This window comes from Streptosporangium sp. NPDC049046 (assembly GCF_040649155.1).
In the GTDB taxonomy this organism is placed as follows: Bacteria; Actinomycetota; Actinomycetes; order Streptosporangiales; family Streptosporangiaceae; genus Streptosporangium.
On the sequence record NZ_JBEZEZ010000046.1, the window covers coordinates 1 to 51297 of the forward strand.

Consider the following 51297-nt stretch of genomic DNA (forward strand, 5'->3'; position numbering starts at 1 on the left):
TCGCGTGTACGTCAGCCGGTAGACGTTCCTCGGCCATGGGACGCCAACGGTCACAGACGGTCTTGATCCGGAGGAGTCGAGATGTTGGGCTTGCCTGGGACGTGGCAGACGGGAAGAGCCGGCCCCACCTCAGCCAACCACGACTCTGCGATCGGCAGTCTCGATCATCCCGGAGCGGAGTCCCCCGCCGGAGGCGTCAGCTTCGAAAGAGCCGGATAAGCGCGATGGCTATCACCACGGGGATGACAACCGCCGCTACGAGTACAAGAAGAATGAAGATCCCGAACGGAGAGTAGATCACGGCCTGCTCCTGTCGACAGGCTGATCATATGCATGCCCAGGAAGCAGGGCGGCGGCGGGCCGGTGGGCAGCAGAGCGACGCGCGGCCATCCCCACGCAGCCGCCGCGTCCTTCTTCCCTCTCTCTGCCTGCCGGGATCTTCTTTGCCGCCGTACGAATGAGGTCGGGTCGACTCCCGGTTTCATATCGGCCGGGTGGACACAGGACCCTTTGGCTTCCCACTGGCTGCCCTGTGAACGGGCACGACATGCTGTAAGCGACGATCAGTCGCACCAGACCACTTGGATGATCTCTACCAGGCGTCGGTACTCGACAATCAGATATGTGATCATCCCGGCTCCGCCTTCACCGAAGGTACGTGTCCTCACCGGGGCGTCGGGCCGTTCCCTCATGAAAGGGTTACCGTTCCAGGGAGCGACCTGTAGAAACACGGTTGCCTCGTGGAACGCGACGAGCGCCTCGGCTGGAAGGGCCATGATCTGCTCGTCGACCTGCTTGTCCTTGCCGACCGTGTATATCTACACGTCCAGCTTCACGCCGAGTTCGGCGGCCCGCTCGGCCAAGACGTCATGCAGCGGCCGATCCGAGACGTACTCACCGCTCTCGATCTGCTCCTGGACGCGAACGGCCTGCTCAAGAACCTCTTCGTACTCCCCGGTCGCCTTCATCCTGGCCATATGCCACCAGTGAGCGAGTAGATCGTTGACGGGGGAGAGGTCCAGTTCCTCGGTGGCCTTTGTCATGGCCTGGCGGTAGTCCCTGTCGAAGTAGCCGCGATCCTCAGGAGGTAGGCAGGTACGGATGTTGCGGGGGCTCCGGTCTGCTTTCAGGGACTCCACGATCTGCTCGGGGGTGCGTGTGGTGACCAGCTCGTTCATGCTGCCACCTCCTTGGGCTGAAAGCGCTCCAGCCACTGGGGCAACCGGGCGCGATGCGTGTCTTCGAGCTTAGCCGCGCATCAGCCTCTGGTCGGGGTGAAGTGCGGTGATCCAGGCGGTGACCTTGGGGCGGCTTCCGGCCCGGAGGCGAATCGGTGGACAGCCCGAAGTTTGATCTTTGAATTCGGTGATTCGTCGGCATTGTCCAACGCGCAGCCGCTCCGGCCCCGTCGGGCCGGACCTCCATGGTGCGAGGGGTGATCGGCCTCGGCGGTTACCGGAGAACGGCTAAGGCCCCGGTCCGGATCCATGTCCTGACGAGGGCGTTGAAGAGTGGAGCGGGTGACGGGAATCGAACCCGCGCTGCCAGCTTAGGAAGTCTTTCAACATCATGCGGTTTGAGCCGGGGAAACGGTGACCTGGGCGTATATGTGTCGAGTGACCGTGAGTCCCTGCAGGTTGCTGACCGTACGGGCGTGCGAGCCCTCTCGCGGTCTCGCCGGCCACTCGTTAGGATACGACTGTATCCATTCGAGAGATGGGGTCACCATGCGCATTCCTGACCGGCCGTCCGCCTTCACCAGCGCCTCTGCCCGTGACAAGTACTACGCCGTCTACGACCGGTTGCTCGGCGAGCTGTGGCCGGTGCCGGTAGACGCCATCGACGTGGAGACCCGCGCCGGCACTGTGCGGACCTACCGGGCCGGGCCCGCCGAGGGGGACCCCGTGGTCCTCTTGGCTGGTGCCGGTGCGAACGCGTTGGCCTGGTACCGCTACATTGAGCCGCTGGCGCGCACGCGCCCGGTCCTTGCCGTCGACCCTCTGGGCGAGCCAGGCCGCTCGGTTCAGAGGCGACTGCTCGCGACCGGTGCCGACGTCGGTGGCTGGGTCACCGACGTACTGGCCGCGGTCGGAGCCGAGCGCGCACACGTGGCGGGCTTCTCTGCCGGCGGCTGGGCCGCAGTGGAACAGCAACTCGGCGGGGGCGGCCGGGTCGCGGCGCTGACGCTGGTGGACCCGGGCGGCTTCGCGCCGTTGCCCAGGCGGTTCATCCGCTGGGCCCTTGCCGGGGCCCTTGCCTCCATCCTTCCTCGCACGTTGCGACACCGCATGGCCGGCGTGGTGGACAACGGGGTGCTGCGCGAGGATGGGCTGGTGGAGTTGATGCGGGCCGGCTGGTCCTTCCGCCGGCGCGTGCTTATCCCGCCCGCCTACACCGACGAGCAGATACGCGAGGTGTCCGTACCCGTGCAGGTGTTGCTGGGCGCCCGCAGCGCGCTGCTCGACGCGCAGGCGCTGGCTGCGCGGCTGGCCGATATCGCGCCGTCCTGGCGCGTGGAGATCGTGCCCGGCACCGGACATTCGCTGCCCGTCGAAGCTCCGGACCTGGTCGCCGAGCGGATCCTCACCTTTCCCGGCCAGGCGCGGCCCGAGACCGCAACGCCGAAGCGCAGCACGAACAGGTAGGAAACGGGCATGCCTCGACAAGTGGATCATGACGAGCGGCGGCGCCAGTTGACCGAGGCGCTGCTGCGCATCGCCAGCACCCGCGGCCTGCAGGCAGTATCGATGCGTGAGATCGCCGCCGAGGCCGGGGTCTCGCTGCGCGTCGTCCAGTACTACTTCAACAACAAGCAGGCCCTGCTCGAGTCCGGCCTCACCGAGTTGGGCGCCCGCATGGACCGCCGGGTCAAGCAGCGGGCCGCCGCTGCCGCGGGCGAGCTGACACCGCGAGGCGTTTTCGCCGCCGTCCTCGGCGTGATCGTGCCCTTCGACGAGCAGAGCCGCCTGGATTCCATGGCCTGGACCGCCTACTACACCGCCGCCCTCACTGACCCGGCGCTCGCCGCGGTCGGGCTCACTCTGCCCAACGCACTGGAGAACTTTCTCACCGTACGGTTGACCGCCGCGCAGCAGGCCGGGGACATTGCCCCCGATCGTGACCCGCGTACCGAAGTCGCGGGCCTTCTGGCGCTCGCCAACGGCTTGACCTCGAGTGTCCTCAGCGGGCAGCGCAGCCACGAGGCCGCCACCAAGGTCATCGACTACTGTCTGGACCGCCTGTTCGGGCCGGGCCTTGCTCCTCGGAGCCTGGCCCACGAGATTCGGGCAGGTGCAGACGCGGCCACGAGCCGCAGCGACGATTGACTGGGTTCCGAACGACAGGTTCGCACCTTGCCTACTAAGCGGCGGCGGGTCGGCGACAGAGGTGCAAGCCCGGAATGATGTATTCCTGTCTATCTACACATGCCGCCAAGGACAGAGATCGTGCGATCGCCGACGCCATGGGCGCGATCGTCAAGCAAGGGCTCGGCACGTTTCCGGGCGCTGGTGCTCCTGGCGACGTTCGGCAGTCTGCGGTGGGGTGAGCTCGCGGCGCTCCGGCGCAAGAACCTCGACCTGGACGCCTGGACGGTCCGGGTGGTGGCCTCCACCACCGAACTCAAGGACGGATCGGTGACCGTCGGCCTTCCCAAGTCCGTTGCCGGTATGCGGACGGTCGCTCTTCCCGAGGTGGTCGTCTCGGAGCTCCGCGTACACCGAGGAGCATGACGAGGCGTTCGTCTTCCTCGGTGCGAAGGGTGCGATGCTGCGGCGGCCGGCCTTCAGCCGGATCTGGGCCAAGACTCTGAAGGAGGCGAACCTTTCCGGCGTCCACTTCCACGACCTTCGCCATACGGGCAACACGTTCGCCTCGCAGTCGGGCGCGACGCTGCGGGAGCTGATGAACCGGATGGGGCACTCGACCACCCGGGCCGCGCTGATTTATCTGCACACCGAGAACGGGCGGGATCAGATGATCGCCGACGGCATGGGGAAGCTCGCCGAAGCGGCCCTCAGGAAAGAGGATCCACCGGGATCGGGCACGTAACGGGCACGGAAGATCGAAGAGGCTCGGAAAACAACTAAGGCCCCGGTTCGGATTTGCATCCTGACCTGGGCCTTCAGTCTTGGAGCGGGTGACGGGAATCGAACCCGCGCTGTCAGCTTGGGAAGCTGATGTTCTGCCATTGAACTACACCCGCGTGCGGCGTACCGCGCGTCACCACTCTAGCGGAAAGTTGGGCGGCTCTCGCCCCTGAAGGGGAGCAAGATTCGCAGGACGGGCTTCACGGCTCCGGCGTCGGTGGGTTCCGAGTTGGTAGGTTCCAACACGTGCTGCTTTCCGATCGTGACATCACCGCTGAGATCAAGGCCGGGAGGGTGAGGATCGATCCCTTCCAGTCTGAGATGATCCAGCCGTCCAGCGTCGACGTGCGCCTGGACCGCTACTTCCGGGTCTTCGAGAACCATCGATACCCGCATATCGATCCGGCGGTCGAGCAGCCCGATCTGACGCGGATGGTCGAGCCGGACAAGGACGAGCCGTTCATCCTGCATCCGGGGGAGTTCGTGCTGGCGAGTACGTACGAGGTCGTCACGCTGCCGGACGACATCGCCTCGCGGCTGGAGGGCAAGAGCTCGCTGGGCAGGCTCGGGCTGCTGACACACTCGACGGCCGGGTTCATCGACCCGGGGTTCAGCGGGCACGTCACGCTGGAACTCTCCAATGTCGCGACACTGCCGATCAAGCTCTGGCCCGGTATGAAGATCGGTCAGCTCTGCATGTTCAGGCTCAGCTCTCCGGCCGAGTATCCCTACGGGTCGGAGAAGTACGGATCCCGCTACCAGGGTCAGCGGGGCCCGACTCCGAGCCGTTCCTACCTCAACTTCCACCGGACACCGATCTGAGGCCTCGGGACGGACTCCCGACAAAGATGAACTAACAGTGAATTCAAAATGAACTTTCCTGTAGGTCCGGGCTGCCCTGACGGGGTGAACCTGTCGGGAGGTGGACAGCCCCGGGGCTCGCGACGGCGAGAGGCCGAGGGGGCGGACACACGAGCGAGATTGCCGTGACCAGCGACGACGCGGTTCGTCGGGGGGCCGTGACGGAAATCACTCCGGGGTTTCTCGACGGGGCGACGGCCTCTGGTGATCTCGGTGAACCGCCCGGGAAGTACGTCAGAAGCGGAGGTTTCCGACGTGAACCTGGGGAAGATGCCAGATGGCGTTCAGAGGCGGAGAAGTCCCATACTTGGCCTGTCTTCGTCATACTGTGGCCGAAAACCAGTAAAAACGGTCATCGGAAAGATGCCCTCAAGGCTGCCTCAAGCCGCGTGTCGCTGGGTAGCGACATCGGGAAGAGTGCATGTCTAGCGGGTGAAGTTCGTATTTCCGCTGGTAACCCTTACCCTTCTCTGCGGACCATCCCCGCACATCTGGAGAACGACGTGCGTCTGCGTCTCACACCTAGTGAGGACAGCTACTACGACTTGTTCGCCGACTCGGCGAACAACCTCGTCACAGCGTCCCGCCTGCTGGTAGAGATCATCAGTGACGGATCGGACAGGGAAGCCCTGGCTGAGAAGATGCGCGCATGTGAGCACGCCGGCGACGAGCGTACTCACGCGATCATGAATCGACTCAACGAGAGCTTCATCACCCCCTTCGACCGCGAGGACATCTATCGCCTCGCCTCGAACCTCGACGACGTCATGGACTACATGGAGGCGGCCGCCGACCTCATCGTCCTGTACCAGATCGACCACCTCCCCAAGGAGGTCGTCCGGCAGGTCGAGGTGCTGGAGCGCGCCGCGGAGCTCACCGCCGAGGCGATGCCGCGGCTGCGTTCGATGAAGAACCTCAACGAGTACTGGATCGAGATCAACCGGCTGGAGAACCAGGCCGACCAGGTCTACCGCCGTCTTCTCGCCAAGCTCTTCGGCGGGGAGTACGACGCGTTGACCGTCCTCAAGATGAAGGAGGTCATCGATCAGCTCGAGATGGCCGCCGACGCCTTCGAGCACGTGGCCAACACGATCGAGTCGATCGCGGTCAAGGAAAGCTAAGTGGATCTCACGCTCGCACTCGTCATCAGCGTGGTGGTCGTGGCGTTGGTGTTCGACTACACCAACGGCTTTCACGACGCCGCGAACGCGATCGCGACCTCCGTCTCGACGCGTGCGCTGACGCCGAGGGCCGCGCTGTTCATGGCCGCGGCGATGAACTTCCTGGGTGCGCATCTCGGTACGCAGGTGGCCGCGACCGTCGGCAAGGGCATCATCGACGCCCCACAGGGGAGCCACGGTCTCGTCATCGTCGGTTCCGGTCTGATCGGCGCGATCACCTGGAACATGGTCACGTGGTACTTCGGCCTTCCCTCCTCGAGCAGTCACGCGCTGATCGGCGGTCTCGTCGGTGCCGCGCTCGCCTCGGCGAGCGTCGTCCACTGGGACGGGGTGGTGGAGAAGGTCGTCATTCCGATGATCCTGTCTCCGCTGGTCGGCTTCAGCCTCGCCGGGCTGATCATGATCGGGATTCTGTGGGGGTTCCGGCGTGCCCAGCCCACGAAGGCGAACCGGGGCTTCCGGCACGCGCAGACCGTGTCCGCGGCGGCGATGGCGCTGGGCCACGGCCTCCAGGACGCACAGAAGACCATGGGGGTCATCTTCCTCGCCCTCGTGGTCGGCGGCTACCAGAACGACGGTGACCCGATCCCCCAGTGGGTCATCCTCGCCGCCGCCACGGCCATCTCGCTCGGCACGTACGCGGGCGGCTGGCGGATCATGCGGACGCTGGGGCGCCGGATCATCGCGCTCGACCCGCCGCAGGGGTTCGCCGCGGAGGCGGCCGCCGCGACCGTGCTCTACACGGCGGCCATCGGCTTCGGCGCCCCGATCTCGACCACCCACACGATCACCAGCGCGATCATGGGCGTCGGCGCCACCAAGCGCCTGTCGGCCGTGCGCTGGGGCGTCGCCGGCAACATCGTGACCGCCTGGGTCCTCACGATCCCGGCCGCCGCGTTCGTCGCCGCGCTGTCCTACTTCGTGCTCCACTGGATGATCGAGTAGTTCTCGGGCGACCGCGCCGGACCGGGGTGCCCCCGGTCCGGCGCGTCCTGCCTCCGGGGTCACCCCTCAGCCACAGGGCTTCCGAGGTCACCCTCAGGTACAGGGTCTCCGAGGTCACCCTCAGCCACAGGGCCTCCGGGGTCACTCTCAGGTACCCGGGGGATGTCTCCGTCCCCCGGGGGTCACGCGAGGGATGTCCCTACTTCCGGTACATCACGTCGACGTCCCAGCGGGTGAAGCCCAGCCCTTCGTACAGGCGGATCGCCGCGGGGTTGCTCTCGTCCACGTACAGCATCACCTGGCTCAGGCCCCGCGACCGCAGGTAGGCCAGGCCCGCGACGGTGAGCGATCTGCCCAGGCCGCCTCCCCGCTCCGCGGGGTCGACGCCGACGACGTACACCTCGCCGAGCGGGTCGTGCGCGTGGTCGCCATCGCCGTGGACCTTGGTCCAGTGAAAGCCCACCAGCCGGTCGCCGTCGCCGGTCGGACGTACGGCGAGGAAGAATCCGGCCGGGTCGAACCAGGGTTCCCGCTCGCGCCGCTCCAGATCCTCGATCGTCCACGCTCCCTGCTCGGGGTGCTGGGCGAACGCCCTGGCGTTGAGCGCCACCCACGCCTCCCGGTCGGAGGTGCCGGGCTCGAACGTGCGCAGCCGCACCCCCTCGGGAAGCTCGAAGCCGGGGATGTCGGAGGACAGGGAGCGGCGCATCCGCCACAGGGACCTGATCCTGTCGAAACCCGCCGACCGGGCGAGGGCCTCGGCGGCCGGATGCCCGCCGTGCGCCCACAGACGCAGGTGCCCGCCGGTGTGGTCGAGCACGGACTCCAGCAGCCGGCGCCCGTATCCCCTCCCGCGGAACGCCGGGTGGACGACCAGCTCCCCGCTGGGTCCCTCCACGGGGTCGGTCGGGTCGACGTGGGCATAGCCCGCGAGGTCGTCCCCGACGTACAGCAGCACGGCTCCGGCCCGCTCGTCGCCGCCGTAGCGCAGGTGCAGCATGACATGTTCGTTGAGCGGTCTGACCTTGTCGGCCTCGGTGGCCGCCTCCACCATCGCGAGAACGTCGGACACCTCCTGGTCGCCGAGCGCTCCCCGGTACTCCACACGCACGTTCATGCTGTGGACTCTAAGCGGGCAGGTCCCTCCCGAGCTCACCGGGGACTGGCAAAAGGCGCCATGCGCTCGCCGGGTGAATCGTTACCTCTAGGCCATTCCTTGCACAGATAGTCCCTTTAGTGTCGTGGTCCATGACGTCTCGTTCCTTCCAGCGGTTGGTCATGGCGGGTGTGCTCGCCGGGACCAGTCTCGTGCTCGCGATTGGACCGGCAGAGGCGGGCAACAAGCCCGCCAAGCCCGCCAAGACGGTGCCGGTCCGCCTGCTCTCCCTCAACGACTTCCACGGCAACCTTGAGCCACCGACCGGTTCATCCGGCCGCATGGTCGACGAGACCGGTGCGACGGTCGACGCGGGTGGTGCCGCGTACGTCGCCACCCACCTCAAGCAGCTCTCCGACAAGAACACGCTGAAGGTCGCCCAGGGCGACCTGATCGGCGCCACCCCCCTGATCTCCGCGGCCTATCACGACGAGCCTTCCGTGGAGTTCCTCGGCAAGGTCGGCGTCACCGCCTCCGCGGTGGGCAACCACGAGTTCGACGAGGGGTACGCCGAGCTCAAGCGCATCATGAACGGTGGCTGCCACCCGGTGGACGGCTGTTCGCCCGCCGGTAGGTGGAAGGGCGCGAAGTACAGCTACATCGGTGCGAACGTCATCTTCAAGCGGCCGGAGAAGGGCGCGGAGAAGCAGGCGCTGGAGGCGCTCGGCGGGACGAACAGCGCCTCGCTGCGCAACCTCCTCAAGGACTACGGCATCCCCGCGCTGCCCCCGGTCGCGATCCGCTGGATGAACGGCGTGCCGATCGGCTTCATCGGCCTCGTCACCAAGACCACCCCGGACATCGTCACCTCCGAGGGCATCAAGGATCTTGAGTTCATCGACGAGGTGAAGGCCGCGAACGTCGCGTCCAAGCTTCTCCAGATCGTCGGCATCAAGGCCCAGGTCGTGCTCGTGCACGAGGGCGACCAGGTCACCGCGGGCCAGTCGCCCGACGCGTGCAGCGCCCAGCCCGGCTCGGGCAACCGGATCGCCACGCAGATCGACGCCGAGATCGACATGATCCTCAGCGGTCACTCCCACCAGGCGTACCTGTGCAATGTGACCGACCCCAAGGGCGGCACCCGTCTCTACAGCCAGGGCGGCTCCTTCGGCCGGGTCATCACCAAGGTCGACTTCCAGGTGGACGTCAAGACCCGCGACGTCGTGCGCTCCACGGTCGTGGCCGACAACCAGGTCGTGACCAGGACCGTCACCCCCGACCCGGAGATCGCCACGTTCGTCCAGACGTGGAAGGACCGCGTCGCGACGGTGGCGAACAGGCCGATCGGCAGGATCACCGCGGACATCACCAACACCGCCGTGGCGTCGGGGGAGTCCTCCCTCGGCAACCTCATCGCGGACGCCCAGCTCGTCTCGACCAGGACCGGCGGCAACGCCGAGATCGCGCTGATGAACCCGGGCGGCGTGCGGGCCAGCCTCAACTACGCGGGCTCGCCCGCGGGTGAGGGAGACGGCGTGGTGACGTACGGCGAGGCGTTCACCGTCCAGCCGTTCAACAATCTCATGCAGGTGGTCACGCTCACCGGCGCGCAGCTCAAGACCGTTCTGGAGCAGCAGTTCGTCGGCGGTCCCAACGCCCAGGCGTTCACCAAGATCCTGCAGCCGTCGTCGAACTTCACCTACACCTACAGCGCGAGCGCGCCGTGGGGTTCGAAGGTCTCCGACATGAAGATCGACGGTGTCGCGGTGACGGACACCCAGACGATCAGGGTCGCGGCCAACAACTTCCTCGTCGGCGGCGGTGACGCGTTCCTCGCCTTCAGGGACGGCACCGACCTGTGGAGCGGCCCGCTGGACATCGACGCCTTCGCCGCCTACTTCGCGGCGAACCCGTCGATCACGCCCCCGGTGCCCAACCACATCACGGTCGTTCCCTGACGCGGGTGCGAACCGTAACGCGGGTGAAAGGCGCGCCGCGCCGCGGAGGTCGCGGTACGTCGTGACGCGTGACGCATCCGCGAGGGTGTGACGCGCGGGAGAGGCCCACCGGACGCGTCCGGTGGGCCTCTCGTTCGAGGTGCACGACTCGTTCGGGGCTACCCGCGACGTCCCGTGTACCCGACTCGTTCGGGTGCCCGACGGCCTCCGCGTGCCCGGTCCGTTCGAGGTGCCCGACCGTGCCCCGCCTCATGTCACGCCGCCTCGGCGGTGTCGCCGTACACCTGCCTCCGCAGGAGCGGTCTCCGCGCTCGTGCGTCAGGCCGGCGTACGTCAGGGGATGTACGGGGGACCTCCTCCTCGCGGGGGTCGGCGAGGCGGATGCGGTGACCTACCGTGTCAGGGTGAGAAGCAGGAGGACCGACGCGCTGACGGCGGCCGGGGTGCTGGCCGGGATCGTCGGGGGCACCTACGGCGGGCTGTCCAGTTCGGGGTCCCCCGAGCGCCCGCTGGACACGTTCGGCCTGGCGTTGATCACGGTGGCGTCGCTGGCGCTCGCGTTCCGGCGGAGCGCGCCGACGCAGGCGGGAGCGATCACGGTGGCCTGCGTCGTGGCCTACTACGCCGGGCGGTATCCGGGGATCTTCGCCGCGGCGCCCGCCCTGATGTCGATCTACACGGCGGCGTCGCTCGGACGGCGTCGCCTCGCGATCTGGCTCGCCGTCGCGATGGGCGTGGGGGTCTACGGCCTCATCGCGCTGTCCGACGTCGACCCCGCCCCCGACGGCGGTTTCACCCTGCTCAGCGGCTGGCTGGTCGCGACGGTCATCCTGGGCGAGACGACCAGGAGCCGCCGCGCGTACCTCGACGAGGTCGAGAGGCGGGCGGTCGAGGCCGAGCGCACCCGCGAGGAGGCGGCGCTGCGCCGGGCCGACGAGGAGCGGCTGTGGATCGCCCAGGAACTGCACGACACCCTCACCCACAACATCTCGGTCATCAACGTCCAGGCGTCCGTCGCGATGCACCTGCTCGACCGGGACCCCGGGCTGTCCCGTGAGGCACTGGCCGTGATCAAGGAGTCGGGACGCGAGGCGATGCGGGAACTGCGTGCCTCGCTGGGCGTGCTGAGGCAGTCCGATCCCGACGGCCCGGAGGCGGGGCTGGACCGGCTGCCCCGGCTGGTCGCGAGGGCGGAGGCGGTGGGGCTGCCGGTGAAGGTCCTCGTCGTCGGAGAGCGCGGGGAACTCGCCCCGGACGTCGACCGGGCGGCCTACCGCATCGCGCAGGAGGCGTTCACCAACGTGCTCCGTCACGCCGGGCCCGCGTCGATCACGCTGACGACCGAGTACCGGCCTGAGACGATCGTGTTGCGCGTCGAGGACGACGGGGAGTCGTCCGCCGAGGTCACGAGGTACGGAATGGGACTGATCGGGATGCGTGAGCGCGCGGTCGCCGCGGGAGGATCGCTCACCGCGGGACCGCACCCGCAGGGCGGGTTCGCCGTACGGGCCGAGCTGCCCCTGGCGGGGCGGCCGTGATCAGGGTGCTGCTCGCCGACGACCAGGCGTTGATCCGCGCGGGCTTCCGCGCCCTGCTCGACCTGGCCGGCGACATCACCGTCGTCGGTGAGGCGGGCAACGGCGTCGAGGCCGTCGAGATGTCCCGCGCGCTGCGGCCCGACGTGGCGCTGCTGGACGTGAGGATGCCGCTGCTCGACGGGATCCAGGCCACCAGGAGGATCGGCGCCGACCCCGAGCTCGACGCGGTGCGCGTGGTGATCCTGACCAACTACGCCCTCGACGAGTACGTCTTCGCCGCGCTGCGCGCCGGGGCCGGGGGATTCCTGCTCAAGGACATCGAACCGGCCGAGCTGCTGAGGTCGGTGCGGGTGGCCGCCGCCGGTGACGCGCTGCTCTCACCCTCGGTGACCCGGCGGCTGATCGAGGAGTACGTGTCCACCCCGCCCAGGCCCGTGGCGGGACCGGGCCTGGAACGCCTCACCGGCCGTGAGCTGGAGATCCTCGCCCTCGTCGCCACCGGCATGTCCAACGCGGAGATGGCCGATCACCTGGCCATCAGCCACGCCACCGTGAAGACACACGTCAGCCGGTCGATGACCAAGCTCGGGGCGCGTGACCGCGCGCAACTCGTCGTCTTCGCCTACGAGTCCGGACTCGTCACACCGGGCAAGGCCGGGACAGCCGGGCGCGGGGACACCTGAATCCCGCCCTCGCGAGAGCCGTCGCGGGGGCGGGAACGTGCCGGCGCCGTTCCCGGTGACTCCTGGAAGTCCTGGGAGCTCCAGGGGAGAGCGGGATCCCTAGTGGCGGACGGGCTCGCGCTCCTCGACGGCCTCGTTGCCGCGCTCGGGGACGAACCGGTAGCCGACGTTGCGTACCGTGCCGATCAGCGCCTCGTACTCGGCGCCGAGCTTGGCGCGGAGCCGCCGGACGTGGACGTCCACGGTGCGGGTGCCGCCGAAGTAGTCGTATCCCCAGACCTCCTGGAGGAGCTGGGCGCGGGTGAACACCCTGCCGGGGTGCTGCGCCAGATACTTCAGGAGCTCGAACTCCTTGAAGGTCAGATCCAGCGCGCGGCCGCGGAGCCTCGCGGTGTAGGTGGCCTCGTCGATCGACAGGTCACCGTTACGGATCTCGTCCGGCACCTCCTCGGCGGCGGACAGGTTGAGCTTGCCCACGGCCATCCTGAGCCGCGCCTCGACCTCGGCGGGTCCGGCGGTGTCGAGGATGACGTCGTCGGCGCCCCACTCCGCGGTCAGCCCGGCGAGACCGCCCTCTGTGACGATCACCACCAGGGGGCAGGCGACGCCCGTGGTGCGCAGCAGCCGGCACAGGCTTTTGGCCTGGACGAGCTCGCGGCGCGCGTCCACCAGAATCGCGTCGGCGGGCGGGGCGTCGAGCAGGGCGGATGCCTCCGCGGGCGCGACCCGTACCGAGTGCAGCAGTAGCCCCAGCGCCGGAAGCACCTCAGTCGAGGGCTCAAGGGCGTTGGTGAGCAGCAGGAGATTGCTCACGATGCCTCCTTCCCGCGTCATGTCGGCGATAGCCGTACAAACACGTAAGGACCCGGGGGCTACGTTGCCCAGGTCCCGTAGTAGGTGAGGATAACCCACAAGGCCGTAGCGTCCAGCGAACGTCCACCTGGTGAACACCCGTTCTCCAGGTGAATTCGCCGTAATGGTGCGGTAACCCTACGTGTGTTTGGGGAGTTGATTCACAGATGGCGTCGGTCGTTGTCAGATATTGGGCCGCGGCAAAGGAAGCGGCGGGGGTCGCCGAGGAGCGTTCCGAGGCCGCGAACCTTGCCGAGTTGATGACGAAAATCACATCTAACCGTGACAGGTTGGCTCGTGTGCTGAATCTGTCATCGTTCCTGGTGAACGGGGATCCGGTGGGCAGGAGAGCCCATGAGACGATCATCCTGACGGACGGGGCGACGGTCGAGGTGCTCCCCCCGTTCGCGGGCGGCTGAGGAGGACGGAAGCTACCGCCGGCGCGGCGTTTCGGACAGGATTGCCGGGGGAGGTCACGCCAATGGCCCCTCCTGGGCCGGAGAACGAAAAGGGAGTCGAATGCGGAAGCTGATCGGTTTTCTCCTCGTACTTCTCGTTCTCGTGGTGATCCTCGACAGGGTCGCCGTCGCGGGTGTCCAGCGCGAGATCGCCACGCAGGCGACGGCCAAGTACGACCTCTCGGCCCCGCCCGAGGTCACGATCGAGGGCATCCCCTTTCTCACCCAGGCGATCGCCGGGCGCTACGAGGAGGTGAACGTCGCCGCGGGCGCGATGACCGTCTCGGGTATCCGCCTGTCGAGCGTCGACTTCACCCTGCACGGCGTCACGGCCCCGCTGGAGGACCTGGTGCTCCGTCCACGGCAGGTGGACATGCGCGCCGAGCGCGTGGAGGGGGTGGTCGTCGTCCCGGTGGAGACGATCAACCAGAAGGCGCCTCGCGGGATCAAGGCCGAGGTCGCGGGTGACGCGCTCAACATCAGCGGGGAGATCACCGTACTGGGGCAGAAGGTGCCCGTGAAGGCGGATCTCAAGGTCGAGATCGCCGAGGGCGGCCTGCAACTCACCCCGGGGAAGGTGACCCTGGGCGGCGGCATCCCCGTCCCCAACCCCGAGCGGTTCATCAACTACCGCATTCCGATCGGGAAGCTGCCGTACAACCTCAAGCTGACCGAGGTGAAGGTCGTTCCGGAAGGGCTGCGCATCTCGGGCGAGGCCTCCGACGTACCCCTCCGAGGCTGAACGTGGCCCGTGCCTGAACCGGATCGTCCCGCCGTACGTCGTGAGGATGTGAGCCAAGCCGGAACCGCCGACGAGCAACTCGTGAGGGCGCTCTTCGACGAGCACGGCGGGCCACTGTACGGCTACGTGTTGCGGCTGACGGGCGACTCGGGGAGAGCGGAGGATGTCGTGCAGGAAACGCTGTTGCGGGCCTGGCGCCATCCCGACGCGTTCGCCGGCCGCTCCATCCGCGCGTGGCTGTTCACGGTGGCACGCAACCTCGTCGTCGACCAGCACCGCGCGCGCAAGGCGCGCCCCCCGGAGACGGGTGACGAGGCGCTCGCCGTGGTGCCCGCCGACGACGAGCTGGAGCGGGCCGTCGAGTCGTGGGCGATCGCCGAGGCGCTGGCCGCGCTGAGGCCCGAGCACCGCGAGGTGCTGGCCGAGGTCTACTACCAGGGGAAATCCGTGAAGGAGGCCGCAGAGTCGCTCGGCATTCCCGCCGGGACGGTTAAATCGCGCACGTATTACGCGCTTCGGGCGCTCAAGCTGGCGCTGGAGGAGCGGGGGCTCGCGCCATGATGATGACCTGTGAAGAAGTACGGATATCGCTCGGCGTCTACACGCTCGGTGCCCTGGAGCCGGACGAGCGGGTGCTCGTCGAGGCCCATCTCGCCGAGTGCGCCGAGTGCCGGGCCGAGCTGGAGGAACTGGCCGGGGTGGCGACGTTCCTCGGCAGGGTGTCCGAGGGCGACGTGGCGCAGGTGGCGAGCCCGCCCACGGTGGTGCTCGACCGGCTGCTCAGCGCGAAGGTCAGACGGCACCGTACGAACCGCCTGATGCTCTCGCTCGCCGCCTCGGTCCTGGTGGTCGGGCTCGGCGGCGGGACCCTGTGGGCCGTCACCCAGTCACCTCCGGAGGCCACCACCGCGTCGGCGCCCAAGTCGTCGGCCGAGGACACCGGGGACGCCGGAGCCGCCCGGGACGCCGAGGGCAGGGCTCCGTCCGACGCCGCCGGCAACCAGGAGAGCGCCCAATCCTTCTCGGACTCGGCCGCGCCCGACGGCAACGCCAGGGCGAAGGCCTCCCGTTCCCCGGTGTCCAGTCCCGCGCCGGAGATCCTGCTCGCCCCGAGCGAGCTGCGGTTCAAGGGGACGGACGACACGGGGACGGTCCGGGCGGTGGTGACCGCGTCCGCGGGCGAGGGGGCGACCACGATCAAGGTCGTGCTCACCGGGGTGGCCAAGGGGACGCGCTGCCGGCTGGAGGTGATCGGGGAAGGCGGACTGAGGGAGACGGCGGGCAACTGGGTCGTCAACCGGGCCGCCTATGACAGGTCGGGCTCTTTCTCGGCCACCACCACGATCCCGCCGGAACGGATCACGGCGTTCGAGATCACCACCGCCGACGGACGGGTGCTGCTCACGATCCCCACCCGCTGAACGTGCCGGGGTCGCGTTCGGGATCTCCACCCGCCGAGCCTGCCGGGGGTCGCGCTCGCGACCCCCGTCGCCGTCGAGCCCGTTGGCGTGCTGCTCACGGTTTCCGCCCGCCGAGCCCGCCGGGGCGGCGCTCACGGCCCCCCACCGGCCGAAACCGTTGGGGCGGCGAGGGAATGGCCTGGGACGTGCGTCTGTTGTCGTGTTCCGTGACAGGTTTGACGGTGGTGGTCGTCACCCTCGCCCTCGGCACGCTCACGGGTGTGGCGATGCGGCGGCGAGACGGCGTGGCGCGAGAGGTGAAGGGCGAGGTGGAGCGGCTCACGTCCGGCGACATCCACGCGGAGCTGGGGGAGCGGGCCACGCTCGTGCAGTTCTCCACCTCCTTCTGCCAGCCGTGCCGGGCGACCCGGCGGATCCTCGGCGAGGTGGCCGAGATGGTGCCCGGCGTCGCGCACGTGGAGATCGACGCGGAGTCCCGCCTCGACCTGGTCCGATCACTGAACATCCTGCGCACCCCCACCGTCCTCGTCCTCGACGCGTCCGGTCAGGTCGTCAAGCGTGCCTCGGGCCAGCCCAGGAAAGCCGACGTCATCGGCGCCCTCGGTCTGGCGGTGGGCGAATGAGCGGGGCACCCTATCGGCCATTGAACGATCATGTCTCAGAAATTGGACAGGGATGTGACAGATGGCGGGACGCCGGGGTAATGTCATGGACATGAACTCCACGACAGAGCTGCTCACGAAGCGGCGCGCGGTTGATTTCTGCCGCGTGACCACCGCGCTCTGTCGCATTTCCTAAGGGCGATCTCAAGCGGCCGTCGAGCCGCACCGATCTGCACAACCCTTCAGGAGCATCAAGCGATGCAGGTTGATTCCCGAGCTCTCCGTTTCTCCGCGGCCGTGACCACCGTTGTGCTCGCACTCGTCCTCGTGACGGGGAACGCATGGCTGCTGGTCGCGCAGGCCGTCGTGTTCGCGCAGGGCGTTCTCGGCACCTCGCCGTACGGGATGATTTTCAAAGGGATAGTGAAGAGTCCGCCGAAGGAACTCGAGGACGCAGCCCCACCGCGCTTCGCGCAGGGGATCGGCCTCGCTTTCGCACTGGTGGGCTTGGTCGGATACGTCGCACAGATAACGCCGCTGGCCCTCGGCGCCGTCGCAGTGGCACTTTTCGCCGCTTTTCTCAATGCCGGTTTTGGTTTCTGTCTCGGCTGCGAGATGTTTTTGATCATTCGCCGTTTACTACCCGCCGCACGATGATCCTGGAGGATCACCATGAGCCGCTCCGCCGTCCTGGTCGACGCCGACTGGGTCGAGGCCAACCTCGACACCCCCGGTGTCGTTCTCGTTGAAGTGGACGAGGACGCCAGCGCATATGACAAGGGCCACATCCGTGGCGCCGTGAAGGTCGACTGGAAGCAGGACCTGCAGGACCCGGTCCGTCGTGACTTCGTCGACCGCGAGGGCTTCGAGGCGCTGCTGTCCGCCCGGGGCATCGCGAACGACGACACCGTGGTTCTCTACGGTGGCAACAACAACTGGTTCGCCGCCTACGCGTACTGGTACTTCAAGCTGTACGGCCACGAGAACATCAGGCTTCTCGACGGTGGCCGCAAGAAGTGGGAGCTTGAGTCCCGCGAGCTGGTCAAGGAGGTGCCGAGCCGCCCCGCCACGACCTACAAGGCCAAGGAGCAGGACCGGTCCCTGCGTGCCTCCCGCGACGAGGTCGTCGCCGCGATCGGCAAGCTCAGCCTGGTCGACGTGCGCTCGCCCGACGAGTTCACCGGCAAGCTGCTCGCCCCCGCGCACCTTCCGCAGGAGCAGGCGCAGCGTGTCGGCCACGTGCCCACCGCCCGCAACATCCCGTGGTCCAAGGCTGCCAACGACGACGGCACCTTCAAGTCCGACGAGGAGCTCAAGTCCCTCTACGAGGGCGCGGGCGTCGACTTCAGCAAGGACATCATCGCCTACTGCCGCATCGGGGAGCGCTCGGCTCACACGTGGTTCGTGCTGCACGAGCTCCTCGACCAGGCCGGTGTCAAGAACTACGACGGTTCATGGGTTGAGTACGGCTCGCTGGTCGGCGTGCCGATCGAACTGGGAGAGGCCCGATAATGACTCAGGGATGCGCTGCTCCGGAACAGACGGTTGCCCTTCCGGCCGGGATCGATCTTGCGAACCAGGCCGTCATCCAGGGTGTGGTCACGGGCGCGGGCACGGCCTACGCCCGTCTGCTCGACAACGCCGGTGAGTTCACCGGTGAGGTCGTGGTGTCCGAGGAGGGAGTCTTCCGCTTCTTCGCCGCCCCCGGTGACTGGACCGTCCGCATCATCGCGGGCGGCGGGGTCACCAAGGACATCCCGGCCCAGGCCCGCCTGGGTGAGGTCACCCAGCTCGCCGTGGCCGTCTGACCCTTCGGGTCCGGCCTCACCACAGCGAGAACCAGTACGTTGCTCCACCAGCGAGAACAGTAAGAACCAGCACGTTGAAAGGACCGGCGTTCCCTCGGGAGGGCCGGTCCTTTTCGCTGCGCCGGACGCACGGAAGGCCCGCCGTCCCCGGCGGTCCGCGGGTTCCGCGGACCGGCTGTTCCGGAGGGGCGCCTGTTCCGGGGCCGATGTTCCCGGGGATCGCGTCAGGTGGTTGTTCCCGGAGGTTCGTCCCCGGGGATCGTGTCGGGCGGTTGTTCCCGGAGGTTCGCCCTCGGGGAAGAGGGCGAACCTCCGCTTTTTCGCGTCAGACGGTGAGGCGGCTCTCGACACGGTCGACGGCGTCGACGTAGTCGGGATCCGGGGACATGGCCGCGGCCAGACGCAGGTGCGGCAGGGCCTCGGGGTGCCGGTTGGCGCGTTCGAGGGTCCTGCCGAGCAGGAACCGGGCGTAGTGGTCACCGGGGGTGCGCTCCAGCAGCGCCTCCAGCGTCTCCCTCGCCCTGCCCAACTGGGCGGAGCCGAAGTAGGCGCGGGCCGCCAGCAGCCGGACGGCGGGGTCGTCGCCGTGATCGGCCAGCAGCGGGCGCAGGGTTCGCAGGGCGCCGAGGGGGTCCCGCGCATCCAGCAGGGTCTCGGCCTGGCGCAGCCACCTGACCTCGTCGGGGAGTTCCCGCCGGGGAGCGGCGTGCCGTACCAGATCGGCGAGGACCTCCGGCGGCTGCGCGCCCGTGACCGCCGTGTCGCCGACCACGAAGGTCGGCGAGGTGGTGACGCCCTCGGCCTTTCCGCGCAGCAGCCAGGAACGAACCTCGTCCGCGCCGTCGCCGCGGTCGAGGGCCTCGGCCATACCGTCCAGACCGGCCTCGGCGGCGAGCGCCGCCAGGGTGGCGCGGTCCCCGATGTCGGAACCCTCGACGAAGTGGGCGCGCAGGATCCGCTCCACGACCGTGTCCTGGAGTGCGGCGCCGCCCCGCCCGTAGGCGAGGGCGACCACCCGGTGGGCGTCGAACGTGTTCGCCCGCCACACGGCGCCCCGTCGCCCGCCGTCACCGGGCCGGTTCCCTGCCAGGACCGGAGTCGGTGTCGCGGTCGGGGCGGAGGCCGGAGTCGGGGTGGAAGCCGAGGTCAGGGGCGAGAGCGAGGGCGGGGTCGGGTTCGAGGGCGGGGTGAGGGCTCGCAGGGCGCCCTCGGCGACCTGGTCGCGAAGCTCCTCCTCCAGCGGCTCCGACGGCACCGGGGCCATCGGATCGATGACGTACGGGCGCCAGACGATCTCCACGTCCTCGCCGAGTCGCGCCTGCTCCAGGCGTCGCTTGCCGATGTAGGCCCACGCGCAGGCCATGTCGGCCCAGACTTCCATGCGCTTCATTGCCGCTGCAACAAACGGGGGCGGTCGTTTATTCGACCGGCCTCTCGGCCTCGCCGGCCGGGCTGCGTTCCGACAGGGGAGTCGTTAGCATGCCTCGGTGCCTGAAACGCCTGTCATGCCCACACAGTCGCCGGCAGTCGACCGGAGGCCCGCCTCGCTCTCCGCGGCCTCGCTGCCCCTGCACACACTCAAGATCTTCGGTGCCTGTGCCCTCACGTTGATCCTCTGGTTCTCGGTGGGCAGGGTGGTCAGGGAACTGCTGATGGTGGCCGCCAGCGAGGTCTCCCACGGGGACCACCGGCAGGTGCGGCTCGTCGTCACGATGTTCGTCTTCACGTTGATCGTGCTGACCGAACTCGTGGTGATGGTCGGCATGCTGCACTCGGTGCGCGGCGCGCTCCGGGAGATCCGGGCGCGGCGGGAGGCGGGCGAGGCGGACGAGAGCATGTTCGGCGCGCTGAACCGCGCCACCCTGGTCTTCGCCACCATCTACCTCGCCTGGGGTTTCCACACCGCGGACGCCAGGGAGTTCATCGCTGTCGACACCGCGAGGCGGGTCGACCAGGACTTCGCGTCGAGCCTCGCGGGGAACGAGATAGAGGGCGGCACCGGGCTCTCCACGCTGGACGTTCGGGTCTCCATCGGGGTCGCCGTGGTCGCGTACCTGCTCAGGATGCTGTTCGCCCGGTGGCACCTCAACGGCAGGGGCAGGGGCAGTGGCGTGCTCGCGACCTTCTTCGAGCTGGCCTTCGCCTTCTACAGCATCAACGCCCTCCTCGCCTTCGCGGAGGCGCGGGCGGACTGGCTGGACCAGCGGGTCGTCGTGGTGACGTTCAAGGAATGGGCCGAGGCGGCGGGTGAGGCCCTGCCGTGGTGGAAGCCCTTCTGGAACGCGGTCGGGGACACCTGGCCCCACGTGGTCGACGGGCTGATCGTCCCGCTCACCTGGCTCACGGTCGCCTCGCTCGTCTACGGCGCGTTCGCCGAGGACACCCGGGCCGTCGTACGGGGAACCAGGCTCGACGGCGTGGCCACCAGGGTGGAGCGGGCCCACGATCTCACCCGGAGCACGATGACCCACGCCACGGCCGGATTCCAGGAGCGCTGGGTTCCCCCGGCGAACGCCTTCCGGCTCGCGGCGAAGGGCGGTCCCGTGCTGTTCGGCGCCCTGTGCCTCTGCTACGTCGCGATCCGCGTGGTGACCGACTACGCGGATCGGGGGGTGCGGATGCTGATCGGCAACGAGGACCCGTTCGTCTGGGTGGCGCTGGCCGGGCCGGTCGAGTTCGTCAGGGAGCTGGTGGTGCTGACGCTGACCGTCTGCCTGCTGGCGGCCACGTTCGACATCGCGGCCACGCGCGGCCGTGAGGCGGGGAGGACGCTCACCGCCTGAAGCGCAGCACCTGGTCCCGGACGGGGTCCTTCTGTGCCGCCGCCTTCTTGAGGATGTCCTCCACGGGCTGGTTCTCCACCACGTGGAACGTGGCGGGACGGACGTGCACCTCGACCTGCCCGGCCAGATGCCGGGGCACCACGCTGATCATGTCGTAGGAGTAGGCGGTGCCGACCCGGTGGTCCTTGACCTCGTCGGGGATGTCGTCGCTCTCGGGGAGGACCTTCCACACGCGACCGTCGGAATGCCGCATCTCGACCTCGGGATCACCCCGCAGGCTGACGCCCTCGGCGTCCAGCGCGGTCCTCGTCACCTTGATCTTCAGCCACTGGCGGTCGGGCGGGAGGGGCTTCTGGCCGGGCAGGTCGTCCACCTGCTCGACCGAGGCCTTCCACGACACGTGCATCAGCGTCATGGCACCCCCGGCGGCGACGGTGTGGATCCTGTCGGCGGGGTTGCCGGTCCGGTAGACGGTGTAACCGCTCCACGTGGAGGCCGCGATGCCGAGCCCGACGGCCACGATCGCCCCACCGACCCGCAGCGCCGTACGGCGGCCCCGCCTCGGCGGGGTCTTCGGTGCGGACGGTTCTTGGGCGGGCACGTCGTCGGCCGGTACGGCGACGGCTGCAGCCTTTCCCGTTCCCGTTCCCGTTCCCGTGACGGAGGGGCGGGGGAGCGGAAGAGCGGAGATGGAGGGGAACGGCTGGGTCGAGACCTCCGCAGGCTCTTCCTCGGGTGGCTTGGGAGGCCAGACCTGTTCGTCAGGAAATATCCGCAGGGGAGCGGGAGTCCACTGGCCGTCGCCCGGAGGTTGCCGACGCTGAGGTGGGGTGGGACGGCTCCGGGCGGGGGCCGGGGGTGTGGCCGGAGGTTCCTGGGTCTGTCCGGTACGCGCTTGCCGGTCGGCGGGGGACACCGGCCAGGTGCCGAGGGCGGTGGGCCAGGGGTTGCCTCGGTAGGGATCGTGAGACGGTGCGGAAGGGCGACCTTCCTGGGCGGGCCGCTCCTGTCGTACGGGCCGGTTCTCCCGTGCGGGCCGGTTGTCCATCATGGGCGGGTTTCCCGTCGCGGGGTTCTCCCGCGCGTGCCGATCTTCTCGCGCGTGCCGTTCCTCGTGCGCGGGCCGCTCCTCCCGTGAGGTGGACCAGGCGCGGTCCTGGTCGTCCTCGGGGCCTCCCCGGTGTGGCGTCCTCATCAGGTCCTGCTCGCCAACTCGTAGACGTCCTTCGCGGTGAAGGTGAGTTGCCGCGCGGCCGTCTCGTCCAGGCCCAGGTCTATCTCGATCTGGGGTCCGTTCGGCTCGACGATGAAACCCGATGAGGGGGCGAGCAGGATCCGGGAGTCAGGGAGTTCCCCGGGCGGGATCTCGAAGACCGTCACGCCCTCGGTCCACCAGCCCGGCTGGAGGTAGGGGTGGGTGACGGTCAGCGTCTGGTCCACCCTGTCGGAGGCCACGTAACGGCGCCCGCCGGCCGTGAGCAGCCGGGGAGGCCCGAACCGCTGCGGCTCCCAGGTCGCGGTGGCGCCCACCTCGACGATGACGAAGATCCCCTTGGCGGTCACGCGTTCCTGCTCGCCGCTCGCCTTCCTGGTCGCGATGGCCTTGGCCGCGTAGACCGCCTTGACCCGCGCGGAGATCCGGGAGCCGGTGACCTCCTCGTTGAAGGCGCCGGTCGAGGTGAGGGGCGCGTCGTGGTCGGCGGCCTCCGAGCCGAAGGCCTGCAGTCCCACGGCGGAGGCCGCGAGCGTGATCCCGGCCAGTACGGCACCGGCGGTGCGCCACCGGCTCGGCCGCGCGGTGGCCCGGTGGGGGGTGGGCGCCCCGGGCATGGAGTGTGTTTCCGACCGCGGAGAGGTCTCGGGCCGGTGCTGGAAGGAGACGTTCACGAACGCGTTCCCCTCGGCATGACGGGCAGCGTGACCTGGGCCGTCACCACGGGCTTCTCCCCGCCCTCGTCACCCTCGCCGTCCTTCGTGACCAGGAACCAGCCCGGCGCGAGGGTGATCCCTTCGCGCCACTCGTACGTGCCGACGTCGATCGTGAGCTGCCTGGGAGGCCGCTGTCCGTCCTCCAGTTCGTACCGGACCACGACGCTGGTCGGCAGGGCCGGGTGCAGTTGACTGCTTTCGCCCCCTCCCGTGGGGGTGAACACCGACGCGCCGTACTTGCCCTTTATCTCCGGGCTGACCTTGAGCAGGGACGTCCCGAAGGACCCACCACCATGACCTTCCTGGTAGGGCACTCCCGTACCGGCGGTCTCTTCGCCCTTGTTGACGACGAGGAGCTCGATCTCCAGGAGGCGCTTGGCCGGGCCGCCGAACAGGCCGGGCTCGCTCACGGTGCGGGAGCCGACGAACGTGGTCGTGAACTGTTCCTGATCCACGGTCGAGCCCTGGCCCAGCCGCTTGGGAGGCTTCTCCGGGGCGGTGGCGAAGCCGCCGAGGACGGTGGTGACTGCCAGACCGGTGACCGTCACCAGAGCGGCGAGTGGGACCGCGATGGGGCGCCGTCCGGTGGGACCCTCGGGAGGGGCAGTCATGAGAAACGATGTTAAACGCTGATGTCCGCCCCATCTGCCCCATCTGTCCCTTAAGTACAGGTAAACCTGGGGAAAATGGAGCGGATTGACGGGAACGCTGCCCGAATACGATGGCGAACTCTTACGCTGTCTCCGAGGCTTTCGATGAGCCCGATGGCGGAGGTTCCGTGGCGGACGTGCATCCCGAGCATGCGCAGCTCCAGGCGGACCGGATCTACCTGGGCTGGCAGTACGCCTTGTTGCACCCTGATCCGGGTCCGGCTCCTAAGCGACCCTCGCCCGTCGAGAATCCTCCCGAGCCGCTCGACCCCGAGTGGGTGCGCAGGGAACGCCTCAACGAGGACCTGCTGAACCGGCCGGTCAAGATCGTCCGTGGGTTCATGGCCGCGCTCGCCACCCTGATCCTCGTCCTCGGACTCACCGAGATGCTCAGCTGGTCGTTCGCCGCCGTCGGGGTGATCGCCGCCGGTGGCATCGCGGCGTTCTGCAGCTACGCCGTCTACCAGGGCGACCGGGCGGTACGCCAGCGCATCAAGGAGCGCGAGGTGGCGGGTGACCGGCTGCGGGAGGAACGTGAGCGGGAGCTCTTCCTCGCCCAGGAGGAGCACGCCGCCCGATACCGGGAGTGGGCGGAGAAGAAGGAGCGCCACGATCGCCAGCTGACCTGGTACGCCGTGGCCGTGCCCGACGAGATCGACCGGATCGACGTGGCCGGAGGCACCCTGCCCGGCTGGTCGGCGTTGATCACCCTGCTCGGCGCGACCCGTCTCTACAGCGGCGGCCACCTGACCGTGCTCGACCTGTCCGAGGGCGCGATCGCCAAGGACCTGATCGAACTCGCGCGCAGGGGTGGCGACGACCCGCTGGTCTGGGTGCTGCCGGTCGACCTGCCCCGGCTCGACCTGGGCGCCACGCTCGCCCCGGAGGCCTTCGCCGACGTTCTCGCCCACGTCGTGAGCGTGAGCGAGGAGCACCGTACGACGAGGGATCTGTCGTTCGACAACGCCATCCTGGAGCGGGTCCTGGAGGTCCTCGGCGAGAGCGCCACGATCAACCAGGTCACCGCCGCCCTGCGTGCCCTCGCCCAGGTCGGCGACCCCCGCGAGGACCTGCGGTTCGGCCTGATCACCGCCACCCAGCTGGAGCGGATCGGCACGCTGTTCGGCCGGGGCGTGAGCGACCGGGTGGTGATCGAGCGGGCGTGGGCGCTGGAGTCGCAGCTGCGCAAGCTGGAGACCCTCGGCTCCGAGGCGGTGCGCCTGCCGCCCGCGCGCCTGCGGGTCGTGTCGATGGACCGGCAGGCGGGCGTGTTCGGCAACCGTGTCCTCGGCACGTACGTCGCGACCGCGCTCACCCACATCCTGCGCCAGTCGCCCGCCTCCGAGCGGCCGTGGTACCACACGATCATCGTCGCCGGCGCGGACAAACTCCGTGGCGACGTGCTCGACCGGCTGATGGACGCCTGCGAGACCTCAAGGACCGGCCTCGTGCTCACCTACCGCGCGCTCACCCCGACCGTACGGGAGCGGCTCGGGCGCGGGCACGCGGCGGTGACGTTCATGCGGCTCGGCAACGCCGAGGACGCCCGGATCGCCAGCGAGCACGTCGGCACCGAGCACCGCCTGGAGCTCGCCCAGCTCACCGAGACGATCAGTGCCGCGGGGGCGGGGATGGACGGCGGTTACGTCTCCACGGTCGGCCAGGCGGACGAGGGCGACGAGGAGCGCGACGTGAACCACACGGACCTCAAGGAGGACATCACCTCCTCCACCGAGTGGGGCCGCCGTGCGACCAAGGCGATGGGGGAGACCGAGCGGGTGTTGCACCGCTCCAGGGAGTTCCTCGTCGAGCCCCATCAGCTCCAGCAGCTCCCCACCACCTCGGTGATCGTCACCGACGCCACCGCCGAGGGCCGCAGGGTCCGCCTCGCCGACGCCAACCCGGCCATACTGACCTTCCCCAAGACGACGCTGGGCGAGTTCGACGAGATCAAGGAGGCCGCGCTGGAACAGGCGCAGGAGAAGAAGCCGGAGCCGCGCGCGTCGAGCGCGTTCGAGGACGCGCCGCCCAACCTCGGTCCGCCTCCGGCGCGGCTCGACTGGCGCCGTCGCTGATGAGATTCCGGTCCACGCCGAGGGGCCCGCTCAGGGGGGTGGGAACTCGGGTGAGGATCGTTCGGGCGGCGATGTTTTCGCCGGGTGCGTCAACGAGGCGTCCGTATGTCGTAATGGGATGGTCAATGCCAGGGTGCGAGCCCCGAGTCAGGTTCGACCGTGGTCGCGGGGGTGACCTACCCTCGATCTCGATCATGCGTCGGCCGGTACAACGGAGCGATCCGTGAAGCGTCAACCCTCCGGCCTGGAGCCGGGTCCCCCGGGTGGAGACCAAATGCAGCCAAGTGTGTCCCGTCCGCCCAACGCCCTGACAGGGCCCTGGTACAGAATCCAGGCGATCACGGCGCCCTCGCGCAGTTCCTCCGCGGAGTGGGACTTCGTCACCGTCCTGCCCGCGGTGCTCTCCACGGCCCAGCGCAACCGTCCCTTCGTGGTCGGCTGGCTCTCGCGAGGGTCGGGCGCCCCGCTGGAGCTGATCACCAATGCGGGGCCGCTCACCCCGCCACGCCCGCCCCGCAGGGCCGCCACCGAGGCCGAGCAGGTCCCGGGCGGTCCGGAACCGCTGCTCTTCCCCAGCGGTGCCCGTGGCGTCCGGATCGGTGACGAGTGGCTCCGCGACCTGTCCGACCTCGCCTGGACCGTCTGCCCGGGACGTCAGGCACCTCCGCTCGGCGGACGCAGAGAGCCGGACGCCGACGAGATCAGGCGGCCCACGCTTTTCGAGTCGACGCTGGTCACGCTCATGTCCCGGCCGTTCGCCTGGCTGGTGGTGGCCGAGCAGACCGACCTGCTCGACGCCGAGGTCGCGCACCTGCGCACCCAGCTCAACGTGCTGCGGCAGTACGGTGACGCCTCCGAGCGTTCCCGCTACGACGCGGAACGGGCCGAGCGGCGCATGCAGGAGCTGGACGCCTTTCGCGAGGCCGGGCTCTGGAACGTCCGGGTGCTCGCCGGCGCCGCGGGTCCCGAGGAACTGCGCCAGATCGCCCCGGTGCTCGTCGGCTCCGCCGAGATGAGCCACCACCCCTACCGCCTGCGCAGCGCGCTGTCCGGTCCCGTCTACGGTTTCGCCGAGGCGCTCGCGACCACCCTGCAGGACCCGGCGGACGGCGCGGCCTCCCCGTTCGCGGCCACCGCCGGGGCGCTCGCCGCTCTCGCCGGGCTGCCGCACCGGGAGGTGCCGGGGGTACGGGTCCTCGACGCGGGCTTCTTCGACGTGACCAGCGAGGCGGACACCGTGCCCGGCGAGCTCACCGTCGAGCTCGGGTCCATCCTCGACGGCCAGGACAGGCCGGTCGGCTCGTTCAAGGTCCCGCTGGCCACCCTCAACCGGCACGCGTTCATCACCGGCGCCACCGGCTCCGGCAAGTCGCAGACCGTCAGGCATCTGCTGGAACAGCTCACCGGCGCGGGCATCCCGTGGCTCGCGATCGAGCCCGCCAAGTCCGAGTACGCCTCGATGGGCGGCAGGATCGAGCACTTCGCCCCGGTGACCGTGATCAACCCGTCGGCACCGGAGAGCGTGCCGTTCAGCGTCAACCCGCTCGCCCCCGAGCCCGGATACCCGGTCCAGGCGCACATCGACATGGTCCGAGCCCTGTTCATGGCGGCCTTCGACGCCGAGGAGCCGTTCCCGCAGATCATGTCGCTCGCCCTGCAGCGGGTGTACGAGGCCAACGGCTGGGACGTGGTCACCGGCTGGGCCGCCCCCGGCGCCGCCGTCCGGCCCGCCGTGCCGACCCTCGAACAGCTTCAGCAGCACGCGATGGACGTGATCAAGGAGATCGGCTACGGCAAGGAGGTCCAGGCCGACGTGGAGGGCTTCATCTCGCTGCGGCTGCGGTCGCTGCGGGTGGGCTCCGCGGGCCGGTTCTTCGAGGGCGGGCACCCCGCCGACATCGGCGACCTGCTCCAGCGCAACGTGGTGCTCGCGATCGAGGACGTCGCGAACGACGAGGACAAGGCGTTCCTGATGGGCACCTTGATCATCCGGATCGTGGAGCATCTGCGGATGCGGGCCAGGAAGGAGCGCAGCAGCGGGCTCAAGCACGTCATCGTGATCGAGGAGGCACACCGGCTGCTGCGCGACCGGGGCGCGGGGCGGGCCAGCACGCACGCCGTCGAACTCCTGGCGGGCATGCTCGCCGAGATCCGCGCGTACGGCGAGGGCATCGTGGTCGCCGAGCAGATCCCCACGAAGCTCGTCTCCGACGTGGTGAAGAACACCGCGCTGAAGGTGATCCACCGGCTCCCCGCCGAGGACGACCGCCAGCTGGTCGGCGCGGCGACGAACCTGAGCGAGGAGCAGTCCCGGCAGGTCGTCTCGCTCCCTCCCGGTGTCGCCGCGGTCTTCGCCGACGGCATGGACCGGCCGTTGCGCGTCCAGGTGCCGCTGGGCGAGGACCGCGAGCGTCCGGTTCCCGGCCAGATGCCGCCCATCTGTGGTCGTCGCTCGGCGGCCTGCGGGCAGGAGTGCCGCACCGGCCGGGCGTGCACGCTGGTCGAGCTGCGCGAGGCGGACCTGCTCGCCGCGGCCTCCGACTGGGCGTGGCTGCGGATCTGGGCCGACACGCTGGTGCTGGCGTTCTGCACCAACCGGCCGCTGCCGGGAGTGCCCAGGGCGCTCGCCGGCCTCTGGGCGGATCTCCCGCCGCGACGGCGCGAATGCCTGCTGGCCACGGCGGTGGAACGCTGCGTGGGCCGTCGCGCGTGGTCGCTGCGGACCGTGAACGACCCGACCACGCTGACCGAGCAGGTCGCCGTGGTCGGGACCAGGCTGCTCGGCCCCGACCGCGACCCCGGCGAGCGGCCGGGACCCGCCTGGGTGATCCCGCAGGTGCGGTGGCTGCATGAGGTGGACAGGCTCTTCCCGTACGGCCAGCCCGCGCCCAACCCGCGCGGCTCCGCGCCGGTCATGGAGTACGCGCTGTTCAACCGTCCGGCCGGGGGCACCGAGCTGCTCGGCCACCGGGCCAAGGCGCTGCGCCACCACCCGCTGTCCATGGAGGTGGAGAGGAACCGGGAGCTGGCCTGGCGGGTGATCCTCGGTGACGACGACCGCGAGAGCGTGGAGCGTGACATCCTCACGGTCACCATCGGCCTCGACCCGGCGGAGCGGCTCCGGCACGTGTCCCAGGCCATGGGGGCCGGCTGGCTGGAGAGTGTGCTGTCGTGGCCAGGCCGGTTCGTGCAGCCCTTCGACGAGGATTCGCCGGAGTCGGCGGAACTCGTCTTCACCGAGGGGTGAGGACGGTGTTGTTTGTCGGCTTTTTTCGGTGCTTTCTCACCGGGTGCGAAGGCTTCCCCATTTCACCGTCACCGAGGGGTGCGTGTGACGTGCCTCCGGGGGTGACGGTGCCGAAGCAGGGCTAAGATCTGCGGCATGAACGATTCGGTGATTCCGGTCCCGCGGCCGGGCCGGTCGGCCGCCGGGTCGTCCCGTGACGGGTCGCCAAGCGAGGAGACGGTATGACTCAGCTTCCGCTGCGGGCGCAGCTCGCCACCGCTCTCGGCCGGACGGCCGCGACCCTGTCCCGGGTCACCGGGCGTGGGGACGGATCGGTGATCGGGGGCAGGGTCAGCCTGGTCCTGGAGCCCGATCTTCTGCGCAAGCTCGCGCACGACCGCAAGCTCGCGCTGGTGAGCGCGACCAACGGCAAGACGACGACGACCCGCCTGATCACCTCCGCGCTGTCGGAGCTCGGCGACGTCGCCACCAACGCCTTCGGCGCCAACATGCCCGCCGGGCACGTCTCGGCGCTGTCGTCGGCCAAGCACGCCCCGTACGGCGTGCTGGAGGTCGACGAGAAATACCTGCCCGAGGTGATCGACACCACCGGGGCCGGGGTCGTCTGCCTGATGAACCTCAGCCGCGACCAGATGGACCGGGCGGGCGAGATCTGGCTGCTCGCCCAGAAGTGGCGGCGGGCGCTCGCCGGCAAGAACACCCATGTGATCGCCAACGCGGACGACCCGCTGGTGACCTGGGGCGCCTCCACCGCGGCCTCGGTCACCTGGGTGTCGGCGGGACAGCCGTGGAAGGAGGACTCCTGGTGCTGCCCCGAGTGCGGCGGCCCCCTCGACCGCAAGGGCATGGAGTACGTCCCGCCCGGCAGCATCGGCGCCGGTGCCACCTCGACGGCGGGGGAGAACGACTGGGCCTGCCGCGAGTGCACCTTCCGGCGGCCCGAGCCGTCCTGGGTCCTCGACGACGACGCGGTGATCGACCCGCGCGGGCAGCGCTGGGTGCTCGACATCCAGCTTCCCGGGCGCGCCAACCGGGCCAACGCGGCGATCGCGCTCGCCACCGCGGAGGTGTTCGGCCTGCCGGTCGAGCGGGCGCTGCCCCGGCTGCGCGAGGTGAAGTCGGTCGCCGGCCGATACACCACGGTGGAACGCGACGGCCGGCACGCCCGGCTGCTGCTCGCCAAGAACCCGGCCGGATGGCTGGAGGCCTTCGACGTGCTCGACGCCTCGCTTCCGGTGATCCTCTCGGTGAACGCCCAGGGGCCCGACGGTCGCGACACCTCATGGCTGTGGGACGTCGACTACCGCGTGCTGCGCGGCAGGCCGGTCTTCGTGACCGGCGAACGGCGGCTCGACCTCGCGCTCCGGCTGGACGTGGCCGACGTGCCGTTCCAACTGGCGAACTCGTTCGAGCAGGCGCTCGCCGCGCAACCGTCGGGCAAGGTCGACGTGATCGCCAACTACACCGCCTTCCAGCAGATCCGATCGGAGTTCGGTCGTGCAGTCTGACAGCGCTCTGCGCCTTGTCTGGATTTATCCGGACCTACTGAGCACGTACGGCGACCAGGGCAACGTCCTGGTCCTGGAGCAGCGCGCCAAGCGCCGGGGCATCCCGGTCGAGACCGTGCACGTACGCTCGGCCGACCCGGTTCCCGAGAGCGGCGACATCTACCTCATCGGCGGCGGTGAGGACCGGCCGCAGATCCTCGCCTCCGAGCGGCTCCAGCGCGACGGCGGCCTGCACCGGGCCATCCAGCGGGGCGCGGCCCTGCTCGCCGTGTGCGCGGGCTACCAGATCATCGGCACCACGTTCGGTGGTGAGGAGGGCCAGCCGGTCGACGGCATCGGCCTGATCGACATCTCCAGCGGGCGCGGTCAGGGCCGGGCCGTCGGGGAGCTGGCGGGGGAGGCGGACCCGGCACTGGGCATCTCCACGCTCACCGGCTTCGAGAACCACATGGGCGTCACCAGGCTCGGGGCCGGGATCCGGCCGCTGGCCCGGACGGCGGTCGGTACGGGCAACGGCGACGGCACCGAGGGCTGCTACACCGGCAAGATCGTCGGCACCTATCTGCACGGTCCCGCGCTCGCCCGCAACCCCGGCCTCGCCGACCTGCTGCTCACCTGGGCGGTGGGCGCCCAGCTGCCGCCGATCGACGACTCCTGGTTCGACCGGCTTCGCGAGGAGCGCCTCACCGCGGTGCTGCCCCGCTGATCAGGCGTCGCTCCTGCCGGCGGGGCGTCTCCGCCGGCAGCGGGTGCTCCGATGCTCTCAGTAGACGAGGGCCTGGACGCCCTCCTCCAGGACCTCCTCCACGAAGGTGGAGGCGCCCGCGATGCGTATGCCCTCGATCACGTCGTCGACCGTGATGTCCCGTCGGGTCGCGCACTGCGTGCACAGGGTCACCCTGCCGCCCGCGAGCACCGCGTCGAGCAGGTCGCCGAGCTGGGCCGCGTGCGGGAGGGTGAACTCCTTCGCCCGTCCGGGGAGGGCGAACCAGGCGGACTCGCCCGTCAGCCAGAGCGAGACGGGAACGCCGCTCGCCAACGCCGCCGCGGCCACGGTGAAGGCCTGATTGCAGCGCTCAGGCGAGTCTTCGCCCGCGGTAACCTTGATCACCAGTGATCGTGCCATGTTCGCAGCCTATGTGGCCCGGCATCACCGGCGCGAACCATATCGCAGCGGCTCTAGGCTCGTTTCCATGGACGTTCCCGAACTGCATCCCGATCTTGAGCCGATCTCCTTCCTCGTGGGTCGATGGGAAGGCGCCGGGGTCGGTGGATATCCGACGATCGAGAGTTTCAACTTCGGCCAGGAGATCGTCTTCGGTCACAACGGCAAGCCGTTCCTGACCTACAGCAGCCGCACCTGGCTGCTCGACGAGGAGGGCGGCAAGGTCCGCCCGCTGGGCACCGAGACCGGCTTCTGGCGCCAGCTCCCCGGCCGTCAGCTTGAGGTGTGCCTGTCACACCCCACGGGCATCGTGGAGATCTACGTCGGCGAGGTGGTCTTCAACAAGATCGAGCTCCAGACCGACGTGGTGGCCCGCACCGCGACCGCGAAGGAGTACACCGCGGGCCACCGCCTCTACGGCCTGGTCAACGGCAACCTGATGTGGGCGTACGACATGGCCTCCATGGGGCAGCCGCTCCAGTCCCACATCTCGGCCGAGCTCAAGAGGGTCGGCGACTTCGTGCCCGACGAGGTGTGAGGTCGGCCCGATGGGGCCACCCGGTGGGATTCGTCCCGACGGCGCGTGAGGCGGGGCGCCCGGCACCCGCGCTCGGGTGAGGCGGGGCGCTGGTTACGCTCTGGAACATGAGCACTCCCTTCACCCCCGACGTGGTCGAGGCGATCAAGCGCCACATGAACGACGACCACGCCGATGACGCGCTGCTGATCTGCAGGGGCCTCGGCGGGCAACCCGAGGCCACCGGCGCGACGACGACCGGTGTCGACGCCGAGGCGATCGAGTTCGCCGCCGTGGTCGACGGGCGGGACATCACGGTCCGGGTCCCCTGGAGCACCACGCTGACCGAACGCACCCAGGTCCGTACGGAGGTCGTCCGCCTCTACCGTGACGCCTGCACCGCCCTCGGCGTCCCCGCACGCGGCGAGCACTAAGGGAACACGATGGGAACGCTGAGGCAGCACTGACCGGCGAATCCCCGCCGTACGAGGTGGCGCCGCCGGTCGGACCTCGCCCACAGGCTCCTCCCGGCCGGGAGAGGGTGATCGAGAAGGAGGAGCGCGGGAAGCCCGGGAAAGGGAAGAACCCCGGGCCACTTCCCCCTGCTCGGCAGGAGGGCCGGTGGACTACAGGCGGGATCGCCCGCCTCCGGCGGCCCGGGGTTCCGGTGATTGTCGTGGATTCGCCGAACGTCGCCTGACGCCCGGACAGAGTCCGGTCGCGGCGTCCTAGCGGACAGCCACCTCGCTAGCCCAACTATGATCAACCATCGTTCGGACCACCTCCTTTCGGCGTGCCTGTACGTTATGAAACTCCGCGCCCTCGAGGCAAATGAATTTTCCAAACCGCCTCTGCCCTCCAGCGCCCGCCCTCTGAGCAGCCCCGATGCGGCTCGGCGAGGGGGTTGGCGGGACGCCACGGCGGCCGGAGCCGATCGTTCGACCGCCGCCGACGCCCTGTGCGAATATCGCCACGATAGGTGTTCGAACGATCGCCCAAAGTGAACTACTTGCTATAGGTGGATGGCGGTATTCATCTATGAGGGCAATGCCACCTCTACTCCGTTCCAACGTCACAAGGGAGTTGCTCGCCTGGCTGTATTTGCATCCGGAGAACGAGTATTCGACAACCGACCTCACCGCACGAACAGGCTCGTCCCGGGCGACGGTGAGTCGTGAGGTGGACCGGCTCATGGATGCCGGGCCGACGTCGGAGAGGCGACACGGCAACCTTCGTCTTGTCCGCGCCGATCCTGACATGATCGTCGCGCGGCCACTGACCGATCCACTGGCGGTGACCTTCGGTCCGGCAGCCGTCCTGCCGCCTCTTCTTGAGCCGATCTCCGGCATCGACGAGGCGTACATTTACGGCTCCTGGGCTGCTCGATACGCGAATCAGGCCGGACCGCCGCCACGTGATATCGACGCCCTCGTCGTGGGATCCGCGGACGAGCTCTACGACGCGGCGCGAGCGGCCGAACGAATTCTCGGTCGCGAGGTGAACATCAGCCGCATCTCCTTGGCGACGTGGACCGACGACAGCTTGAACCCAAGCGGCTTTTCCCGGTAAATGTGAGTGGCGAAAAGCCGCTACGACATTATTGTGCATTTGGGTTTAATGTAATATAAGGTAAAATTGTGAGTTTCCTGCGAGGGAGACCTGTGTGTCGCTGTGGGCTCATCTGGTTGCGGCCGACCGGCACCCGTCTTGCTCCGCGGACGGCGAGCTGCAAGGTAAGCGCTTACTCGGTGCGCTGATCGCTCCCGCCGCTGAGGCAAGGGCTTTCCTGAGTGGCTATTCTGGGTGAAACCGCACGGGGAGGGATTGGATCTGTGGCGACACTGGCTGATGTCGCACGTCTGGCTGGCGTATCGTCAGCCACCGTGTCGCGGATCATCAACGGCAACCCCAAGCCCGTGGCCGAAGCTCTGCGTGAGCGGGTGCTGGCCGCCGTCGAGGAGTTGCAGTACGTGCCCAACGCGCACGCTCAGCTCCTCGCCCGCTCGCACCGCAGCACGATCGGCGTCATCGTGCACGACGTCTCAGACCCGTACTTCGCCGAGATCATCCGTGGGCTGCAACGTGTCGCTACCGAAAACGGGCGACTCGTCATCACCTGCAACAGCTACCGCAACCCGGACAGAGAACTCGAATACGTCGAGCTGCTGCGTGCCCATCAGGTCGCGGCGATCATTCTCGCCGGCTCCGGTTACCACGACGACGCCTTCACCGCCAAGATGAACAGCAAGCTGCGCGTCTACCAGGCCACCGGCGGCCGAACCGTGGTCATCGGCCGCCATGACCACGTCGGCGACGCCGTCTTGCCCGACAACGAGAAGGGCGGCTACCTGCTGGCCGCTGAGCTGTACACCCTGGGCCACCGGCGGTTCGGGGTCATCGCCGGTCCTGAGCAGATGACCACCACCACGGACCGGCTCGCCGGGCTGCGCCGCGCTGCGCGGGAGCATGGACGAAGGTTGCCGGCCCGGCGTATCGCATACGGCGACTTCGACCGCACCAGCGGAATGGCCGCCGCCGCGGCGCTGCTCGACGCTGAGCCGAAGCTGACCGCCATGGCCGCGCTCAACGACTCGATGGCCATCGGCGCCCTCGCGCTGCTGCGTTCGCGTGGCATCGCTGTTCCCGACGAGGTCAGCGTGATCGGCTTTGACGACATGCCTATCGCGTCGGATGTCACCCCCGCGCTCACCACCATCCGTCTCCCGCTCGCCGACATGGGCGCCCGCGCCGTGATCCTCGCCCTGCAGCCGGCCGAAGGCGATGACGTGCTGCGTATCGTGCGGGTGGGAGCGGAGCTCATCCGCCGGGAGAGCGCCGGCCCGGCGCGGCGGTAGCACCTCTTCCCTGTGCCGGGCGCCTTGTCCGGTGGGAGGCGGGTCTCCCCGTCGGTGGTGCGTGAAGGGTGACCCTCGCGACGCCGGGCGTCGCGAGGGTCACCATCGCGGGGTCAGCGGCTCGGTGGTGTCAGAGCCGTTCGATCCAGACGTTGCGGAATCGTGGGTTGTCGCCGGGGTCGCCGTGGTCCTGTAGCTTGATCTTGCCCGGGGCCGGGTCCTCCGCTCTGCCCGCGCCGGTCGGGCCGTTGATGGCCACGTTGTCGTGCACCAGTTGTCCGTTCCACTTCACGGTTATCCGCGCGTCCTCCACCTTCTTGGCCGCGTTGTCGAAGCGCGCCGCACGGAACTCGATGTCGTACGTCTGCCACTCGCCGGTCGGCCGCGCCGCGTTCACGTCCGGCGCCTTCTTCAGATAGAGAGAGCCGGCGCCGTTGAGCTCCGGGGGTCGCCCGTAGGACTCCAGCACCTGCAGTTCGTAGCTCTCGAAGATGTACACGCCGCTGTTGCCGCGGGCCTGCCCGGTGACCTCCGGCGGGTAGTGCGGCTGGTACCACTCGACGTGCATGCGGAAGTCGCCGAACCGTTCCTTCGTGCGGATGTCACCGCCGAGCGACTCCATCGTCCCGTCCGCCACGGGCCACGTCGCCGGGGCGCCGGACGTCGTCTCCCACGCGTCGAGGTTGGTGCCGTCGAACAGCGTGATCCGCTTCTTCGACGGCGTCACCGTGATCTTGTCCAGGTTGACGCGTCCAAAGTCGGTTGCTTCGTAGACGTAGGCGATGGTGTTCGCACCGGGGCGCAGCGTCACCGTCTCCGTCTGGGTCGCCCAGTTGGCCCAGGCCCCGGTGGGGGCGAGCCAGATCTGCTTCTCCTTCTTGCCGTTGACGTACAGGCTCATCGACTTCGAAGGCGGGTTGGTGGGGATCGAGTTGGGGCCGTTCGCGTACCGCAGTTCGATGTCGTGGCGGCCAGCCTTGTCGGCGCGGACGGCGAACGTGGTGCTGGCGCCCGGTTCCCAGTTGCGGTCGACGAAACCGGCGCCCGAGTAGCCGGCGTGGTTGGTGTTCCAGCCGGTCCCACCGGCCAGCTTGGCGGACTCCGCCTCGTACTCGGCCGGCGCCGTCGTGCCGTCGGCCAGCCGGTTGAGCGTGTACCACGCCTCGGTGCTCCACAGTTCCTGACCGGACGCCGAGTCGAACGGGCGCGGGGAGTGCACGTGCACCACGTGGCCCGGCTTCAGGCCCGTGATCTTCAGCGTCACCTTCTTGCGGTCCTTCGACAGGGTCGCCGAGGTGACCTCAAGGGTCTGCTCACCGATCTTCGGGCCGCCGTACTGGGGCGTCGCCACGTACCGCCACTGCTTGACCTTGTACTTGGCGGCGAGGTTCTGCGCGGTCTCGTCGGACAGCGGCTGCGTGTACTCGAGTTCGAAGCCGCCCTTGACGGCCCGCATCTTGCGGATGTCGAACGCCTCGGCGCCGTTGAGGCTGAGCTTCTGCAGGCCGTAGCTGAGCTTGCCCGCCTGGCCCCAGTTGCCCGCCCAGCCGATGCCGCCGGTGTAGATCGCGTTGTCCGGGCCGAGGCCGATCCGGCTCACCCCGGACTCGAGCCCCTGGGTCATGCGGAACACGGCGCCCTGGTACTCGCCCGCGACCTTCTCCAGGTACGCGCGCTGCAGACCGCCGTAGGTCACGTCGCCGAACACCATCTGGCCCTTGAACACGCCGTCGGGCAGCACGATCGGGTTGCTCGGCGAGTTGGAGATCTCGTTGTGCGGCAACCAGAGCACGGGTTCGGTCACCGGCTGGTCGTCGTACGTGCCACTCGGGTTGACGTAGTGGTTGTAGAAGGCGCCCTCCTTGATCCGCACCAGCTTCGACGCCGGCACCCACATGCCCTGGTTGTCGGTGACGAAGATGTCGTTCCCCGGCCCCCAGCCGATGCCGTTGGGCGTGCGCAGCCCACTGGCGATATAGGTCACTTCGCCCGTCTTCTTGTTGATCTTGAGGGTGCTGCCGCGGTGGGGAACGGGCTGCGGGTTGGCGGTCGCGCCGCCGGGGACCATCGAGATGCCCGTGGTGACGTAGAAGTACCCGCCCTTGTACAGCAGGCCGAACGCGAACTCGTGGTAGTTGCCGCTGAACGGCCAGGTCGCGATCCTGCGGTACTCGTCGGTGACCTCGTCGCCTGTCTTGTCCACGAGCGCGGTCAGCTGGTGCTTCTCCGACACGTAGATGGTGCCGTCGACGTACTTGAGGCCCATCGGTTCCTGCAGGCCTTGGGCGATCTTCTTAATGGTCACCTTGCTCGGGTCGGTGTTGCCGGTGACGCCGTCGAGCAGGTAGACCTCGCCGAGCACGGTCACCCGGTCACCGCCCCAGGTGGAGATGGCCAGCCGGCCGTCCGGCAGCCAGTCCATGCCGGTGACCTGCGGCTGGAAGCCGTCCGGGCGCAGGTTCGTCAGCGTGTAGGCCGGGTGCACACCGGTCAGCGGCAGCCCGTCGCCGGGGGCGTCGGTGACGCCCTCACACTGCTTGCGGCCGGGTGAGGTGACCCGTACGACCTCGGAGTCGGTGCTCAGCACCGAGGTCGGCACGAGGGTGTAGCCGGTCGCGCCCGGTGGCCGCCACTCGAGCCGCAGCCGCTTGGTGGACTGGGCGTCGAAGTGCTCGATGCGCAGCGCGTGGTAGCCCGCGGTCAGGTCGATCGAGCCGTCCTTCGGGGTGGCGCCGTGGCGGCCGGGGTGGTCGATCACCTGGGTGCCGTCGAGGAAGAACCGTGCGCCGTCGTCGCTGATGAGCCGGAAGTCGTGGGTCCCGGCGGTGGTGATGTTGAGGTTGCCGCTCACTTCGGTGACGAACTGGTTCGCGAACCCGAAGTCCGCGGTGGTCGTCCAGTCGATCGTCGGCATCACCTTGTCGATGTTGGGTGTCTGGCCTGGTTTGAGCACGCAGTAGTCGAACAGGGCGACCTGCACGTCGTACACGCGCATCGTCACGCCCGGTTCCTGGGGCGGGATGTCGGTCTGGGAGACGGCGTGGACGGGGAGTGGCGTCGACAGGAACGGCAGGAGCAACGCAGCGGCGGCTGTGGCGGCCGCGCCGAACCACCGTCGCCTGCGTCTGGGCCGGCTGGTGGTCGGGGGCGTGCTGTGATCCATCTTCCCTCACAGTGGCTGGGGGGTGGACGTGCGGTCAGGATCAGCGGACAGGTAAGCGTTTTCCTAGGAAAGCGCTTTCGACCGTAAACAGAAGACAGGGTGGCGGTCAAGAGGTCCCTCGAAGGGTGGTTCGCGAGTGAATGTCCCTTTTGTCGCCCAGGGTTGGCGGAGGCGGGCCGGGCAAGGGATTGGATGCTCACATCCAGCACATTTCGGAAACTGTGCCCCTTTTTGGGCGAGTCGAGTGAAAAGAACCGTTGACGGGTACGTGTCCGGCTGGTTACGGTCGTGGCAATCGGACTAGGAAAGCCCTTTCCTGGCTCTGCGAGGCGGTCGCGCCCAGCTTCCGCCCTCACGGTGATCCGACCCGGAGAAGGAGTGCCTGTGCAGAACCAAGCGGCTGACCACGGCATTGACCTGGATGCGAAGAACCAGTCCGCGTCGACGACGACTCCGACAGGGGCACGGGCCGGGACGTCCACCGAGGTAACCGCTCCGGCGAATCGCCCACCCGTCCCGACAGGGCGAGCCGACCATCCTGGCATTCGCCTGCTGCGCTTCGCCGGGGCGCTCTGGCGACCCGCGCTTCTGCTCGCCGCCGTCTTCGCCGTCTGGTGGCTCGTCGCCGAGCTCGGATTGATGCCGAACTACCTGCTGCCCACCCCGGGCCAGGTCTGGGAGACCATGATCGAAGACTGGGCGTTTCTGATGCGGAACACGTATGTGACGCTGTATGAGACGGTCATCGGCTTCATCCTGGCCGGCCTGCTGGGTCTGGGTACCGCTGTCCTGATCGCCTACTCACCCACGATGGAGAAGGCCATCTACCCCATCGTGCTCTTCGCCCAGGTGATTCCGAAGATCGCGATCGCCCCGCTGCTCGTGGTCTGGTTCGGCGTCGGGCTCACGCCGAAGATCGTCCTGGCCGTTCTCATCGCGTTCTTCCCGGTTGTCATCTCCGGGGTGGCCGGTCTGCGATCGACGGATCCGGAGCTGATCGACCTGTCCGCGACCATGGGCGCCGGCCGGTGGAAGACGTTCCGCAAGATCCAATTCCCGAACGCGCTCCCGCATCTGATGGCCGGGTTGAAGGTCGCCGTGACCCTGGCGGTGGTCGGCGCCGTCGTCGGCGAGTTCGTCGGTGCCGACGAGGGTCTCGGCTACGTACTGCTGCTGGCCAACGGCAATCTGGACGCCCCGTTGCTCTTCGCCGACCTGTTCCTGATGTCGTTGATCGGCATCGTCCTCTTCGTCATCGTCGAGGTGGCGGAGGCCCTGCTCATCCCGTGGCACGCCAGCCGTCGTACCGGCGTACCGCTGACCACGTCCTGAATCGCTCCACACACCCCCACCCCCCCGCCGGATGCTTCGGGAGGCATCGCCAATGAGAAGTCTTGGGTATACCGCCGCCGTGCTCCTGCTGGCGGGAACGATGGCCGCCTGCGGCGGCAGCGACGCCGAACAGCCAGGCGCCGCCGACGGCGCCAGAACGGTGAACCTGACCCTGAACTGGGTTCCCTACGGCGAGCACGCTCCGTTCTACTACGGGGTCAAGAAGGGCTTCTACGATGCCGAGGGCATCAAGCTGACGATCAAACCCGGCGGAGGGTCCGGGAAGACCATCCAGGCGGTGGCCCAGGAGCAGACCGACTTCGGCTGGGCGGACACTCCGCCACTGCTCAAGGGCATCACCTCGGGCATGAAGGTCAAGAGCGTGGGGGTGTTCCTCCAGAAGGGCCCGGCTTCCATCGAATCCCTCGCCGAGACCGGAATCAAGGCACCCGCCGATCTCAAGGGAAAGACCGTGGGCGGCACCCCGGGCGATGCCATCTACGCCACCTTCCCCGCCTGGCTCAAGGCCAATGGGCTCTCCGAGCAGGACGTCAAGGTGGTCAACCTCGACGCGGCCGGGAAGATCGCCGCTCTCGCCGAGGGCAAGGTCGACGCCATCCAGGGCTTCTTCCACGATCAGGCGCCGACCATCGAGGCCAAAACCGGCAAGGACGTCGATTACCTGCTCTACGCCGACTGGGGGATGAACATGTTGGGCACCGGCCTGGTGGTCAACGAGAACACGCTGAGCAAGGACCCGGACATGGTGAAGGCGTTCGTCCGGGCCACCCAGAGGTCCTGGAGCGAGGCGGCCAAGGACATCCCCGGCGCCGTCGACGCGATGGCCGAACTGGCCGAGAACGAGCCTGAGAAGGACGTGCTGGTCAAGCAGCTGACGCTGGCCGTGCCGCTGCTCGACGTCGCCGCCGGCGGCACGCCCGGGGTCAACGCCGAGGCGAAGTGGACCGAAACCATCAATCTGATGACCCAGTACGCCGAGCTGGGAGACCCCGGCGCCCCGTCGAAGTACTGGGACGGCTCCTACGGCAGCAACGGGTGAGGCGGCGATGACCACAGCCGCAGCGACGCTGACCGACACCGCGATCGACATCACCGACCTGACCGTCCAGTTCCAGTCGAAACGATCCCAGACCCTGGCGGTCGACAACGTCACCCTACGGGTTGACGCGGGCGAGTTCATCACGATCGTGGGACCGTCCGGGTGCGGGAAATCCACCGTGCTCAAAATCATCGCCGGTCTGGTCAAGCCCACCAGCGGTACGGTCGCCCTCCTCGGCCGGCCGGTCACCCAGCCGCAGAAGGACATCGGCTTCGTCTTCCAGCGGGCGGCCCTGCTTGAGTGGCGAGGTGTGCGGAAGAACATCCTGCTGCAGGCCGAGATGCGTGGGCTGGACCGGGCATGGGCTGCCCGCCGGGCCGACGAACTGATCGAGCTCACCGGCCTGACCGGCTTCGAGAACGCGCTCCCGCACGAGTTGTCGGGCGGCATGCAGCAGCGGGTGGCCCTCTGCCGGGCGCTGCTGCACCAACCGCCGGTGCTCCTCATGGACGAGCCGTTCGGAGCGCTCGACGCGTTGACCCGCGAGCAGCTCAACACCGAGTTGAACCGGATCTGGCAGGAGACCGGGACCACCATCGTCCTGGTCACCCACTCCATCGCCGAGGCGGTGTTCCTCGGCACCCGGGTCGAGGTGATGAGCCCGCGTCCGGGCCGCATCGTGCGCACTCTCCCCGTCGACCTGCCCCTCGACCGGGACTACGCGCAGGTGATGTCCGACGAACGGTTCGACCGGTTGGCCACGCAGATCCGCGAACTCCTCGGCTCGGGAGCCAACCACTGACCGACAGCCACGCGCCGAGGCGGTGGACCGACGCCGCCGGGGCGTGGCTCGGACTCGGTGCGGCGCCCGCCGCGCTGATCCTGGGCGCCGGGATCGCGCACCGGCACGGCGGCGCCGTGCCGGTGCTCGGCCTGGCCGGGGGCGCCGCGCTGATGGCGCTGTTGCTCTTCGGCCAGGGGGCCCTGGGGGTACGGCCGCCGTACGGGGAAGGCGGGACGCTGACCGAGGTCGCGCCCCGGTATCTGCCGGCGGCCGGGCGGCTCCTGCTCGGCTGGGTGCTCGGCGCCGCGATGATCGGGTGGAATGGTTTCAACGTCGGGCTGGGCGGCGCCTCCCTGGCCGCGGTGTTCGGCATCCCCGGACCGATGGGCGCGCTACTGCTCGCGGCAGCCGTCCTGGCCGTGTCCTACGCCTCGCCCGCGGCCGGCAACCGGATCGCCGTGCTCACCACGCTGGCGGCACTCGCCCTGGTCACCGTATGCGTGGCGCTGCTGCGGCCGGCGACGCCGCCGGTGACCCTGTCGATGGGCGGTCCAGGTGGGCTGGGCGGCCTGGGCGTGGCCGCCGACATCGCCGTCATCGGCGGCTACGTGTCGGTCTTCGCGCTGCGCGCACCCGACTTCAGCCGTGGTCTCTCCACCCGCCGGGACCTCGTCCGGTGCGTCCTGTTGCTGGTCGCCCCGGCGGTCGTGGTCATCGCGGCGGGCGCCGGGGTCTGGTTGCACACCGGCTCCACCGACGTGGTCTCGGCGCTGGCAGACGCCGACGGTCTTTCGTCGTACGCCAATCTGTTCGTCACGGCCGGGGTCTTCGCGCCCGCGCTGACCACCACCTACTCGGGCGCCCTGGCGCTGCGCGCGGTCCGTCCGACGATGTCGAACTCGGCCGCCATGCTGATGGTGACCGTACCCGGTGCGCTGTTGGCCACGGTCCGCTTCGACCTTCTGCTGCTGCCCTGGTTGTCGGTGCTCGGGGCGATCCTGCCGCCACTGATCATCCCGATGGCGACGGAGGCGTGGCGGCGTCGGCGCGGCCGGTCGCCCCGGCCGGTCGCGACCTGGACCTGGCTGCCGGCCGGCCTGGTCGCGACCGCGTTGACCGTGGCGGGGTCCCCGGTCGCGGGGGTGGCCGGCCTGGCGCTGGCGTCGTTGGCCACCGTGTCGCACCTCTGGCGTGGCCGTCGGTGACCGATGGCCGGGCAGCGACCTTGACCGGCTCGATGAGCGACCCGGTGCGGCCCGGGGGAGTGGGCGGCCGGTGTTGACGGTGCCGGTGCGTGGTATTAGCGTCGAGCCATAACTGGAAAGCCCTTTCCTGAGAAATTTCTCCCCGAGAAAGGTGATGCCGATGAGCATGTCGACGGAGCGAGTCACACCGCTGCCGGGCGGGGTCGGAGTCTCCCGGCTCTGTGTTTACGATTCGATCGCTCCGGACGGCGAGATCGGCGGTACCCCTCACCTGCACCTGGCCTGCGCCGAGGCGTACGTGGTGATATCCGGATCGGGGCTCGTGCAGACGCTCACGCTTTCCGGATACCGGGAGACCCGGTTGCGTCCGGGGGCCGTTGTCTGGTTCGCTCCGGGCACGATTCACCGGCTGGTCAACAACGGCGGCCTGGAGATCGTCGTCCTCATGCAGAACAGCGGTCTTCCCGAGGCAGGCGACGCCGTGCTGACCCTTCCGCCGGACCTGCTCGCCGACCCCGCGACGTACGCTGCCGCCGTGGCGCTGCCCGGCGGCGGCGCGCCAGGCGCGGACGTGACCGCCGCCTATGCTCGGCGTGACCTCGCCGTACGCGGGTTCGAGCGGCTGCGGGCCGCCGCGCTGGCCGACGATCTCACCCCGTTGCGCGAGTTCCATGCCGCGGCGATCCGCCTCGTCCGGCCGCACGTGGACGACTGGCGGCGGAAATGGCGCGACGGCGCGTTGCGGGCGGCCGACGAGACCGGACATCAGCTCGACGCGCTCGCTCGCGGCGAAGCGCCACACCTGGCCGAGGCGCAGGTCCACCAGATGGCAGAGCCACGCGACCGTGGCCGACTGGGCATGTGCGGCCTGCTCGACACCTATCCGGTGAGTTGACCGCCTCCACAGCGGCGAATCCACCGGTACAGGCGGTCGGGCCGTGGGAGGACGAGGGGAGCCTCGGTGCTCATAGACTCTGTATATGACCGAGACGTCGTGGCATGAGGAACTCCGGGCGCGCGGTTACCGGGTCACTCCGCAGCGCCAGCTGGTGCTTGAGGCGGTCAAGGCCTGCGAGCACGCCACCCCGGAGGAGATCTGCAACCGGGTGCGGGAGACCGCTCGCGGGGTGAACATATCCACCGTCTACCGGACCCTTGAGCTCCTTGAGGAGCTCGGCATGGTCACCCACTCCCATCTCGGGCACGGCGCCCCCACCTACCACCTGACGTCCGAGGCCGATCATGTTCATCTGGTCTGCCGCGGTTGCGGGGAGATCAGTGAAGTGAGCCCCGACCTGGTGGAGGACTTCGTCGCCAACCTCGACCAGAAGCTCGGGTTCCTCACCGATGTGCACCATCTGACGGTCTTCGGCCGCTGCCGCAAGTGCCGTTGAGCCGCCGGGGAGATCGTCGCCGGACCGGCGGGACCCCGGGGCCGGGACTCGTCGCGCTTCGGCCGCCGAGCCACTGAGCCGAGCCGCCGAGCCGCCGGGGTGTGTCGCGCAGGCCGGGACCCGTCTGTGGGAAGAGTCGCCGCCGTGCTCTTTGGCGGAGCCTCGTAGGCTGTGTTCATGCGAAGCCCTCTGCTGGACACTCCCGGCGCGGTCGCGGCCGAGAGCCCCGACGCCGACGTCGCCGGACACTACGGCGACCCGTTCGCCGAGCAGCGCGCGCTGCTCGCCGGGGAGGCGATGGTCGACCGGAGCAACCGCGAGGTCGTCCGGATCTCCGGACCCGATCGTCTGAGCTGGCTCAACAGCCTCAGCTCGCAGAAACTCGACGACCTGAAACCGGGGCGGCCCACCGAGACGCTGCTGCTGGACGCCCAGGGCAGGGTGGAGCACCACCTCGTCCTCGTCGACGACGGCGAGGCGGTGTGGGCGCACGTCGAGCCGGGCACCGGCGCGGAGGTGGCCGCGTTCCTCGACAAGATGCGGTTCATGCTCAGGGTCGAGGTCGCCGACGTGACGGATCGCTACGCCGTGGTCTCCGTGGCCGGGGAGGCGCGCCCCGACCTGCCCGAGGGCGCCGTCGCCGTGGGGCAGGACATCCTGCTCCCGCGCGACCTGCTCGCCGGGCGGCTCGGGCTGGGCCTCGCCGGGCTCTGGGCGTACGAGGCGCTGCGGATCGAGGGGCACCGTCCCCGCCTGGGCTTCGAGACCGACCACAAGACGATCCCGCACGAGGTGGGCTGGATCGGCTCGGCCCTGCACCTCAACAAGGGCTGCTACAAGGGTCAGGAGACCGTGGCCCGCGTCCACAACCTGGGCCACCCGCCCCGCCGCCTGGTCTTCCTGCACCTGGACGGCAGCGTCGACACCCTGCCCAAGCACGGTGCGCCGGTGACCCTGGACGGGGCGGAGATCGGTTTCGTGGGGAGTTCGGCGCGCCATCACGAGCTGGGGCCGGTCGCGCTCGCCGTGGTCAAGCGGACCGTGCCGGTGGACGCCACGCTGGAGGCCGCGGGGGTGGCCGCGTCCCAGGAGGTCATCGTGCCGCCGGACGCCGGACGCAACGTCCAGATCGACCCGAGCCTGCGCCGCCGCATCCGCTGATCTCCCGACGGTGTCGCGTCCCGGGTGGGCTCCTCCGGCCCGCCCGGATGTCGCGGTACGGTCCTCGGCCGCTCCCGTACTCGAATGCCGGCGCCGCGGTCCCGGGCCCCGGGTGCCGTGACACCGTCCTTTCCTCGGCTGTGGCCTCCGGGGCGCGCGGGGTCAGATGTCCAGAATCAGGGTGATCGGGCCGTCGTTGGTGAGCCCGACCTTCATGTCGGCACCGAACACCCCGGTCTCCACGCGGGCGCCCAGCGCGCGCAGTTCGGCGCAGACCGCCTCCACCAGCGGCTCGGCGACCGGTCCAGGGGCGGCGGCCTGCCAGGTGGGACGGCGGCCCTTGCGGGCGTCGCCGTACAGGGTGAACTGGCTGACCACCAGCAGTGGCGCGCCGATGTCGGAGCAGGACTTCTCGCCGGAGAGGATCCGCAGGCCCCAGAGCTTGGCGGCGAGCCTGGCCGCCTCGGCGCGCGTGTCGGTATGGGTCACGCCGACCAGGACGAGCAGCCCCGGCTCGTCGATCGCCCCGACCGTCGCGCCGTCCACCACCACCGACGCGGAACTCACCCGCTGTACGACCGCACGCATACCCCCATCATCCCGTGTCCCCGGGCGTCCCTAGACTTCGGGCGAAAGGAGACAAAGGTGTCTGCTGAGTCGTTGTTCGTCGAGGTTGTCCGCTCGGGGTTCGTGGAGTCCACCCATCGGGCGCGGATGCTCGCGGTGGCCGCCGACGGGTCGCTGGTGAGGGTTCACGGGGCGGTGGACGCCCTGGTGTCGCCGCGTTCGTCCATGAAGCCCCTGCAGGCGCTCGGGATGGTCCGCGCCGGGCTCCCCCTGGAGGGGGAGTTGCTCGCGCTGGCGTGCGCGAGTCACGTGGGGGAGCCGTTCCACGTGGACGGGGTACGGAGGATCCTGGCCGGGGCGGGGCTGCAGGAGAGCGCGCTCGGCTGTCCCGCGGACCTGCCGGAGGACGTCGCCTCCCGCGAGGAGGTGCTGCGTTCAGGAGGGGGCCGGGCCAGGGTCTACATGAACTGCTCGGGCAAGCACGCGGCGATGCTGGCCACCTGCGTGGCCAACGGCTGGCCCCTGGAGACCTACCTCGACCCGGCGCATCCGCTGCAGCGGGCCGTGCGCGCCACGATCGAGGAACTGACCGGCGAGCGCGTCGCCGCGAGCGGGGTGGACGGTTGCGGCGCACCGCTGTTCTTCGTCTCGATGCTGGGTGTGACCCGGGCGTTCCGCGCCCTCGTCCTCGCCGATCCCGACTCCCCGGAGCGTCGCGTCGCCGACGCGTTCCGCGCCCACCCCGAGTGGACGTCGGGGACCACCCGCCCCGAGGCCCGGCTGATGCGGGCGGTTCCCGGGCTGCTGGTCAAGGCCGGCGCGGAGGCTTTCGACGCGTTCGTCTTCGCCGACGGGCGCTCGGGAACCGTCAAGATCGAGGACGGTGGCCAGCGTGCCCGCGTCCCGGTCACCGTCGCGGCCCTGACCGCCCTCGGCTTCGAGGCCCCGGGACTCGACGAGCTCGCCACCGGGGTCGTGCTCGGCGGAGGGCGTCCGGTGGGCGAGGTCCGCGTGCGATAGCCGCCCGGGGCTCGCGTACGGGCTCGTGTAAGGGGGCTCTCAGAGGGAGCGGAACTGGCGGGTGGTGGAGATCGCCCCCGAGGTGGTCATGGTGAAGGTCCGCATCGAGTCGGCGAACCTGGACAGGTCCCACTCGGCCGGGCCGTGATACCAGTACAGGTTGTCGGCCTGCTGTCCGTTGCCGGTGACCGAGGAGACCACGCGGGCCCAGCGGTCGACGTTGTCGAAGATGACGGCGTAGGGCAGGTAGCGGGAGAACAGCTCCACCCGCTGGGCCTCGGGGACGTCCCCGCCGAGGTCGGCGCTGGACAGATACTCCCTGAAACCGATGGTGTGGGCGAGGGCGCCCGCGCCCTTGGCGGTCTTGGCGGGCATGTACTGGCCGCCCACCGCGAGGGCGGCACCGGCGATGATCAGGGCCAGGCCGAGCACCCCGTACGTGGTGAGCCAGGCGAGCCCGACGGTGGCGAGGACGCCGAGCCCGGTGAGGACCACCCCGAGGGTCGTCCAGCGGGTGCGGACGGTGTCGGGGCGGCGGGCGAACCAGCCCTGCGTGACCACGTCGCGGTAGAGCGCCTCGCGGACCCTGCCCAGCTTGGCGCCGAACGATCCCTGGAGCTCCGAGAGCAGCACCGCGTCACGGCCGTCGAAGATGGCGTCGTAGAGCTCCCGCTCGTAGGGCAGCAGCGAGGCGACCTGGGCGGCGGGCATCCGCACGAGCCTCCAGTCGGGGGTCTCGTACGTCTGCCGGGGCTGTTCGTCGATCCTGAGGTAGCCCCGCACGGCCAGGTCGACGATCGTGGCGGTCACGTCGATCACGTCGGCCTGCTCGTCCATGAGGGTGCCGATCTGGCCGGGGCGGACACCGTCCGGCGGGGCGAAGTGACCGTTCTCGACGCCGCTGAGCGAGCCCGACTCGTGGCCGACCACGCGGGCGTCGCGGCCCCTGGTCCAGTAGAGGAGGCCGAGGCCGCCGAGCAGCAGCAGGAGCAGGCCGGCCAGCGCGCCGCCGGTGACGGCGTTCAGGGTGAAGGCGTTGGACAGCTCGAAGCGGCGCTCCAGGACCGGTGCCCCCTTGGTGGCGCCGGCGGGGTAACCGACGACCACGGTGAGCACCTCACCGGCGCCGAGGTCCTGCTGCCCGAACTCGGCGGCGACGCCCGTGTGGTCCATGGACGCCTCGGTGCAGGCGATCGCCGAGGTGAGGGGGCCGGCGAAGCACGACAGGTTCTGCGTCGTGGCCGGCCCGCTCACGCTGACCCTGGCCTGCTCCACGGGAACGGACCAGGCGCCCACCGCGTACCAGCGCAGTTCCTGGGCGTCGGCGAGCGGTGTGACGGCGCCCAGGACGTCGTACTCCAGGGTGGCGCTTCCCGATCCTTTCAGGGTGATGGTCTCGCCGGTCAGCGTGGCGTCGCCCTTGAGGCCGGTGACCTGGTAGAGGCGATCGCTGCGATCGTCGTAGCGGGTCCGGGCGACGAGGTCGCGCGACGGCGCGTCACCCTCGAAGACGACCTCCTCCCTGACGTGGAGCACACCGTCCTGCCGGAGCTCCAGCTGGACGGTCGTGCTGGTCACCTTGCCGTCCTGCGTGGAGCGGACGGCCTGCGCGGAACGTGCGGCACGGATGCTCCGTCCGGTCCGAGAGGAGTGGGGCTCCGCCTCGGTCCGCCAGGCCTTGGGGGGTGCCGCCTCGGTTCGCACGGTCCGGGAGGACTCCGCTCCGGTCGGGCCGCTCGCCAGGGCGGGGGACGCGAGGGCGAGGGACGTGCCGAGCGTGAGCGCGAGGATCGCCGTCGCGGCCAGGGTTCCGGCTGCTCGGTGCGAGAAAGATGCCGCCATGTGCCGGGAGCTTAGCGAGATCCACCGGCCTGTGACGGACCACCCCGTATCCATTTTTTCCCGCTTATAAACCCATATGTGGTTACATCCGCTAGATTGCCGCCCGTAGATCAACTCTTTGGAGGGGCGGTCGCATGCGCTCACGGGGGGCGAACCCGCTGGCCTTCGGCGTGCTCGGGGTGCTCGCCACGGCGTTCACCGCGGTCGTGGTGATCGCGAGTCTGGCCGGTGAGAAGGATGTCGAGCTTCCCGCCGCGCCGGGGACCGCCCCGGTGGCGACGAGGAGCGCCGCCCCCCAGCAGACGGGTGACAGCGAGGTCACCACGCCGGACTTCACCCCGCCGGAGAAGCTGAACCTCGGCTCGCTGGGCGACGCCGAGATCACGCCGGTCGCCGCGAAACGGAACGCCGCGGGAAGGAGCACCGCCGTCGACCTCCGCCAGATGCGGCGCTCGGACACCGCGGCCCGGCTCAAGCGCAACCCGCTGTACGGCACGGGCCTGATGCGTCCCACCTCGTGCCGTGCCCCGCGGCCCTCGACCCGGCCCCGCGAGATGCTCTCCTATCTCAACGCCGTCACCGACTGCCTGGACCGGGCGTGGTCGGCGAAGTTCTCCCAGGCCGGCGCGCTCTTCCTCCCGGCCCGCAGGGTCTACTGGTCCCGTCAGGGGCGAGGACCCTGCGGGACGTACCCCGACGCCAACGCCTCCGCCTACTACTGCCCGTCCAACCGGGGCATGTACATCGGTCTGAGCCATGTGATCGAGCAGAGTGGCGACCTCGACCCCGCCGCCAACCACGTGCCCTACATGACCGTGCTCGCCCACGAGTACGCGCACCACGTGCAGAGCATGGCGGGCATCGGCGGAGCCTGGTGGTGGGAGGTCTCCGACAGGTCCCGTGCCGCCCAGGACTCCCACTCCCGCCGCAGCGAACTCCAGGCGCAGTGCCTCGCCGGAGCCTTCGCCCGCACCGTACGGGTCCCGCTGGGAGTCACCAACGCCCGCTGGCAGGAGGTCCTGCGCACCGAGTACGGGCGCGGTGACGACCAGAACGGCGGTGCCCGGCGCGACCACGGCAGCGGCGAGCGCTACGCCGCCTGGCTCGACCACGGCTGGAAGTACGCCAGGATCGCCTACTGCAACACCTGGTCCGTCGGCCCTTCCGATGTCAGTTGACCCCTCCCCACCACCGGTGGACATCTGCAATCATGTCGGGAGCCTGACGTTTCCTGAGGTGGTATGCGCGCGCCCGTACGTAGCCGACCGTGGGCGTTCGCGGCCGCATTCCTTGTAGCGATTTCTTCCCTTATTTCGGGATGTAGCGCCGGAAGCGGTCTGGCCACGCCGATGACCGCCGGTACGAAATCCCCGCCCGCCTGGGCGTCCCGGGCTCCGCTCGTCATGATCGTCGGTGACAGCTTCACGGTCGGGTCGGGTCCGGTACGAGGATGGGACGGCTACGCGGCCCGGGTCGCGCGGGAGCTGGGCTGGCAACTGATCACCGCGGGCGCCGCGGGGACGGGCTTCGTCAACCCCGGCAGGGTGGGCCGGACCTTCCAGGACTCCTTCGTCAAGGAGCTCTCCTGGCGTCCCGAACCCGACATGCTCATCATCTCCGGCGGGCGCAACGACCGCCGGGTCGAGGCCGCGAGGATCGAGAACGCGGCCGTCCGGCTGGTGGAGCTGGCCAGGCGGAGGTGGCCGCATACCAGGATCGTGCTGGTCGGTCCGATCTGGATGACGAAGGCACCCCGGTGGGCCTACGGCGTGCGGGAGGCCGTCGCGCTCGCCGCCGACCGGCAGGAGGTGTCCTTCCTCGACCCGTTCGAGGCCCTCGGCCCGCACGGCCGGGGCTGGGGGCGCGGGGCGGTGCTGCCCGACGGCGTCCACCCCACCCTCGTCGGCCACGTACGCCTCTCGCGCTGGATGGTCTCCGCGCTGCACGCCTACGGCATCGACGCGCGCCCTTCCTGAGAGAGGAGGGGGCCCGGCCGACCGTGAGCCGGGAGGCCCGGCAGCGGAGGGGCGTTGAATCCCTCGTGGGACATAAAGGACATTTCGCCATAAAGCAATCCGTCAGAGTTTAATGACCGCCATAAACGGACAATCGATGCGTAAAAGGATTGAATTACCGTTTATGGGCAGACGTGGCAGGAAAGTATGACAAGCGGGATGGCTTACATGTCTCCATCTCTAGTGATTTCCGACTGATCAAGAAATGTCGGTAATCGGGGTAATTGAACCTTTCGAGGGGAAAAGCAATGCCCAAGTTCAAGAGTGTCATCACCGGGATCGCCTTCAGCGTGGCGCTGACCGGAGGGGTCGTCGGCGCAGGGGCGGCGACCACCGCCGCGAGCGCCTCCGCGTCGACCGCCGCGGTCACCGCGGCGGCCTTCCCGACCTGGGGCGGCGGTGGCTGTGGCCGCCGCTGCGGCTGCGGCGGCGGCGGTTGCGGCGGCTGGGGAGGTTGGGGCCACCGCGGCGGCCACCAGCGCTTCAAGCTACGGATCAACAACCACAACAACAACCACAACTTCCTGTCGAACAGGAACACCAACGGCCGCTTCGTGTTCGACGACGACTGATCGGACTCCCGATCGCCGGACCCGCGCCCGCGACCTCGTCTCGGGCGCGGCACGGGAAACCCCGTGGCCGGTGTGAACCGGCCACGGGGCCGCGGGGGGTGCGGCGCGGGAGGGGGGCGGAACCCCCCGGGGCGGGGGCCGGGGGGGGGGGGCGGGGGGGGGCGGCGACGGGGGGCCCCGGGGGGGGGGGGTTGGGTGGGGGGGGGTTGTGGTTTTATCA

At 69.3% G+C, this 51297-nt stretch carries 51 protein-coding genes and 1 tRNA gene; 39 read left to right on the plus strand and 13 right to left on the minus strand.

Features of this window, described 5'->3' with window-relative positions:
- Positions 1–563 precede the first annotated feature (563 nt).
- Both AB0B96_RS37775 and AB0B96_RS37780 read right to left on the minus strand, forming a co-directional pair.
- Entirely contained in the window at positions 564–776 is a 213-nt protein-coding gene (locus AB0B96_RS37775; RefSeq protein ID WP_362906728.1) for a hypothetical protein, read from the minus strand.
- Positions 777–818: 42 nt separating this feature from the next.
- Positions 819–1178, minus strand: a complete 360-nt coding sequence (locus tag AB0B96_RS37780) for a DUF6247 family protein (protein WP_362906730.1) — start codon at positions 1176–1178, stop codon at positions 819–821.
- 549 nt (positions 1179–1727) lie between these two features.
- On the opposite strand from AB0B96_RS37780, the gene AB0B96_RS37785 reads away from it, so the two are divergent.
- The 4 genes from AB0B96_RS37785 (at position 1728) to AB0B96_RS37800 (ending at position 4050) form a co-directional block, all read left to right on the plus strand.
- On the plus strand, positions 1728–2645 hold the full coding sequence (locus tag AB0B96_RS37785; protein ID WP_362906732.1) for an alpha/beta fold hydrolase: 918 nt from the start codon (positions 1728–1730) through the stop codon (positions 2643–2645).
- Positions 2646–2666: 21 nt separating this feature from the next.
- Positions 2667–3326 (plus strand): TetR family transcriptional regulator C-terminal domain-containing protein, encoded by a 660-nt coding sequence (locus tag AB0B96_RS37790; protein ID WP_362906734.1) that lies wholly within the window; start codon positions 2667–2669, stop codon positions 3324–3326.
- Between the two features lie 120 nt (positions 3327–3446).
- Positions 3447–3731, plus strand: coding sequence for a hypothetical protein (locus AB0B96_RS37795; protein WP_362906736.1), 285 nt, complete (start codon positions 3447–3449; stop codon positions 3729–3731).
- Positions 3661–4050 (plus strand): tyrosine-type recombinase/integrase, encoded by a 390-nt coding sequence (locus AB0B96_RS37800; protein ID WP_362906738.1) that lies wholly within the window; start codon positions 3661–3663, stop codon positions 4048–4050. The genes AB0B96_RS37795 and AB0B96_RS37800 overlap by 71 nt, the downstream gene beginning before the upstream one ends.
- An 80-nt stretch (positions 4051–4130) precedes the next feature.
- Here AB0B96_RS37800 and AB0B96_RS37805 read toward each other — a convergent pair.
- A tRNA-Gly gene (locus AB0B96_RS37805) sits at positions 4131–4204 on the minus strand.
- A 130-nt stretch (positions 4205–4334) separates the two neighbouring features.
- On the opposite strand from AB0B96_RS37805, the gene dcd reads away from it, so the two are divergent.
- The 3 genes from dcd (at position 4335) to AB0B96_RS37820 (ending at position 7075) form a co-directional block, all read left to right on the plus strand.
- Positions 4335–4910, plus strand: a complete 576-nt coding sequence (gene dcd / locus AB0B96_RS37810; RefSeq protein ID WP_362906740.1) for a dCTP deaminase — start codon at positions 4335–4337, stop codon at positions 4908–4910.
- 542 nt (positions 4911–5452) lie between these two features.
- The gene (locus AB0B96_RS37815; protein ID WP_030924556.1) at positions 5453–6070 is read left to right on the plus strand and encodes a DUF47 family protein; all 618 of its coding nucleotides are present in this window, start codon (positions 5453–5455) and stop codon (positions 6068–6070) included.
- A complete protein-coding gene (locus tag AB0B96_RS37820; protein ID WP_350943060.1) occupies positions 6071–7075 on the plus strand; it encodes an inorganic phosphate transporter in 1005 nt (334 codons plus the stop codon).
- 199 nt (positions 7076–7274) lie between these two features.
- Here the strand turns inward: AB0B96_RS37820 and mshD are convergent, their stop codons facing one another.
- Positions 7275–8192, minus strand: a complete 918-nt coding sequence (gene mshD, locus AB0B96_RS37825; protein WP_362906743.1) for a mycothiol synthase — start codon at positions 8190–8192, stop codon at positions 7275–7277.
- A gap of 131 nt (positions 8193–8323) precedes the next feature.
- Here mshD and AB0B96_RS37830 point away from each other — a divergent pair, with 131 nt between their 5' ends.
- The 3 genes from AB0B96_RS37830 to AB0B96_RS37840 all read left to right on the plus strand — a co-directional run bounded on the left by AB0B96_RS37830 (position 8324) and on the right by AB0B96_RS37840 (position 12350).
- Positions 8324–10129, plus strand: a complete 1806-nt coding sequence (locus AB0B96_RS37830) for a bifunctional metallophosphatase/5'-nucleotidase (RefSeq protein WP_362906745.1) — start codon at positions 8324–8326, stop codon at positions 10127–10129.
- Between the two features lie 404 nt (positions 10130–10533).
- On the plus strand, positions 10534–11667 hold the full coding sequence (locus tag AB0B96_RS37835; RefSeq protein ID WP_362906748.1) for a sensor histidine kinase: 1134 nt from the start codon (positions 10534–10536) through the stop codon (positions 11665–11667).
- Positions 11664–12350: a response regulator transcription factor gene (locus tag AB0B96_RS37840; RefSeq protein ID WP_350943067.1), complete on the plus strand. Its 687-nt coding sequence runs from the start codon at positions 11664–11666 to the stop codon at positions 12348–12350. The genes AB0B96_RS37835 and AB0B96_RS37840 overlap by 4 nt, the downstream gene beginning before the upstream one ends.
- A 99-nt stretch (positions 12351–12449) precedes the next feature.
- On the opposite strand, the gene AB0B96_RS37845 is transcribed toward AB0B96_RS37840, so the two are convergent.
- Positions 12450–13163 (minus strand): response regulator transcription factor, encoded by a 714-nt coding sequence (locus AB0B96_RS37845; protein WP_350943069.1) that lies wholly within the window; start codon positions 13161–13163, stop codon positions 12450–12452.
- A gap of 206 nt (positions 13164–13369) precedes the next feature.
- On the opposite strand from AB0B96_RS37845, the gene AB0B96_RS37850 reads away from it, so the two are divergent.
- The 9 genes from AB0B96_RS37850 (at position 13370) to AB0B96_RS37890 (ending at position 18233) form a co-directional block, all read left to right on the plus strand.
- Positions 13370–13621: a MoaD/ThiS family protein gene (locus AB0B96_RS37850; protein ID WP_362906751.1), complete on the plus strand. Its 252-nt coding sequence runs from the start codon at positions 13370–13372 to the stop codon at positions 13619–13621.
- A 100-nt stretch (positions 13622–13721) separates the two neighbouring features.
- The gene (locus AB0B96_RS37855; protein WP_362906753.1) at positions 13722–14402 is read left to right on the plus strand and encodes a DUF2993 domain-containing protein; all 681 of its coding nucleotides are present in this window, start codon (positions 13722–13724) and stop codon (positions 14400–14402) included.
- A gap of 48 nt (positions 14403–14450) precedes the next feature.
- A complete protein-coding gene (locus tag AB0B96_RS37860; protein ID WP_350943074.1) occupies positions 14451–14963 on the plus strand; it encodes a sigma-70 family RNA polymerase sigma factor in 513 nt (170 codons plus the stop codon).
- Positions 14960–15823, plus strand: a complete 864-nt coding sequence (locus AB0B96_RS37865) for a zf-HC2 domain-containing protein (protein ID WP_362906755.1) — start codon at positions 14960–14962, stop codon at positions 15821–15823. The genes AB0B96_RS37860 and AB0B96_RS37865 overlap by 4 nt, the downstream gene beginning before the upstream one ends.
- Before the next feature lie 266 nt (positions 15824–16089).
- On the plus strand, positions 16090–16446 hold the full coding sequence (locus tag AB0B96_RS37870) for a thioredoxin family protein (RefSeq protein WP_350943562.1): 357 nt from the start codon (positions 16090–16092) through the stop codon (positions 16444–16446).
- A gap of 91 nt (positions 16447–16537) precedes the next feature.
- Positions 16538–16621, plus strand: coding sequence for a putative leader peptide (locus AB0B96_RS37875; protein WP_350943563.1), 84 nt, complete (start codon positions 16538–16540; stop codon positions 16619–16621).
- Positions 16622–16683: 62 nt separating this feature from the next.
- On the plus strand, positions 16684–17082 hold the full coding sequence (locus AB0B96_RS37880) for a DUF4395 domain-containing protein (RefSeq protein WP_350943077.1): 399 nt from the start codon (positions 16684–16686) through the stop codon (positions 17080–17082).
- A gap of 15 nt (positions 17083–17097) precedes the next feature.
- Positions 17098–17937 carry a sulfurtransferase gene (locus tag AB0B96_RS37885; protein WP_350943079.1) on the plus strand — a complete coding sequence of 280 codons (840 nt, stop codon included), beginning with the start codon at positions 17098–17100 and terminating at the stop codon, positions 17935–17937.
- A complete protein-coding gene (locus AB0B96_RS37890; RefSeq protein WP_350943081.1) occupies positions 17937–18233 on the plus strand; it encodes a DUF1416 domain-containing protein in 297 nt (98 codons plus the stop codon). The genes AB0B96_RS37885 and AB0B96_RS37890 overlap by 1 nt, the downstream gene beginning before the upstream one ends.
- A 325-nt stretch (positions 18234–18558) precedes the next feature.
- On the opposite strand, the gene AB0B96_RS37895 is transcribed toward AB0B96_RS37890, so the two are convergent.
- Complete coding sequence (locus AB0B96_RS37895) at positions 18559–19623, minus strand: DsbA family protein (protein WP_362906758.1); 1065 nt, start codon at positions 19621–19623, stop codon at positions 18559–18561.
- Between the two features lie 97 nt (positions 19624–19720).
- Here AB0B96_RS37895 and AB0B96_RS37900 point away from each other — a divergent pair, with 97 nt between their 5' ends.
- Positions 19721–21016 (plus strand): hypothetical protein, encoded by a 1296-nt coding sequence (locus AB0B96_RS37900; protein ID WP_362906760.1) that lies wholly within the window; start codon positions 19721–19723, stop codon positions 21014–21016.
- Here AB0B96_RS37900 and AB0B96_RS37905 read toward each other — a convergent pair.
- The 3 genes from AB0B96_RS37905 to AB0B96_RS37915 are packed head-to-tail and all read right to left on the minus strand — an operon-like array spanning position 21006 to position 23556.
- On the minus strand, positions 21006–22211 hold the full coding sequence (locus AB0B96_RS37905) for a hypothetical protein (protein ID WP_362906762.1): 1206 nt from the start codon (positions 22209–22211) through the stop codon (positions 21006–21008). The genes AB0B96_RS37900 and AB0B96_RS37905 overlap by 11 nt on opposite strands.
- Positions 22211–22903, minus strand: coding sequence for a hypothetical protein (locus AB0B96_RS37910; protein WP_362906764.1), 693 nt, complete (start codon positions 22901–22903; stop codon positions 22211–22213). Before AB0B96_RS37910 ends, AB0B96_RS37905 begins: the two co-directional genes overlap by 1 nt.
- Positions 22900–23556 (minus strand): hypothetical protein, encoded by a 657-nt coding sequence (locus AB0B96_RS37915; protein ID WP_362906766.1) that lies wholly within the window; start codon positions 23554–23556, stop codon positions 22900–22902. Before AB0B96_RS37915 ends, AB0B96_RS37910 begins: the two co-directional genes overlap by 4 nt.
- A 167-nt stretch (positions 23557–23723) precedes the next feature.
- Between AB0B96_RS37915 and AB0B96_RS37920 the strand changes: the two genes are divergently transcribed.
- The 4 genes from AB0B96_RS37920 (at position 23724) to AB0B96_RS37935 (ending at position 31131) form a co-directional block, all read left to right on the plus strand.
- Positions 23724–25670 carry a hypothetical protein gene (locus tag AB0B96_RS37920; RefSeq protein WP_362906768.1) on the plus strand — a complete coding sequence of 649 codons (1947 nt, stop codon included), beginning with the start codon at positions 23724–23726 and terminating at the stop codon, positions 25668–25670.
- Positions 25671–25944: 274 nt separating this feature from the next.
- Positions 25945–28917 (plus strand): ATP-binding protein, encoded by a 2973-nt coding sequence (locus tag AB0B96_RS37925; RefSeq protein ID WP_362906770.1) that lies wholly within the window; start codon positions 25945–25947, stop codon positions 28915–28917.
- Between the two features lie 221 nt (positions 28918–29138).
- Positions 29139–30425: a MurT ligase domain-containing protein gene (locus AB0B96_RS37930; RefSeq protein ID WP_350943094.1), complete on the plus strand. Its 1287-nt coding sequence runs from the start codon at positions 29139–29141 to the stop codon at positions 30423–30425.
- Positions 30415–31131, plus strand: coding sequence for a glutamine amidotransferase (locus tag AB0B96_RS37935; RefSeq protein ID WP_350943096.1), 717 nt, complete (start codon positions 30415–30417; stop codon positions 31129–31131). Before AB0B96_RS37930 ends, AB0B96_RS37935 begins: the two co-directional genes overlap by 11 nt.
- A gap of 57 nt (positions 31132–31188) precedes the next feature.
- Here the strand turns inward: AB0B96_RS37935 and AB0B96_RS37940 are convergent, their stop codons facing one another.
- Positions 31189–31551 (minus strand): DsrE family protein, encoded by a 363-nt coding sequence (locus tag AB0B96_RS37940; RefSeq protein ID WP_350943097.1) that lies wholly within the window; start codon positions 31549–31551, stop codon positions 31189–31191.
- A 67-nt stretch (positions 31552–31618) separates the two neighbouring features.
- On the opposite strand from AB0B96_RS37940, the gene AB0B96_RS37945 reads away from it, so the two are divergent.
- The 4 genes from AB0B96_RS37945 (at position 31619) to AB0B96_RS37960 (ending at position 34962) form a co-directional block, all read left to right on the plus strand.
- Positions 31619–32128, plus strand: coding sequence for an FABP family protein (locus AB0B96_RS37945; protein WP_350943099.1), 510 nt, complete (start codon positions 31619–31621; stop codon positions 32126–32128).
- Positions 32129–32235: 107 nt separating this feature from the next.
- Complete coding sequence (locus AB0B96_RS37950; RefSeq protein WP_362906773.1) at positions 32236–32541, plus strand: DUF2470 domain-containing protein; 306 nt, start codon at positions 32236–32238, stop codon at positions 32539–32541.
- 649 nt (positions 32542–33190) lie between these two features.
- Positions 33191–33676, plus strand: coding sequence for a helix-turn-helix domain-containing protein (locus tag AB0B96_RS37955; RefSeq protein ID WP_362906775.1), 486 nt, complete (start codon positions 33191–33193; stop codon positions 33674–33676).
- A 263-nt stretch (positions 33677–33939) separates the two neighbouring features.
- Positions 33940–34962: a LacI family DNA-binding transcriptional regulator gene (locus AB0B96_RS37960; protein WP_362906777.1), complete on the plus strand. Its 1023-nt coding sequence runs from the start codon at positions 33940–33942 to the stop codon at positions 34960–34962.
- A 130-nt stretch (positions 34963–35092) separates the two neighbouring features.
- Here AB0B96_RS37960 and AB0B96_RS37965 read toward each other — a convergent pair whose 3' ends face one another.
- Complete coding sequence (locus AB0B96_RS37965; RefSeq protein ID WP_362906779.1) at positions 35093–38125, minus strand: family 16 glycoside hydrolase; 3033 nt, start codon at positions 38123–38125, stop codon at positions 35093–35095.
- Positions 38126–38509: 384 nt separating this feature from the next.
- Between AB0B96_RS37965 and AB0B96_RS37970 the strand changes: the two genes are divergently transcribed.
- From AB0B96_RS37970 to AB0B96_RS38000, 7 genes are all read left to right on the plus strand, one after another.
- Positions 38510–39457, plus strand: a complete 948-nt coding sequence (locus AB0B96_RS37970; protein ID WP_362906781.1) for an ABC transporter permease — start codon at positions 38510–38512, stop codon at positions 39455–39457.
- Between the two features lie 52 nt (positions 39458–39509).
- A complete protein-coding gene (locus AB0B96_RS37975; RefSeq protein WP_362906783.1) occupies positions 39510–40517 on the plus strand; it encodes an ABC transporter substrate-binding protein in 1008 nt (335 codons plus the stop codon).
- Positions 40518–40524: 7 nt separating this feature from the next.
- Complete coding sequence (locus tag AB0B96_RS37980) at positions 40525–41319, plus strand: ABC transporter ATP-binding protein (protein ID WP_362906785.1); 795 nt, start codon at positions 40525–40527, stop codon at positions 41317–41319.
- A gap of 116 nt (positions 41320–41435) precedes the next feature.
- Positions 41436–42506, plus strand: a complete 1071-nt coding sequence (locus AB0B96_RS37985; RefSeq protein WP_350943114.1) for a hypothetical protein — start codon at positions 41436–41438, stop codon at positions 42504–42506.
- Positions 42507–42666: 160 nt separating this feature from the next.
- Positions 42667–43401: a cupin domain-containing protein gene (locus AB0B96_RS37990; protein ID WP_362906788.1), complete on the plus strand. Its 735-nt coding sequence runs from the start codon at positions 42667–42669 to the stop codon at positions 43399–43401.
- An 85-nt stretch (positions 43402–43486) separates the two neighbouring features.
- A complete protein-coding gene (locus AB0B96_RS37995) occupies positions 43487–43900 on the plus strand; it encodes a Fur family transcriptional regulator (protein ID WP_350943118.1) in 414 nt (137 codons plus the stop codon).
- A 177-nt stretch (positions 43901–44077) separates the two neighbouring features.
- Positions 44078–45061, plus strand: a complete 984-nt coding sequence (locus AB0B96_RS38000) for a glycine cleavage T C-terminal barrel domain-containing protein (protein WP_362906790.1) — start codon at positions 44078–44080, stop codon at positions 45059–45061.
- A 162-nt stretch (positions 45062–45223) separates the two neighbouring features.
- On the opposite strand, the gene dtd is transcribed toward AB0B96_RS38000, so the two are convergent.
- Positions 45224–45649: a D-aminoacyl-tRNA deacylase gene (gene dtd / locus AB0B96_RS38005; RefSeq protein WP_350943120.1), complete on the minus strand. Its 426-nt coding sequence runs from the start codon at positions 45647–45649 to the stop codon at positions 45224–45226.
- Between the two features lie 57 nt (positions 45650–45706).
- On the opposite strand from dtd, the gene AB0B96_RS38010 reads away from it, so the two are divergent.
- Positions 45707–46648, plus strand: coding sequence for an asparaginase (locus AB0B96_RS38010; protein ID WP_362906792.1), 942 nt, complete (start codon positions 45707–45709; stop codon positions 46646–46648).
- A gap of 39 nt (positions 46649–46687) precedes the next feature.
- On the opposite strand, the gene AB0B96_RS38015 is transcribed toward AB0B96_RS38010, so the two are convergent.
- Positions 46688–48490, minus strand: coding sequence for a DUF2207 domain-containing protein (locus AB0B96_RS38015; RefSeq protein WP_362906794.1), 1803 nt, complete (start codon positions 48488–48490; stop codon positions 46688–46690).
- A 134-nt stretch (positions 48491–48624) separates the two neighbouring features.
- Here AB0B96_RS38015 and AB0B96_RS38020 point away from each other — a divergent pair, with 134 nt between their 5' ends.
- The 3 genes from AB0B96_RS38020 (at position 48625) to AB0B96_RS38030 (ending at position 51077) form a co-directional block, all read left to right on the plus strand.
- Positions 48625–49668, plus strand: coding sequence for a neutral zinc metallopeptidase (locus AB0B96_RS38020; RefSeq protein WP_362906796.1), 1044 nt, complete (start codon positions 48625–48627; stop codon positions 49666–49668).
- A gap of 171 nt (positions 49669–49839) precedes the next feature.
- Complete coding sequence (locus AB0B96_RS38025; protein ID WP_362906798.1) at positions 49840–50466, plus strand: SGNH/GDSL hydrolase family protein; 627 nt, start codon at positions 49840–49842, stop codon at positions 50464–50466.
- A 287-nt stretch (positions 50467–50753) separates the two neighbouring features.
- Positions 50754–51077: a hypothetical protein gene (locus AB0B96_RS38030; protein ID WP_362906800.1), complete on the plus strand. Its 324-nt coding sequence runs from the start codon at positions 50754–50756 to the stop codon at positions 51075–51077.
- Positions 51078–51297 lie beyond the last annotated feature (220 nt).

Excerpts from the sequence above, each read along its gene's own strand:
- AB0B96_RS37930 (WP_350943094.1), top strand. The coding sequence starts at position 29,139 with ATGACTCAGCTTCCGCTGCGGGCGCAGCTCGCCACCGCTCTCGGCCGG.
- AB0B96_RS37830 (WP_362906745.1), top strand. The coding sequence starts at position 8,324 with ATGACGTCTCGTTCCTTCCAGCGGTTGGTCATGGCGGGTGTGCTCGCC.
- dtd (WP_350943120.1), bottom strand. The coding sequence starts at position 45,649 with ATGCGTGCGGTCGTACAGCGGGTGAGTTCCGCGTCGGTGGTGGTGGAC.
- AB0B96_RS37940 (WP_350943097.1), bottom strand. The coding sequence starts at position 31,551 with ATGGCACGATCACTGGTGATCAAGGTTACCGCGGGCGAAGACTCGCCT.
- AB0B96_RS37885 (WP_350943079.1), top strand. The coding sequence starts at position 17,098 with ATGAGCCGCTCCGCCGTCCTGGTCGACGCCGACTGGGTCGAGGCCAAC.
- AB0B96_RS37905 (WP_362906762.1), bottom strand. The coding sequence starts at position 22,211 with ATGAGGACGCCACACCGGGGAGGCCCCGAGGACGACCAGGACCGCGCC.
- AB0B96_RS37880 (WP_350943077.1), top strand. The coding sequence starts at position 16,684 with ATGCAGGTTGATTCCCGAGCTCTCCGTTTCTCCGCGGCCGTGACCACC.
- AB0B96_RS37785 (WP_362906732.1), top strand. The coding sequence starts at position 1,728 with ATGCGCATTCCTGACCGGCCGTCCGCCTTCACCAGCGCCTCTGCCCGT.
- AB0B96_RS37925 (WP_362906770.1), top strand. The coding sequence starts at position 25,945 with ATGCAGCCAAGTGTGTCCCGTCCGCCCAACGCCCTGACAGGGCCCTGG.
- AB0B96_RS37990 (WP_362906788.1), top strand. The coding sequence starts at position 42,667 with ATGAGCATGTCGACGGAGCGAGTCACACCGCTGCCGGGCGGGGTCGGA.
- AB0B96_RS37980 (WP_362906785.1), top strand. The coding sequence starts at position 40,525 with ATGACCACAGCCGCAGCGACGCTGACCGACACCGCGATCGACATCACC.
- mshD (WP_362906743.1), bottom strand. The coding sequence starts at position 8,192 with ATGAACGTGCGTGTGGAGTACCGGGGAGCGCTCGGCGACCAGGAGGTG.
- AB0B96_RS37895 (WP_362906758.1), bottom strand. The coding sequence starts at position 19,623 with ATGAAGCGCATGGAAGTCTGGGCCGACATGGCCTGCGCGTGGGCCTAC.
- AB0B96_RS37890 (WP_350943081.1), top strand. The coding sequence starts at position 17,937 with ATGACTCAGGGATGCGCTGCTCCGGAACAGACGGTTGCCCTTCCGGCC.
- AB0B96_RS37975 (WP_362906783.1), top strand. The coding sequence starts at position 39,510 with ATGAGAAGTCTTGGGTATACCGCCGCCGTGCTCCTGCTGGCGGGAACG.
- AB0B96_RS38000 (WP_362906790.1), top strand. The coding sequence starts at position 44,078 with ATGCGAAGCCCTCTGCTGGACACTCCCGGCGCGGTCGCGGCCGAGAGC.
- AB0B96_RS37965 (WP_362906779.1), bottom strand. The coding sequence starts at position 38,125 with ATGGATCACAGCACGCCCCCGACCACCAGCCGGCCCAGACGCAGGCGA.
- AB0B96_RS37850 (WP_362906751.1), top strand. The coding sequence starts at position 13,370 with ATGGCGTCGGTCGTTGTCAGATATTGGGCCGCGGCAAAGGAAGCGGCG.
- AB0B96_RS37945 (WP_350943099.1), top strand. The coding sequence starts at position 31,619 with ATGGACGTTCCCGAACTGCATCCCGATCTTGAGCCGATCTCCTTCCTC.
- AB0B96_RS37775 (WP_362906728.1), bottom strand. The coding sequence starts at position 776 with ATGGCCCTTCCAGCCGAGGCGCTCGTCGCGTTCCACGAGGCAACCGTG.
- AB0B96_RS38025 (WP_362906798.1), top strand. The coding sequence starts at position 49,840 with ATGACCGCCGGTACGAAATCCCCGCCCGCCTGGGCGTCCCGGGCTCCG.
- AB0B96_RS37870 (WP_350943562.1), top strand. The coding sequence starts at position 16,090 with ATGCGGCGGCGAGACGGCGTGGCGCGAGAGGTGAAGGGCGAGGTGGAG.
- AB0B96_RS37995 (WP_350943118.1), top strand. The coding sequence starts at position 43,487 with ATGACCGAGACGTCGTGGCATGAGGAACTCCGGGCGCGCGGTTACCGG.
- AB0B96_RS37875 (WP_350943563.1), top strand. The coding sequence starts at position 16,538 with ATGAACTCCACGACAGAGCTGCTCACGAAGCGGCGCGCGGTTGATTTC.
- AB0B96_RS37855 (WP_362906753.1), top strand. The coding sequence starts at position 13,722 with ATGCGGAAGCTGATCGGTTTTCTCCTCGTACTTCTCGTTCTCGTGGTG.
- AB0B96_RS38015 (WP_362906794.1), bottom strand. The coding sequence starts at position 48,490 with ATGGCGGCATCTTTCTCGCACCGAGCAGCCGGAACCCTGGCCGCGACG.
- AB0B96_RS38020 (WP_362906796.1), top strand. The coding sequence starts at position 48,625 with ATGCGCTCACGGGGGGCGAACCCGCTGGCCTTCGGCGTGCTCGGGGTG.
- AB0B96_RS37915 (WP_362906766.1), bottom strand. The coding sequence starts at position 23,556 with ATGACTGCCCCTCCCGAGGGTCCCACCGGACGGCGCCCCATCGCGGTC.
- AB0B96_RS37950 (WP_362906773.1), top strand. The coding sequence starts at position 32,236 with ATGAGCACTCCCTTCACCCCCGACGTGGTCGAGGCGATCAAGCGCCAC.
- AB0B96_RS37780 (WP_362906730.1), bottom strand. The coding sequence starts at position 1,178 with ATGAACGAGCTGGTCACCACACGCACCCCCGAGCAGATCGTGGAGTCC.
- AB0B96_RS37865 (WP_362906755.1), top strand. The coding sequence starts at position 14,960 with ATGATGATGACCTGTGAAGAAGTACGGATATCGCTCGGCGTCTACACG.
- AB0B96_RS38030 (WP_362906800.1), top strand. The coding sequence starts at position 50,754 with ATGCCCAAGTTCAAGAGTGTCATCACCGGGATCGCCTTCAGCGTGGCG.